Annotated in this window: 56 protein-coding genes, 6 tRNA genes, 1 other RNA gene, 1 pseudogene and 2 other annotated features (1 of these 66 cut by a window edge); of the genes and pseudogenes, 54 read left to right on the top strand and 10 right to left on the bottom strand. The window is 48.4% G+C overall.

Translation table 11 applies throughout. The annotated features are described in order from the left end of the window. The first annotated feature begins 212 nt into the window (after positions 1-212). The 14 genes from LX24_RS04340 to LX24_RS04275 all read left to right on the top strand — a co-directional run bounded on the left by LX24_RS04340 (position 213) and on the right by LX24_RS04275 (position 11,807). Entirely contained in the window at positions 213-911 is a 699-nt protein-coding gene (locus LX24_RS04340) for a Crp/Fnr family transcriptional regulator (protein ID WP_166510906.1), read from the top strand. Positions 912-1,354: 443 nt separating this feature from the next. Beyond that, complete coding sequence (locus tag LX24_RS04335) at positions 1,355-1,783, top strand: hypothetical protein (protein ID WP_166510905.1); 429 nt, start codon at positions 1,355-1,357, stop codon at positions 1,781-1,783. A gap of 30 nt (positions 1,784-1,813) precedes the next feature. Beyond that, positions 1,814-2,008, top strand: coding sequence for a hypothetical protein (locus LX24_RS04330; RefSeq protein ID WP_166510904.1), 195 nt, complete (start codon positions 1,814-1,816; stop codon positions 2,006-2,008). 103 nt (positions 2,009-2,111) lie between these two features. Further along, the gene (locus LX24_RS04325; protein WP_166510903.1) at positions 2,112-3,848 is read left to right on the top strand and encodes a sigma 54-interacting transcriptional regulator; all 1,737 of its coding nucleotides are present in this window, start codon (positions 2,112-2,114) and stop codon (positions 3,846-3,848) included. A gap of 16 nt (positions 3,849-3,864) precedes the next feature. Beyond that, positions 3,865-4,542, top strand: a complete 678-nt coding sequence (hypB, locus tag LX24_RS04320) for a hydrogenase nickel incorporation protein HypB (protein ID WP_166510902.1) — start codon at positions 3,865-3,867, stop codon at positions 4,540-4,542. Between the two features lie 142 nt (positions 4,543-4,684). Next, entirely contained in the window at positions 4,685-5,569 is an 885-nt protein-coding gene (pdxS, locus tag LX24_RS04315) for a pyridoxal 5'-phosphate synthase lyase subunit PdxS (RefSeq protein ID WP_166510927.1), read from the top strand. 13 nt (positions 5,570-5,582) lie between these two features. Then, the gene (pdxT, locus tag LX24_RS04310) at positions 5,583-6,164 is read left to right on the top strand and encodes a pyridoxal 5'-phosphate synthase glutaminase subunit PdxT (protein ID WP_166510901.1); all 582 of its coding nucleotides are present in this window, start codon (positions 5,583-5,585) and stop codon (positions 6,162-6,164) included. A 250-nt stretch (positions 6,165-6,414) separates the two neighbouring features. After that, positions 6,415-6,648, top strand: a binding site (T-box leader). Between the two features lie 110 nt (positions 6,649-6,758). After that, a complete protein-coding gene (locus LX24_RS04305) occupies positions 6,759-7,904 on the top strand; it encodes a pyridoxal-phosphate-dependent aminotransferase family protein (protein WP_166510900.1) in 1,146 nt (381 codons plus the stop codon). Between the two features lie 6 nt (positions 7,905-7,910). Further along, positions 7,911-9,500, top strand: a complete 1,590-nt coding sequence (gene serA, locus LX24_RS04300) for a phosphoglycerate dehydrogenase (RefSeq protein WP_166510899.1) — start codon at positions 7,911-7,913, stop codon at positions 9,498-9,500. 324 nt (positions 9,501-9,824) lie between these two features. Further along, positions 9,825-11,093 carry a serine--tRNA ligase gene (serS, locus tag LX24_RS04295; RefSeq protein ID WP_166510898.1) on the top strand — a complete coding sequence of 423 codons (1,269 nt, stop codon included), beginning with the start codon at positions 9,825-9,827 and terminating at the stop codon, positions 11,091-11,093. Positions 11,094-11,188: 95 nt separating this feature from the next. Continuing rightward, positions 11,189-11,278, top strand: a tRNA-Ser gene (locus LX24_RS04290). Positions 11,279-11,298: 20 nt separating this feature from the next. Then, positions 11,299-11,393 (top strand) — tRNA-Ser (locus LX24_RS04285). A 129-nt stretch (positions 11,394-11,522) separates the two neighbouring features. Next, positions 11,523-11,599, top strand: a tRNA-Arg gene (locus LX24_RS04280). A 132-nt stretch (positions 11,600-11,731) separates the two neighbouring features. Further along, positions 11,732-11,807 (top strand) — tRNA-Arg (locus LX24_RS04275). A gap of 120 nt (positions 11,808-11,927) precedes the next feature. Here LX24_RS04275 and LX24_RS04270 read toward each other — a convergent pair. Both LX24_RS04270 and LX24_RS04265 read right to left on the bottom strand, forming a co-directional pair. Next, positions 11,928-13,112, bottom strand: a complete 1,185-nt coding sequence (locus LX24_RS04270; RefSeq protein ID WP_166510897.1) for a tyrosine-type recombinase/integrase — start codon at positions 13,110-13,112, stop codon at positions 11,928-11,930. Next, on the bottom strand, positions 13,112-13,951 hold the full coding sequence (locus LX24_RS04265; protein ID WP_166510896.1) for a DUF6076 domain-containing protein: 840 nt from the start codon (positions 13,949-13,951) through the stop codon (positions 13,112-13,114). The genes LX24_RS04270 and LX24_RS04265 overlap by 1 nt, the downstream gene beginning before the upstream one ends. Before the next feature lie 100 nt (positions 13,952-14,051). Between LX24_RS04265 and LX24_RS04260 the strand changes: the two genes are divergently transcribed. The 9 genes from LX24_RS04260 to LX24_RS04220 all read left to right on the top strand — a co-directional run bounded on the left by LX24_RS04260 (position 14,052) and on the right by LX24_RS04220 (position 23,045). Then, positions 14,052-14,297, top strand: a complete 246-nt coding sequence (locus LX24_RS04260) for a helix-turn-helix domain-containing protein (protein ID WP_243131613.1) — start codon at positions 14,052-14,054, stop codon at positions 14,295-14,297. Positions 14,298-14,341: 44 nt separating this feature from the next. Continuing rightward, positions 14,342-14,953, top strand: a complete 612-nt coding sequence (locus LX24_RS04255) for a CHC2 zinc finger domain-containing protein (protein ID WP_166510895.1) — start codon at positions 14,342-14,344, stop codon at positions 14,951-14,953. Next, entirely contained in the window at positions 14,941-16,080 is a 1,140-nt protein-coding gene (locus LX24_RS04250) for an AAA family ATPase (RefSeq protein ID WP_166510894.1), read from the top strand. The genes LX24_RS04255 and LX24_RS04250 overlap by 13 nt, the downstream gene beginning before the upstream one ends. A gap of 366 nt (positions 16,081-16,446) precedes the next feature. Continuing rightward, entirely contained in the window at positions 16,447-16,725 is a 279-nt protein-coding gene (locus LX24_RS04245) for a hypothetical protein (protein ID WP_166510893.1), read from the top strand. 327 nt (positions 16,726-17,052) lie between these two features. Next, positions 17,053-18,288 carry a phage major capsid protein gene (locus LX24_RS04240; RefSeq protein ID WP_166510892.1) on the top strand — a complete coding sequence of 412 codons (1,236 nt, stop codon included), beginning with the start codon at positions 17,053-17,055 and terminating at the stop codon, positions 18,286-18,288. A 47-nt stretch (positions 18,289-18,335) separates the two neighbouring features. After that, on the top strand, positions 18,336-19,292 hold the full coding sequence (locus LX24_RS04235; protein ID WP_166510891.1) for a phage major capsid protein: 957 nt from the start codon (positions 18,336-18,338) through the stop codon (positions 19,290-19,292). A 136-nt stretch (positions 19,293-19,428) separates the two neighbouring features. After that, entirely contained in the window at positions 19,429-21,456 is a 2,028-nt protein-coding gene (locus LX24_RS04230) for a phage tail tape measure protein (protein ID WP_166510890.1), read from the top strand. 24 nt (positions 21,457-21,480) lie between these two features. Further along, a complete protein-coding gene (locus tag LX24_RS04225) occupies positions 21,481-21,924 on the top strand; it encodes a hypothetical protein (protein ID WP_166510889.1) in 444 nt (147 codons plus the stop codon). A 611-nt stretch (positions 21,925-22,535) separates the two neighbouring features. Then, a complete protein-coding gene (locus tag LX24_RS04220; protein WP_166510888.1) occupies positions 22,536-23,045 on the top strand; it encodes a DUF2335 domain-containing protein in 510 nt (169 codons plus the stop codon). A gap of 476 nt (positions 23,046-23,521) precedes the next feature. Here LX24_RS04220 and LX24_RS04215 read toward each other — a convergent pair whose 3' ends face one another. Further along, positions 23,522-23,689, bottom strand: coding sequence for a hypothetical protein (locus tag LX24_RS04215; protein ID WP_166510887.1), 168 nt, complete (start codon positions 23,687-23,689; stop codon positions 23,522-23,524). Between the two features lie 11 nt (positions 23,690-23,700). Beyond that, complete coding sequence (locus LX24_RS04210) at positions 23,701-23,865, bottom strand: helix-turn-helix domain-containing protein (protein ID WP_166510886.1); 165 nt, start codon at positions 23,863-23,865, stop codon at positions 23,701-23,703. A 214-nt stretch (positions 23,866-24,079) separates the two neighbouring features. Between LX24_RS04210 and LX24_RS04205 the strand changes: the two genes are divergently transcribed. The 4 genes from LX24_RS04205 to LX24_RS04190 all read left to right on the top strand — a co-directional run bounded on the left by LX24_RS04205 (position 24,080) and on the right by LX24_RS04190 (position 25,631). After that, on the top strand, positions 24,080-24,310 hold the full coding sequence (locus tag LX24_RS04205) for a hypothetical protein (RefSeq protein WP_166510885.1): 231 nt from the start codon (positions 24,080-24,082) through the stop codon (positions 24,308-24,310). A 123-nt stretch (positions 24,311-24,433) separates the two neighbouring features. After that, complete coding sequence (locus LX24_RS04200; protein WP_166510884.1) at positions 24,434-24,649, top strand: hypothetical protein; 216 nt, start codon at positions 24,434-24,436, stop codon at positions 24,647-24,649. A 417-nt stretch (positions 24,650-25,066) separates the two neighbouring features. Then, a complete protein-coding gene (gene tadA, locus LX24_RS04195; protein WP_166510883.1) occupies positions 25,067-25,525 on the top strand; it encodes a tRNA adenosine(34) deaminase TadA in 459 nt (152 codons plus the stop codon). A gap of 12 nt (positions 25,526-25,537) precedes the next feature. Continuing rightward, positions 25,538-25,631, top strand: a tRNA-Ser gene (locus LX24_RS04190). Positions 25,632-26,024: 393 nt separating this feature from the next. On the opposite strand, the gene LX24_RS04185 is transcribed toward LX24_RS04190, so the two are convergent. Continuing rightward, positions 26,025-26,918 (bottom strand): Rpn family recombination-promoting nuclease/putative transposase, encoded by an 894-nt coding sequence (locus LX24_RS04185; protein WP_166510925.1) that lies wholly within the window; start codon positions 26,916-26,918, stop codon positions 26,025-26,027. Positions 26,919-27,027: 109 nt separating this feature from the next. Beyond that, positions 27,028-27,180: pseudogene (locus LX24_RS04180) on the bottom strand (flagellin N-terminal helical domain-containing protein); the annotation flags it as partial. A 261-nt stretch (positions 27,181-27,441) separates the two neighbouring features. On the opposite strand from LX24_RS04180, the gene LX24_RS04175 reads away from it, so the two are divergent. The 3 genes from LX24_RS04175 to LX24_RS04165 all read left to right on the top strand — a co-directional run bounded on the left by LX24_RS04175 (position 27,442) and on the right by LX24_RS04165 (position 29,901). Then, positions 27,442-27,585, top strand: coding sequence for an ATP-binding protein (locus LX24_RS04175; RefSeq protein ID WP_207706528.1), 144 nt, complete (start codon positions 27,442-27,444; stop codon positions 27,583-27,585). A gap of 176 nt (positions 27,586-27,761) precedes the next feature. Next, on the top strand, positions 27,762-29,396 hold the full coding sequence (locus tag LX24_RS04170; RefSeq protein WP_166510881.1) for a class I adenylate-forming enzyme family protein: 1,635 nt from the start codon (positions 27,762-27,764) through the stop codon (positions 29,394-29,396). 1 nt (position 29,397) lies between these two features. Further along, positions 29,398-29,901, top strand: coding sequence for a hypothetical protein (locus tag LX24_RS04165; protein ID WP_166510880.1), 504 nt, complete (start codon positions 29,398-29,400; stop codon positions 29,899-29,901). 123 nt (positions 29,902-30,024) lie between these two features. Here LX24_RS04165 and LX24_RS04160 read toward each other — a convergent pair whose 3' ends face one another. After that, positions 30,025-30,900, bottom strand: coding sequence for a LysM peptidoglycan-binding domain-containing protein (locus tag LX24_RS04160; RefSeq protein WP_243131612.1), 876 nt, complete (start codon positions 30,898-30,900; stop codon positions 30,025-30,027). 554 nt (positions 30,901-31,454) lie between these two features. Here LX24_RS04160 and LX24_RS04155 point away from each other — a divergent pair. Genes LX24_RS04155 through LX24_RS04145 form a run of 3 tightly spaced genes read left to right on the top strand, consistent with a single transcriptional unit; the run spans position 31,455 to position 34,413 of the window. Beyond that, a complete protein-coding gene (locus LX24_RS04155) occupies positions 31,455-32,531 on the top strand; it encodes a TRAP transporter substrate-binding protein (protein ID WP_166510879.1) in 1,077 nt (358 codons plus the stop codon). 20 nt (positions 32,532-32,551) lie between these two features. After that, a complete protein-coding gene (locus LX24_RS04150; protein ID WP_166510878.1) occupies positions 32,552-33,109 on the top strand; it encodes a TRAP transporter small permease in 558 nt (185 codons plus the stop codon). Then, positions 33,106-34,413: a TRAP transporter large permease gene (locus LX24_RS04145; protein WP_166510877.1), complete on the top strand. Its 1,308-nt coding sequence runs from the start codon at positions 33,106-33,108 to the stop codon at positions 34,411-34,413. Before LX24_RS04150 ends, LX24_RS04145 begins: the two co-directional genes overlap by 4 nt. A 184-nt stretch (positions 34,414-34,597) precedes the next feature. On the opposite strand, the gene LX24_RS04140 is transcribed toward LX24_RS04145, so the two are convergent. Continuing rightward, positions 34,598-35,845: a BaiN/RdsA family NAD(P)/FAD-dependent oxidoreductase gene (locus LX24_RS04140; protein WP_166510876.1), complete on the bottom strand. Its 1,248-nt coding sequence runs from the start codon at positions 35,843-35,845 to the stop codon at positions 34,598-34,600. A 285-nt stretch (positions 35,846-36,130) separates the two neighbouring features. Between LX24_RS04140 and cshA the strand changes: the two genes are divergently transcribed. The 13 genes from cshA to LX24_RS04075 all read left to right on the top strand — a co-directional run bounded on the left by cshA (position 36,131) and on the right by LX24_RS04075 (position 46,400). Next, positions 36,131-37,579 carry a degradosome RNA helicase CshA gene (cshA, locus tag LX24_RS04135; RefSeq protein ID WP_166510875.1) on the top strand — a complete coding sequence of 483 codons (1,449 nt, stop codon included), beginning with the start codon at positions 36,131-36,133 and terminating at the stop codon, positions 37,577-37,579. An 856-nt stretch (positions 37,580-38,435) separates the two neighbouring features. Next, positions 38,436-38,529 (top strand) — tRNA-Ser (locus tag LX24_RS04130). An 81-nt stretch (positions 38,530-38,610) separates the two neighbouring features. After that, positions 38,611-38,875, top strand: an RNA gene (ffs, locus tag LX24_RS04125) — signal recognition particle sRNA large type. A gap of 163 nt (positions 38,876-39,038) precedes the next feature. After that, on the top strand, positions 39,039-40,937 hold the full coding sequence (gene dnaX / locus LX24_RS04120) for a DNA polymerase III subunit gamma/tau (RefSeq protein ID WP_166510874.1): 1,899 nt from the start codon (positions 39,039-39,041) through the stop codon (positions 40,935-40,937). Between the two features lie 13 nt (positions 40,938-40,950). Continuing rightward, complete coding sequence (locus LX24_RS04115; protein ID WP_166510873.1) at positions 40,951-41,265, top strand: YbaB/EbfC family nucleoid-associated protein; 315 nt, start codon at positions 40,951-40,953, stop codon at positions 41,263-41,265. A gap of 33 nt (positions 41,266-41,298) precedes the next feature. Beyond that, a complete protein-coding gene (gene recR / locus LX24_RS04110; protein WP_166510923.1) occupies positions 41,299-41,898 on the top strand; it encodes a recombination mediator RecR in 600 nt (199 codons plus the stop codon). Positions 41,899-41,956: 58 nt separating this feature from the next. After that, entirely contained in the window at positions 41,957-42,223 is a 267-nt protein-coding gene (locus LX24_RS04105) for a pro-sigmaK processing inhibitor BofA family protein (protein WP_166510872.1), read from the top strand. A gap of 157 nt (positions 42,224-42,380) precedes the next feature. Next, positions 42,381-43,055, top strand: coding sequence for an Mrp/NBP35 family ATP-binding protein (locus LX24_RS04100; protein WP_166510871.1), 675 nt, complete (start codon positions 42,381-42,383; stop codon positions 43,053-43,055). Positions 43,056-43,100: 45 nt separating this feature from the next. Then, the gene (locus LX24_RS04095; RefSeq protein WP_166510870.1) at positions 43,101-44,189 is read left to right on the top strand and encodes a transketolase C-terminal domain-containing protein; all 1,089 of its coding nucleotides are present in this window, start codon (positions 43,101-43,103) and stop codon (positions 44,187-44,189) included. A gap of 188 nt (positions 44,190-44,377) precedes the next feature. Beyond that, positions 44,378-45,136, top strand: coding sequence for a thiamine pyrophosphate-dependent enzyme (locus LX24_RS04090; RefSeq protein WP_166510869.1), 759 nt, complete (start codon positions 44,378-44,380; stop codon positions 45,134-45,136). A gap of 3 nt (positions 45,137-45,139) precedes the next feature. Beyond that, positions 45,140-45,706: a 2-oxoacid:acceptor oxidoreductase family protein gene (locus tag LX24_RS04085; protein WP_166510868.1), complete on the top strand. Its 567-nt coding sequence runs from the start codon at positions 45,140-45,142 to the stop codon at positions 45,704-45,706. Between the two features lie 14 nt (positions 45,707-45,720). Further along, a complete protein-coding gene (locus LX24_RS04080; RefSeq protein ID WP_166510867.1) occupies positions 45,721-45,981 on the top strand; it encodes a 4Fe-4S dicluster domain-containing protein in 261 nt (86 codons plus the stop codon). Between the two features lie 176 nt (positions 45,982-46,157). After that, positions 46,158-46,400: a sigma factor G inhibitor Gin gene (locus LX24_RS04075; protein ID WP_341473553.1), complete on the top strand. Its 243-nt coding sequence runs from the start codon at positions 46,158-46,160 to the stop codon at positions 46,398-46,400. On the opposite strand, the gene LX24_RS04070 is transcribed toward LX24_RS04075, so the two are convergent. Continuing rightward, the gene (locus LX24_RS04070) at positions 46,307-46,558 is read right to left on the bottom strand and encodes a hypothetical protein (RefSeq protein WP_166510865.1); all 252 of its coding nucleotides are present in this window, start codon (positions 46,556-46,558) and stop codon (positions 46,307-46,309) included. The genes LX24_RS04075 and LX24_RS04070 overlap by 94 nt on opposite strands. A gap of 332 nt (positions 46,559-46,890) precedes the next feature. On the opposite strand from LX24_RS04070, the gene LX24_RS04065 reads away from it, so the two are divergent. The 6 genes from LX24_RS04065 to rsmI are packed head-to-tail and all read left to right on the top strand — an operon-like array spanning position 46,891 to position 52,076. Beyond that, entirely contained in the window at positions 46,891-48,357 is a 1,467-nt protein-coding gene (locus LX24_RS04065; protein ID WP_166510864.1) for an aminotransferase class I/II-fold pyridoxal phosphate-dependent enzyme, read from the top strand. 54 nt (positions 48,358-48,411) lie between these two features. Continuing rightward, positions 48,412-49,029: a dTMP kinase gene (tmk, locus tag LX24_RS04060; RefSeq protein WP_243131611.1), complete on the top strand. Its 618-nt coding sequence runs from the start codon at positions 48,412-48,414 to the stop codon at positions 49,027-49,029. A gap of 49 nt (positions 49,030-49,078) precedes the next feature. Next, complete coding sequence (gene holB / locus LX24_RS04055; RefSeq protein WP_166510863.1) at positions 49,079-50,071, top strand: DNA polymerase III subunit delta'; 993 nt, start codon at positions 49,079-49,081, stop codon at positions 50,069-50,071. 6 nt (positions 50,072-50,077) lie between these two features. Beyond that, entirely contained in the window at positions 50,078-51,040 is a 963-nt protein-coding gene (locus LX24_RS04050) for a PSP1 domain-containing protein (protein ID WP_166510862.1), read from the top strand. Further along, positions 50,928-51,215, top strand: coding sequence for an initiation control protein YabA (locus LX24_RS15285; RefSeq protein WP_423244320.1), 288 nt, complete (start codon positions 50,928-50,930; stop codon positions 51,213-51,215). The genes LX24_RS04050 and LX24_RS15285 overlap by 113 nt, the downstream gene beginning before the upstream one ends. Positions 51,216-51,221: 6 nt before the next feature. Beyond that, complete coding sequence (rsmI, locus tag LX24_RS04040; protein ID WP_166510860.1) at positions 51,222-52,076, top strand: 16S rRNA (cytidine(1402)-2'-O)-methyltransferase; 855 nt, start codon at positions 51,222-51,224, stop codon at positions 52,074-52,076. A 26-nt stretch (positions 52,077-52,102) separates the two neighbouring features. Here rsmI and LX24_RS04035 read toward each other — a convergent pair whose 3' ends face one another. Beyond that, complete coding sequence (locus LX24_RS04035) at positions 52,103-52,369, bottom strand: AbrB/MazE/SpoVT family DNA-binding domain-containing protein (protein ID WP_166510859.1); 267 nt, start codon at positions 52,367-52,369, stop codon at positions 52,103-52,105. Positions 52,370-52,561: 192 nt separating this feature from the next. Beyond that, positions 52,562-52,826: a binding site (T-box leader), on the top strand. Between the two features lie 86 nt (positions 52,827-52,912). Between LX24_RS04035 and metG the strand changes: the two genes are divergently transcribed. Next, positions 52,913-54,472 carry a methionine--tRNA ligase gene (gene metG, locus LX24_RS04030; RefSeq protein ID WP_166510858.1) on the top strand — a complete coding sequence of 520 codons (1,560 nt, stop codon included), beginning with the start codon at positions 52,913-52,915 and terminating at the stop codon, positions 54,470-54,472. Then, positions 54,473-54,592, top strand: the 5' portion of a protein-coding gene (locus LX24_RS04025) for a TatD family hydrolase (RefSeq protein WP_166510857.1). It continues 705 nt past the right edge of the window; only the first 120 of its 825 coding nucleotides appear in the window; the start codon lies at positions 54,473-54,475; its stop codon lies off the right edge, out of view. It abuts the gene before it with no gap.

Raw genomic sequence — 54,592 nt, 5'->3', positions numbered from 1 at the left:
GCCATTGAACTGGAAACCGTTCCTTATCTCATTAGATAATTGATGTCCATAATTCAGTTAGCGTCCCTTATCAGGTGGCGCTAACTGAAAACCATCAAACAAAGTTTGTATTATTAATGCCATGCATTGGCGAGTAGGGCTAAGTCACCAGTGGTTTAATAATAGATTATGGCCCGGTAAGATAAAATAAACAGGTAGGGGTATCGATGGTTATGAATGATAATTTATACGATTATAGTACCGGTGGTTTAGACGATATAAGGGCCGATTTAGTATTAAATGATATGGAAAAACAGCTAATCAGGCAGGCTGGGATGGTTATACAATGTCCCAAGAATTATGTGTTATTTTCCGCTGGTGATGTTTCCGATCAAGTATACTTAATTGAGAGCGGTTGGGTAAAAATATATAGAATTTCTGCGGATGGCAAAAGGGTAACCGTTGGTAGCATTCGTGGCCCGGGGGAACTGGTGGGGATGGCGGAAACATTTCTTGATATAAAACGAACTTGTTTTGCGGGAACCATTAGCAAAGGTTCGGTGGTGTTATTATCTAAAACAAAATTCATGGAAATAATGACTCAAAATTCATTTTTGACCTTTAAAATTATAAATTTGTTAGCAGCTAGAATGCGTGAAGCTGAGGCTATTATCCATGAAATGGTATGCAGTCAGGCGCTGGGGAGATTGGCAACATTATTAATGAAAATGGGCGAACGTATGGGCGTGCATACCAAAAATGGAATTAAAATAAATATACATTTAACCCATGAAGAAATTGCCAGTATGGTGGGCATTTCACGGCAAACCGTTACATCGGCTCTTAATACTTTTAAACAAGAAAAAAGCATAGCATTCGAAGGCAGGATGATCCGCATTAATCCTGACAAGTTGGCTAAATGGCTGGCTTGATTAAATAAAAGCCGGGACTATACTATATAGCCGGCTTTTTTAATTTTTTACAAATATCCACTAATGTCAAATAAGGGCGGTTTATCGGTATAAATAATCGTGATATAATTACTTATCGACATGATACAAATCTATATCACTATATAAGTTGTCTTGATAGTTGTTATAAGCTGTATTGATAGTTATTCTTTATATGATGATATAAATCTGTATCATATGGCAATAATATTTTATCGAATTAGGTCTGTAAAAAGACCGAGTTTGAATCGATTAATCAAATAAACACGTGCCATTACGGCTATTGTGGAATGCAGGTACATTATTTGCAACATTTTTGTATATACCCGATATGATAATTAATCGGACAAGATCTATTCATTTGTCTACCCGGCTGTGAAGGATGTCTAAATGATTTAAATATAAATCAATGGGGGTGAAAAAGATTGCGGGAGTATTTTGCAAAAAAGATGGGTATGGGGAGGTACCCTGATAAAACTATTGCTGAAGTTTTTAGTAATGACCGGCGTTATTTTGATCAAATTCTTTATAAAAACGCCAAATTTAGAGCAGAATATGCCAAAGCTTTGGAGCAATGGATTAAAACCCAGGAGGAGAATGGCGTTAGTCATGGCCATATAGACCTGAATCGAATACTGCTGGCTATTGAAATTACTGGAGAAGATAAAGTTATTTCGTTATTTAAAAAATTAATCGAGGTTTTAAATGCAGAATGGCCCGATAAAAAACTTCCAGAGGATATTGATTATAAAGCAACCTTGGATGGTAAATATAATGGCTTAGAGGGTTACGGACCACAATTAAAAAGAATACAAACATTTTGGGAACGATTAGCAATACCTACGGTGTGGTAAACGCTAAAATTCATGGAAAGGATGATTTGGGTGAGTAACAATAATAATAACGTAACTACGGAAGACACAAGGCCAAGGGAGAGGGCTTACGTTGTCAAGTGGATGAGGGAAGTATTTGCTGAAAAACCAACCATGGCTGAGCGTAAAGCATTTTTTGCAAAAATGAGTTCAATATGCAATTACCATGGTATAACAATGGAAGAATTACTTAACGAACCTAAGTAATGTTGTTATTATTAACGGTTTAAGCCCCGCATCGCCGGTTTAAACCGTTAATAAGTTAATAATATTAATAATAATTAGTTGATTAATAAGGAGGGAGTAATAATTGAATAACCAAACTCTTGAAAATAAAATACCCATTAATGATATACTGTACTCTCTCCGCGAAGGGTTTGTAATGGTGGATTGCCAGGGCGTGATAATTCAAATCAACCCGACGGCTGAGGAAATGTTAAAAATCGACCGTGGGATAGCATTGGGTAAGCGTATTTCCGGCATGGTGCCCGGTTCTCCGTTAATTAAAGTGTTGGAGACAGGTAAAGAAGTTTCCCCCTGGCATGAAACCCGCGGTGATAAAAAATTGCTGTCATACCACTTTCCAATACGCACCGATGGAAAATTGGAAGGTGCCTATAGTATATATTTGGATATAATCGACTTGGAAGAAAAAAAGCTTCAATTTCAAAATGCCATACAAAAGGAAAAGGAACTTGAAGCTATATTGGAAAACTCTCATGACGGTATTTGGATTATGGACGGTGCCGGGGTAACATTGCGGGTCAGTAAATCCTGGGAGGACTTTTCAGGTATTAAACGGGAGGAAATGGTCAATCGTTCTGTTTATGAAATTGTCGCCCAGGGCTATTATACCGATTCCGCCGCTATCCATGTTATTGAACAGAGAAAACCGGTAACCATCATGTATGAAACCAAGACTAATCGTAAAGCGTTGGTGACTGCCACACCGGTCTTTGATGAAAATGGAAATATATGGCGTATTATTTCAAATGTTCGTGACATTACAGAAATAGATCGTTACAGACAAGAGTTGGAGGAGAGCAAGCGTTATAAAGAAGAGCTCAAATTACTACGCAAGCAACAATATGAATCTGACGGGGTTATCGTGCGTAGCCAGGCTATGAAGGACGTCTTTAAGCTTGCGGCCCAAACAGCCGGCTCCGATGCTACGGTATTAATCCTGGGTGAATCCGGTGTTGGTAAAGATGTTGTGGCGCGTTATATCCACAGGACAAGCAATCGCGAAAAGGGTCCTTATATTCGGGTAAACTGCGGGGCTATTCCCGAGGCATTGATGGAGTCGGAGTTATTTGGATATGAGGAGGGCTCTTTTACCGGGGCACGTAAAAAAGGAAAGCCGGGCATGTTTGAACTGGCTCATGGAGGCACATTGTTTCTGGATGAGGTGGGTGAAATTCCCATTCAAATGCAGGCTAAATTGTTGCATGCATTACAGGATCTCAAGGTTATGCGGGTTGGTGGTATGAAACCGGTGGATATTGATATAAGGGTTATAGCCGCTACCAACCAGGATTTAAAAGAAATGGTTGATAAAGGACAATTTCGCAGCGACCTTTATTATCGCTTAAATGTAATACCGGTGGTTATTCCCTCTTTACGGGAGAGGCCCGAGGATATCATTCCGTTGCTGCTTGAATTTCTTAGAAAATATAATGAAAAATATAACATGCGGAAAACATTTAGCTCTGCCGCCTTGGAGAGCATAATGAAATATCACTGGCCCGGTAATGTCCGTGAGTTACAAAACGTAACAGAAAGATTAGTTCTTACTTGTACATCAGATGTGATAGATGTTAAACACTTGCCGCCTATGCTCAAAGAAACTCCGTCTTTAGTGGATTTTCACATATCTGATATGGGTACTCTAAAAGAAGCCAGGGAGCAACTTGAAAAGTCGATGGTTTCCTGGGCGCTCAAGCGTTACGGGAGCACGCGCAAAGCGGCGGCGGCTTTGGGGGTAACCCAACCTACAGTTGTTCGCATGTCACATAAATACGGTTTAAATAAAAACCGAACCGATTAATGAAAGGGGAAGGGTTATGGTTAAAATTATAACACCGGAAAAAACATTACATGACAATGAAAGTATAGCTAAGAAAAATAGAAACATAATTAACGAAAACGGTATTATCATGATTAACTTAATTGGTGGACCTGGTGCCGGTAAAACCACCCTCTTGGAAAAAACCCTGCGCCTGTTAAACGATAAATTTAATGTTGCCGTGATCAATGGTGACCCGTACACCTCATATGACGCTGAAAAGTTAGCTGCCACAGGTGTTGTGGATGTAGTACAAATAAATACCCAAAATAATTGCTGTCTGAGTGCGGGTATGGTAGCCCGGGCAATTGAGCAATTGCCCCTTGAACAGCTTGATCTAATTATAATTGAAAATGTAGGTAATATTTTATGCACGGTTGATGTTGATTTGGGTGAAAACTTTAGGCTGCTTGCCGTTAGTGTAACAGAGGGTATGCACGGGCCTGAAAAGTATCCCCTGGCATTCAGGAACGCCTTTGCAGTTGCCATTACCAAGACAGATTTGTTACCCCATGTTAATTTTAACCTGGGAGCATATATAAGCCAGTTAATGCAACTAAACAGCAACCTGAAAATATTCCCGGTCTCGGCTGAAAAAGACGAAGGTACGGAAGATTGGAGCCAGTTAATTGGGAGAATGCTTTGGAAAGGAAGAAGGTTTATCAATGTGAATTAACACAGCCCAACCCCTGTACTCAGCCTGGTATAAAGCCCATTTAGCATTAAATGGTTTTAAAGCTGCTTGTTTTTGTTAAGGGATTAATGTAAAATATTTTAGTGATCGTTGTTGAATGGAGGAGAATTAAATGGCGGAAACTGTGGCTGAAAAGGGGACATGGACAGTTAAAAAAGGTCTGGCTGAAATGCTCAAGGGCGGAGTAATTATGGATGTCACCACCCCTGAACAAGCCAAAATAGCTGAAGAAGCGGGAGCCTGTGCAGTAATGGCGTTGGAGAGGGTTCCCGCTGATATACGTGCAGCCGGTGGAGTGGCCAGGATGGCCGATCCCACTGTTATAATACGAATTATGGATGCAGTTACTATACCGGTAATGGCCAAGGCAAGAATCGGTCATTTTGTGGAGGCGCAAATACTCGAGGCTTTGGGTGTTGACTATATAGACGAAAGCGAAGTACTTACACCGGCGGATGAACAGCACCATATAGATAAGCATGCCTTTAAAGTACCATTTGTATGCGGTGCCCGTAATTTGGGTGAAGCCCTCAGGCGTATTGCCGAAGGTGCGGCGATGATTCGTACCAAGGGTGAACCCGGCACGGGTAACGTGGTGGAAGCTGTTCGCCACATGCGTATGGTAATGGGGGAAATACGCCGGGTGCAGAACCTGCCCAGGGAAGAATTGATGAGTGTGGCCAAAGAGATGGGTGCACCCTATGAATTACTTTTGGATGTGGCCAACAACGGTAGATTGCCGGTAGTGAATTTTGCCGCCGGTGGTATTGCTACCCCGGCGGATGCAGCATTAATGATGCAACTGGGTTGTGACGGTATTTTTGTTGGTTCGGGGATATTTAAATCTAATGATCCCCAGGCCCGGGCCAAGGCTATTGTGGCCGCCACCACACATTATAATGATCCTAAAATACTGGCCGAAATTTCCCGGGATCTGGGTGAAGCCATGCCCGGTCTTGAAATATCCACTATTGCGCCCGGGCAGCGTATGCAGGACAGAGGTTGGTAATGGGAGCAAGACTATGCTAGTAGGTGTACTCGCCTTACAGGGTGCCTTTCGGGAGCACCAGCGCTCTTTGGAAAAATGCGGCGTTTCAACTTGCCAGGTGAGAAAGGCGTCGGAACTGCATAGCGTTGATGCTTTGGTTATTCCAGGTGGTGAAAGCACCACGATGGGTAAATTAATGAGCGAATTTGAATTAATGAAACCCATACTGGATTTGGCTCATCAAGGTATGCCCATTTTCGGTACCTGTGCCGGGTTGATTATGCTGGCCAAACAAATCAGGAACTCCCGGCAGCAAACACTGGGTTTAATGGATATAGAGGTGGAGAGAAACGCCTATGGGCGGCAGGTGGACAGTTTTGAAACAGATTTGAATATACCTGTTTTAGGGGCTGAGCCACTCAGGGCGGTTTTTATCAGGGCCCCTTATATAACTAAAGTGGCTGAAGGTGTGGATGTGCTGGCCTATTGCGATGATAAAATAGTATGTGCCCGTCAAGATCGCTTTCTGGTGGCGGCTTTTCACCCGGAGTTGACCAGTGACCTGCGCATGCACCAGTACTTTATCTCGTTAATCGCCGCTAAAACTCCCGCCTAACACAAGGGAAGGGGACACACCTGCCAAACTTGGATATTTCCCTTGGGACAGGAATGTTCCCAATTAATGGAGTTAAAGGGCGATAAACTCGAAATAAGAGAAACCAGGGTTTCAGGTGGCATTAAAACACCACCTGAATCAAATCTTTTATATTGAAAATGTTGCTAAATGAACAAATGGTATAAAACTATTGCAAAAAAAAGTTGAATGTAGTAATATTTTATAGAGATCATTGTTATTTTAATATAAATTAAACCCGATGCAGGGGTAAAGTAACCATAAGCAATTTTCAGAGAGCCGGTGTTTGGTGTGAACCGGTAGTTGTATGTGGTGAAAAGGCTCCCCGAAGGGGGCTCGCTGAAAAAAGCAGTAGGCGGGCACGGACAGTTCCGTTATTTAAACGAAGAGGGTTTGTTTAGTATTTCTTTTATCTAAACAAATCAATATGGGTGGTACCGCGGGAGAAATACCTCTCGTCCCTGTGATTTAATGTTTATAGGGATGGGGGGTTTTTTATTATAGCTTAACAAAAAATTAGTTATATACCAGGTATTATTTACTATTACTTAACTTAGCCAAGGAGGAAGATTACATATGCAGGATAAAAGTTATTTAATGATTCCGGGACCGACCCCGGTACCGCCGACGGTGGTTGCCGCCATGACAGCGCCCATAATCGGGCACCGCAGTGAAGGTTTTCAGGTACTGCACAAAGGTATTATTGCTAAATTGCAGAAACTGTTCCAAACCCAAAATGAAATATATATATTGACCAGTTCCGGCACCGGTGGTATGGAGTCCGCGGTGGCCAACACGGTCAGCGCCGGGGATAAGGTGCTCACCCTGGTGGGCGGTAAATTTGGCGAGCGCTGGTCTGAACTAGCCCATCAATACGGCGCTGAAGTAATCGAGCTGAACTATGAATGGGGCACCTGTGTGGACCCGAGGTTGGTGCAGGAAGCACTGGCGGCCAACCCCGACATTAAAGTTGTTTTTGCCACCCAGAATGAAACTTCCACCGGTGTGGTAAACGATATTGAAAGTATTGGTAAAATAGTGGCTCAAACCCCGGCACTTTTCGTGGTGGACGGAGTCAGCGGCGTAGGCGGCATTGAAATCAAAGTGGACCAGTGGCATGTGGATATATTAACCACCGGCTCTCAAAAATCGTTAATGCTACCCCCTGGTTTGGCCATTCAAAGTATCAGTGATAAAGCCTGGCAAGTAATTGAAGCCAACAAATCACCACGGTATTATTTCAGCTTGCTCAAGGCCAGGAAACAGTACCCCAAATGGAACACGGCCTATACCCCGGCAGTATCGCTGTTTGTAGGCCTCGACGCGGCACTGGATATGATGTTGAACGAAGGTTTGGATAATGTATATGCCCGGCATAAATTGCTCCGTGACGCCACCCGGGCTGCCATCAGGGCACTGGGATTGAAATTGATGACCGAAGACAGCTGCGCCTCCCCGGTGGTCACCTCGGTGTACGCGCCGGAAGGTATCGGGGCGGATGATATTCGCAAAGTGCTGACCAAAGAATATAATATCACCTTTGCCGGCGGGCAAGCTAAATTGAAAAATAAAATCTTCCGCATTGCCCACATGGGTTTTGCCGATCAGATGAATGTGATCATTGCCATAGCCGGTTTGGAAATGGCACTGCAAAAGGTTGGTTATCCGGTTGAACTTGGTGCTGGTGTAAAAGCAGCCCAGCAAGTATTTTTGGGGGAGTGAAAAATAATGGCAAAATATAAAGTCCTGGCAATGGATAATGTATCCCAAAAGGGTTTGGAACCTTTATACCAAGACCCGGATATTGAGGTGGTTATCGGCTCAAAAATGACCGAAGATGAACTGGTGGCTGTTATTGGTGAGTATGACGCCATGATAGTGCGCAGTGCCACCAAAGTGACACCCCGGATTTTGGAGAATGCTCCCAAACTGAAAGTGGTGGGCCGGGCCGGAGTAGGTGTGGATAATATTGATCTTAATGCCGCCACCCAGCACGGTGTGCTGGTGGTTAATGCCCCGGACGGTAACACCATTGCCGCCGCCGAACATACCGTGGCCATGATGCTGGCCCTGGCCAGGAATATTCCCCAGGCTGTGGCCAAAATGAAAAACGGCGTATGGGATAAAAAAGCCTTTCTGGGTGTGGAACTGCGGGGTAAAACACTGGGTGTTATCGGTCTGGGCAGAATCGGCTCGGCAGTGGCCCGGCGGGCCCAGGCCATGGAAATGGATATAGTGGCCTACGACCCCTACATTTCCGCGGAAAAGGCTGAATCCATGGGGGTTAAGCTGGTTACTTTGGAGGAGCTGTTACCGGTGGCGGATTTTATCACCGTGCACATGCCCAAAACCAAAGAAACTTATCACATGCTGGATGACAAGGCATTCGCGGCCATGAAGGACGGGGTGCGGGTGATCAACTGTGCCCGTGGCGGTATTGTGGATGAGGAAGCTTTATACAAGTATATGCAGTCCGGTAAAGTGGCCGGTGCGGCGCTGGACGTTTTTGAAAAGGAACCCAACACCGACAGTCCTTTACTGGAATTGAACAATTTTATCGCCACCCCGCATTTGGGCGCCTCCACCGCCGAAGCCCAGATTAATGTAGCCGTGGATGTGGCCGAGGAAATAGTGGATGCCCTGAAAGATAAGGTGGTGCGCAATACCGTAAATGTCCCGTCAGTTAAGCCTGAAGTTATGTCCAAGATCAAGCCCTACCTGAAATTGGCTGAAAAACTGGGTAAATTCCAGGCCCAGCTGGTGGAGGGACGGGTTAATAAATTGGAAATCACTTATAACGGCGACCTGGCCGGTGCAGATGTCAAGCCTATTACCACCGCGGTGGTAAAGGGATTTTTGGATCCCATACTGCAGGAATCGGTTAACTTTATTAATGCCCAGCTACTGGCCAAGAACCGGGGTATCAGTGTAGTGCAAACCGTCAATGGCCGGGCCGAAGGTTATGCCAGCCTGATCACTGTAAAAGTGGTCTCCGATAAAGGTGAAAAAACATTATCGGGCACACTGTTCCAGGAAAATGATCCCCGCATTGTGATGGTGGACGGTTACCGGGTGGATGCCGTTCCCGAAGGGTATATGCTTTACGTGCCGCACATGGACAAACCCAGAATTATCGGCCCTGTGGGTATGTTAATCGGCGAGCATCATATAAATATTGCCGGTATGCAGGTGGGTCGTAAAGAAATCGGCGGCAAAGCCGTGATGATGCTTTCAGTGGATGCACCGGTACCCGATGAAACAATAAAAGCAATAGCCGAAATAGATGGAGTGCTGGATGTAAAGTTTGTTAGCTTGTAGTTTTATTTGTCTGCATAAATATGGTATAATAACGCCGGCGCAAAGCCGGCGCTTTCTTTTATATAAACCATAAACAATTGATAATAAATATTTATTATTTAAAAACGCTCCAAGGGCAAACTTCATTGCCCAAAGCAATCTTAGATGACCAGGAAAAGATAATTCCGTATACTTTTTCAACAAACTGATAATGTGCAGTTTTTATCTTTAAATTAATGCGATTGTAAGTTAAAATGTATTACAATAATGTTTAAGAGCAAGAATAAGATAATATAAAATTTGTATTTATATATATTTTTTATTGATTCTTGGAGGTTTTTATAAATGCTGGATTTAAAGTTTGTCCGGAATAACCCGGAGATAATTAAAGAAGCACTGCAAAAAAGAGGAACCAGTATTTCACTGGACCCGTTTTTGGAACTGGATGAGCGCCGCCGGGAAAAGCTGGTTGAAGTGGAGAAGCTGAAAAATAAACGCAATGTTGTGTCCGAAGAGATCGGCCGGTTAAAAAAGGCAGGTCAATTGGCCGAGGATATGGTTTTGGAAATGCGACAGGTATCCAATGCCATTAAAGATATGGATGAAGAAATCCGGGTCCTGGACCAACAGATACAACAGACACTACTGACCATTCCCAATATCCCCGATGAGAGCGTGCCTGTAGGTTTGGACGAGCATGATAATGTGGAGGTGCGGCGCTGGGGTGAGCCCAGGCAGTTTGATTTTGAACCCAAACCCCACTGGGATATTGGTGAATCGCTGGATATACTGGATTTTGAAAGGGGCGGCAAGGTTACCGGTGCCAGGTTTACCTTTTATAAAGGGGCCGGTGCGGCCCTGGAACGCGCTGTGATTAATTTTATGCTGGACGTGCATACCCGGGAACACGGCTATGTGGAAGTATTGCCTCCCTTTATGGTGAACAGCGGCAGCATGACCGGTACGGGTCAACTGCCCAAGTTTGCCGAAGACATGTTTAAAGTGGAAAATACCGATTATTATTTAATACCCACCGCCGAAGTGCCGGTGACCAATCTTTACAGCAATGAAATATTGGATGGCGATGAACTGCCCATTTACCATTGTGCCTACAGCGCTTGCTTTAGGGCCGAGGCAGGGGCGGCGGGCCGGGATACCCGGGGCCTGATTAGGCAGCACCAGTTTAATAAAGTGGAGTTGGTTAAATTTGTGCGCCCGGAAGAATCCTTTGCGGAACTGGAGAGCTTAACAGATAATGCCGAAAAGATATTGCAGTTGCTGGAGTTACCTTACCGGGTGGTAACATTAAGTACCGGCGACCTGGGCTTTAGCTCCGCCAAAACATACGACCTGGAAGTATGGCTGCCCAGCTACAACAGTTACAAGGAAATATCCTCATGCAGTAATTTTTTGGATTTCCAGGCCCGGCGGGCCAATATCAGGTACCGGGAAGGTAAAGGCAAACCCCGCTTTGTGCACACTTTAAACGGTTCCGGACTGGCGGTGGGCCGGACGGTGGCCGCGATACTGGAAAACTACCAGACTGAAACCGGCAGCGTGAAAATACCGGGTGTGCTGCAGCCGTATATGGGGGGCATTAAAGAAATAAATTAACAGCAAAGAAGAGGGAGCGAAGGAATACAGTGTTATTGACACATTACATTTAGTATGTTATACTTCTTATTGTCTCTGGTTGATTGAAATTGACTGGAGGGGTGTCCGAGCGGTTTAAGGAGGCGGTCTTGAAAACCGTTGAACCTTTACGGGTTCCGTGGGTTCGAATCCCACCTCCTCCGCCATTTTAACTACCGGACAATACGGAGAGATGGCCGAGTAGGTCGAAGGCGGTCGCCTGCTAAGCGATTATACGGGCTAAAACTCGTATCGAGGGTTCGAATCCCTCTCTCTCCGCCAGTTGCGAAAACCACGGGCCTTAAGTCCGTGGTTTTCTAGTGATTCTACTTTCTGCCGGTTGACTTTCACCAGTCCTTTTGATACAATAATACTCGCAGTGTTGATGAAGCACTGTCAAGAAAAAAATATGTGCCTGTGGCTCAATTGGATAGAGCATCTGACTACGGATCAGAAGGTTGGGGGTTCGAGTCCCTCCAGGCACGCCACAAATCCTATGGCGACACAAAAGTATATACTAATTGTGTCGCTATGTTTTACTGGTTTAATGTGTAAATAACGAAAATGTTTTAAAACATTTTTTTAGCTTAATTTTAGTTTAATAGTGAATACGCCGTTAAGCGCCTGTAGCTCAGAGGATAGAGCAGCGGTTTCCTAAACCGCGTGTCGGGGGTTCGAGTCCCTCCTGGCGCACCACTGGAAGTCAAGGCCCGCAAGGATTTGCGGGTTTTTGCTTTTTTAGCGAAATTCGCTGAAAGGGTGTTTTGGGAGCATTTTGGGAGCAAAGATAATTAACGAGAGCAAAAAAAGACAGGTTTATACCTGTCTTTTTTTTGTATCCTTTTGCATAATATGCTGGTATGCATTTTCCAGCTTGTCCGATATGGCTTTATCTGCACTCTGCAGGTAGTGACTGTATATGGCCCCAGTGGTGGCAGGGTTAGCATGACCCAACCTGCCGGATATGTTTTTAAGCGGGATGTTCTGATTTATCAGCATGGTGGCCGCGGTATGGCGGAGGCCGTGAAAGGGTAAATGCGGCAGCTTGTGTTTTTTAATAAACTTGGAAAACCACTGGGAAGGCCATTCCGGGTGCCCGGGCTTGCCGTCCCATGTGGTAAATAGCCTGTCTGAACCCTGCCACAAGTCACCCAATTTTAACCGTTCCTGGGATTGCTGGGTTTTATATTGCTTAATTAAGGCCATGACGAAGCTGGGAATTGATATAACCCGCTTGGACGTTTCATTTTTTGGTTCCTTCGTAATGCTACCCTGCCCGGGTAGGTATTGGCTAGACCGTCTTACATGGAGTAAGGAATTGTCAAAGTCTACATCCTGCCATTCCAAGCCCATAATTTCACCACGGCGTAACCCTGTGAACAGTGCAATATAAACAAGGACACGGTGTTTTAGTTCCTCCGAATCCAATGCTTCCAATAATGCTGCAATATCATTTTCATCATAGCAGGCGGCTGGCTTCCTGGGAACCTTGGGTGCTTCCACCCGGGCGGCGGGATTGGTAAGGAGTATTTGCCATTTGACGGCGGCGTTAAATATGGTAACCAGCAGCCGGTGGTGGTGAAGTATAGTTGTGGGCGACAGTGTTCCTTCTTTGCCGTCCTCCCGAATACCTGATTCCTGCAGGTTTTCGTAAAACTGCATGATATGAAATGGCTTTATACTTTCAAGTTTCATATGTCCCATGGCTGGGAGGATGCGGGATTCTAGCATTCGCTTGTACCGGTGCCTGGTTTTGGGTGCCAAGTCTTTTTTGGATTCAAGCCATTGTTGGCTGAATTCCGCAAAAGTGAGCTTGGAGGGTTCAACATACTGGCCCTTTTGCACTTCGGCAGAAAATATATCAAGCTGTTTTTTGGCTTCCCGTTCGCTGGTGGCTTCAATGGTCCGGCGGTAGACTTTGCGTCTGCCATCCGGACCTGTACCACCCGGGACGTTGAGCCGCCATTTATTGGTGCCGCGTTTTTCAACCCAACCGGCCATTAGTTAATCACCTTCTTTTCCTTATTACGTTCTCTTTTTTTTCGTTGGTTCCAAGTATTTTCACAGGTGCTGCGCTTAGTAAGTTTATTACCTTTTAAATCTGTTACAGGTGGGCAAAACTTTTGTTTTCCGTGTTCTGGTACAAATAAATTGCCGCATTCCGGGCATTGCCTATATTCTATCCCTTTATCAAGATTTTGTAAAAATTGAAACCAGGCAACATCCCAAAGGCTATCAAACTCTACTGCTGGGGCAAGATAACCATTAATTAGCTGCACTTTGTAATGAACACCATTCATAGCCTCGTTTGCCTGTTGTAAAACAAATGTTTTTATTTTTTCTTTATCTTTTAGGTTATTCTTAGGAAACATTTCGTCAATTTTTTGAATTATAGCTTGTCCGAATTCACTGTTGGGAGATGTTCCCCAATAAAACTGTGCCCATGATAAGGGTTTACAGACAAGCCAAAATAATCCGCTATTTTTAGGAGGTGTGCCTTGTGTTGGAAGTGGCAGGCCATATTTTGACACAAAAGCCATGTCGTCACGACAGTTTTGTAATGCAACATCAATTCGGCAATTAAGCGGATTGTAGGTTTCTATCGGGCCTTCCTCCCAGGCTTCCTGCGTAGGGCCTATTTGCAATTTATTGAGCAATGTTCTTATTTTAATGCCTTTCAAATTATTAATGTTATTAATGGGTTTATCATCTAACCAGTAAGTGTATTCCCTATATACCGGGAACCTAGTAATGCAGTATGGTTTACTAATCGAATAGTTAATTTTTATTACCTTATTGCCAGTAACATTATCTTGCTTATTGATTGAATTTACTACCATTTTTTCACCTTCCTACTGTCTGTACCGCATAAAAGTAAGCATAAATGCTGTATCCAAATTATAACACTTATATTAAAATGAAATCAAGGAGGGAAAAAGAGTGAAAAATGATATAAAACAGGCACTTCGCGAAACAATCCACGCAAAAGAAGCGGCGGAAATGCTCGGGGTAAGTGAGTGGACGATATACGACTGGGCCCGGAGGAAAATCATTCCACACATTAAAGTGGGGAAACGTGTGCTTTTCAGACGGAGTAGTATACTTCAGTGGCTGGACGAGCAGGAAGCGGCCAGCCTAGTTCAGCCGGAACCGGTGGACAGTGGAAAAATCCGGCGGCTGAAATAGAAAACCCGGCGCGGGTGGCCGGGCAGTGGCAGAGGTGATGTGAATTGTATGCTGCAAGTAGTGTACCACAAAGTACCAACATTTTTCAATTAGTTAAGCAAGTTAATATTGTTGATGTTATTAATCACTATAACATCGCCCAACTGCACCAGCGAGGCCGCCGTTGGGTGGCCCGCTGTCCGCTGCACGGTGAAAAAGAACCATCATTTTACGTTTTCCCTGATGGCGGGTGGCGGTGCTTTGGGTGCGGTGAATATGGTGATTCGACGGACCTGGTAGCCAAAGTGTTCGGGTTGCGTCCTATTGAGGCGGCGCGGATGATCGCGCGTGATTTTGGTATTGAAGTGAACAATAAGCCGATTTCACTGGAGGCTAGGCGTAAAGCTAGGCAGCAGGCTATAGAGGCAGCTAAAAAGCGTGAGATTAAGCAAATCTTTAATCAAAAACGGGAACGGGCATTAGAGGTACTTTCTTTAATCGTAAGAACTACCAACCGCGCATTGGCCGCTGGGGGCTATAAGGCACATTATGATTTAGCTGAATTGTTACATAAAACCGATTACCAAGAGTATTTAATTGGGTGCTTACTGAGTAACAACCCCGACTTACAGCTTTTGGCTTTGACGGACCCGGAGGTACAACAATGGCTCGAATAACAGGCGATGAGCTTTTCAATAGAGCGAGGGATGACCCGAAAGTAGCCCGGTTATTTAATCAGGGGAGAGACCAAGAACCAGAGCCAGCGGAAGAAAAGGGAATAAATATTGCCAAACTGCTGTCTAAGCCCAATATTAACGAGGAAATAAAAATCGACTGGGTTATGCCGCATATGTTCCCTGCAGGTTATGTGACACTTCTGGTGGGTGACCCAAAGGCTGGTAAAACGTGGCTGTCTTTGCGGATGGCTGCCGAACTTTCCAAGGGGGGTACTATTCTTGATGGCTTTACCGATACCCCGCCCTGCCGGGTGCTTTATCTTATGGGTGACACAGGTCCCCAGCTGGTTAATTACCGGTTAAGGAAAACCGGATGGGGTTTTAACGATACCATGTTGCGCTTTGTGTATGCCGAGGAAGTCAGACGGGAAGGCGCAGACCTTGACCTGAGCACTGACGAGGGCTGCAATCTGCTGAACGCGCTGTTAACTGTTTGGGACCCTAAAATCATGTTTGTTGACACATTAACTAGCTTCCACGGTGTTGATGAAAGCGACAACAGCGCCATTAAGCCCCTAATTAGCTGGTTAAGGGATTGTGCAATGAAGCGCAATATTGCAATAGTTCTAATGCACCATACCCGCAAGAAAAAGCGCAGTGAAATGAGCATGACTATGACGCAACATGATTCCGTTGGTGCCGGTGTTCTTTCCCGCCTAGTTGGTAATATAGTAGGCGTTGAAAAGAAAGTGGCCGAAGATGGGACAAGTTATACCGTGCGGAGCCTAGCGTCCTGGTTTAAGGAGTTTCCGCCCTTCTCCTTTACTCTGGTGGATGAAGTGGATGCGGATGGCCGGGAATGGCTCAGGATGCCGGTTGAGCTGTCCGTTACTTTAACCAAAACAACGCGGCAAATAATCTTTGACGCTATAAATAATAATTATTGGGACGGAACAGGTTTTACCCGGCAGGACATTATGAAATTAACCAAGTTGTCCCATTCTGTAGTTAGCAAAATATTAAACAATGCTGTTGAGGCTGGTGTTTTGGTAACACATGGTAGCACAAGGAATAAACTGTTTGGGTTGCCAGTAAAAGAAGTTGACGAATTGAAGCTGTTTGATTAGCGATTCGTCAAGTGGGGGGGTAGCGTTGACGAATAACCCTTCAGGCCAGTAATGGCGCGGAATAATTCGTCAATGGGGTGTTGACGAATAGAAGACGAATGGGTAATTCGTCAACGATTCGTCAAGGGGGTGTTGACGAATTAAACCTAGTAATACCAAGGGTTAACACCTTATTCGTCAACCAAAACCCTCCCTTTAGGGGGTAGTTAATAAATTGGCATATAGCTTTACGAATTAATGTTTGGGTGGTGATGTTTGTGAAGTACATACAAATAAACTTAACAAAGTGTAGGCTATACCTAACCGAATCAGAGATGTACCAACTGCTCAGAACGGACCCACTCCTGTGGCGAGAGGCCATAGCCCGTGGCAAAGCGTTTTCCCGGGCACGGCAGCAGCGGGATCGGGAAGCAAAAAAAATTGCGGGACGGTGAGGTAATGAAAATTACCCAAAAGGGAGATAAGTACACACTTACACTAACCCACGATGAACTGCTGGCCTTAGTTAATGGCTTGGCGGGGCGGCAGTTGCTCGTTCGCGATATTACCAGCCTTATTAGTTATGGCGATAAGAAAAAAGAGAAAGAGCTTACCAAGTTACATAAGGCAATGGCTGGAGCGTTGCCGCCTGACGTATGGGAGTAACACCAAGGGGGTATATAAATCTCTACAGATTTTTCAAAACCTCGACCGCGCCCCAGTCAAACGCAAAACTTCGCAAAACTCCCTTAGGGGGGTAAAAATTCCCTTAGTTACCCGCAAAAATCGCTAGGTCTTTTTAAAGGGGGTAAAATAGTAATTTATCCCCAAAAAAAGAGGATTCAGCGCACCTACTAAATGCGCTTTGACATAAATTGCGGCCTGAACCGTGCGCCAACTCGGGCGAGGGAAGCGCACTGTTGAACAATCAGACCAAAGGGGGGCCCCGGCGGTTGGTTGTCTGATTAAATAACTATAAGGAGAGATGCCAACATGACAATAGAACAAATGCGTGCCCGGATGGGCGAGATCGCAAGAGAAATGCGTGACCTCCATGAGGCAGCGGAATACCGGACTTTCAACTCGTTCGAACAAAGAGAGTGGGACGACTTGTTGGCCGAATTTAACAGGCTTAAAGGAAAAGTTGACGCCGCAATGCGTGTCAAACCTTCAGCCCCGTTTCGAACTTTGGGCGAGGTTGAAGATTGGTGCAACCAGCGGCAAAATTCGCCGATCTATCAAGACACACTAAGTGGCAGCGGCGAGTTCCGCAATTTGGGCGAGTTTTTAGAAACCGTTCGTTTTAGCCCCGGGGATCTTCGTACCATGAGCGCAGGTGTTGGCAGTGCCGGTGGCTTCCTGGTACCACAACAATTCCGGGACGATATTCTAAAAATCAGCCCTGAAGCCGCCATAGTGCGCCCACGGGCCACAATTATAGAGCCCGGCTCTGCCCCGGATGCAAGTATTACCATTCCCGCCCTAGTACAGGGCAACGAAGGTGTTTTCGGTGGCGTGACGGTGCAGTGGATTGCAGAGGGTGATCCTATACCGGAGACTGAACCCGAACTTGGGACGGTGACATTGACTCCAAAAGAAGTTGCCGCGCACGTTGTTGTAACTGATAAATTGCTGCGTAACAGTGAAGCGGCTTCCCAGCTCATAACCGAACTGCTACGGAACGCCGTTGCTGCTGCAGAAGATTATGCTTTCCTACGAGGTAATGGTGTGGGAAAACCTGCCGGGGTGCTCAACTGCCCAGGCCGGATCATAGTGAACCGGCAACAAGCCGGAAACATTCAGTATACTGACATAGTTAATATGCTGTCCCGGATACTGCCGGATTCGTGGAGCAGTGCGGTGTGGATTGCCTCAATCACGACTTTACCGCAATTGGTTACCCTGCAAGACCCTGCTGGACGGTATATCTTTATCCAAGGTGACGCCAGCAAAGGCATCCCCAGCACACTGGCCGGGATTCCCATCCGATTTAACGGCCGCGTTCCGACTATTGCGAATGAAGGTTGCCTTATGTTATCTGATTTACGCTACTACCTGATTAAGGACGGCTCCGGCCCGTTTGTGATGGCTTCGGAACACGTCAGGTTTATTGAAAATAAGACGGTAATTAGGATTTTTTGGAATGTAGACGGTGCCGGCTGGGTGACGGAACCGCTATTGCTGGAGGATGGAGAAACCACAGTCAGCCCATTTGTATGTTTACGATAAAAAACAAGGGGCAGGACCTCCCTGCCCCACTTACGGAGGTAATGATAATGGAATTTAGAAATATTGTTGAGTTTGTGGCTGCAACCCGTTGGGAAGCTGAAAATTTACGCGGCATGAATATGACACAAGGTGCCAGTGGCGGCTTTCTTGTACCTGAAGCTTTTCGCGACGCCCTTTTGAAGGTTAATTACAACGCAATCGTACGCCCCCGTGCTACTGCGTTGCAGCCAGGTGAAACACCGGACGCGCCTTTGTCGATCCCGGCCCTCCGCCAAAGGAGTACCAGGGCATTAAGCGGTATGCGACTGCAATGGACTGCCGAGGGTGACGTGAAACAAGAAACCCAAGCGGCATTTGACGAGATAATTCTGAAACCCAAAGAGGTATCCGGGTATTGCACTGTAACCGATAAGCTACTTCGTAATTCAAGTGCAGAAAACTATATTAATACTTTAATCGGAAATTCAATATCCCAAGCCGAAGATGAGGCATTTTTGACGGGTGACGGTATTGGCCGTCCCCTGGGTGTCCTTAATAGCCCGGCCCGGGTTGAAGTTGATAGGCTCAACGCTGGTCAAATAGAGTATGCCGATATAATCAACATGTTGGCCCGGTTAATTGCTCAATCGTGGCAAAACGCGGTATGGGTAGCCAGCGTGACAGTAGTACCACAGCTATTCACGATGGTTAGCCCCAGCGGCCATGTATTGTTCAGGCCCGGCGACGGTAGAAACCAGTCATTTGCAGGGTTCCCCCTGGCCGTTACCCCTGTAACCCCGGACCTGGGCCAGCGCGGTGACCTTGTGCTTTGCGATTTTTCAAAATACCTGATTAAAGACGGCAGTGGTCCGTTCATTGATTCCAGTGCCTATTTTGGCCGACTATTTGAAGAAAACAAGTCAATTATACGTGCCACTTGGAACGTTGATGGGCAACCCTGGATCAGGCAACCGCTGCAGCTTACAGACGGCACAGAACAGAGTGCATTTGTGATACTTAGATAGTTAATAGGCGAGGCATGGCGCCCGACGTGCCTTGCTTGACATAGCGACCTTTTTAAAAGGATTGGCTAACTCCAAAAAGGCCGGGGGATACCTCCACTCCCGGCCCCGGTAGGAGTTAAAAAAGGAGTGATAAAGAATGGCATTACGTGAACTGGTAAACGAAATAGGATTCAGAGTAGACGTTGGTGGCCTTCGAAGGGCGCAACGCGAAGGTGACCGAATAATCGACCGTATTGCAGATAATTTCCGGGATATGGGGACGGATATTGACCGGGTGATTAATAACGTTGGCACTTCTATCCGCGGTCTGCCGGACCCGCGCATTGACACGTCCCAAAGTATCCGCAATTTTAACAACTTGCAAAATGAAGTTGAAGAATTGCGCAGGGAACTTGACCGGGTACAGCAAGAGGCCCGGCAGACCGACAGAGCACTGAGTGACATTGACCTGGGCAGCCTGGCCGGTGGTATCGGTGGCGGTGCAGTTGGCGCAACGGTTGGCCTTGATATTACCTCATTTGCTCAAATGGAGCGTGAGCTTCAGGCGGGCTTGGGCGTTGATGCAGGTGTTGCATCTGGCCTTAAAGGTGCCATAAAAGCCGTTTGGTCAGATATACCTGACATAAGTAAAGAGGTAGCCTTTGAAAGTGTGGTAACAGCTAATCGGTACTTTGACGAGATCGGCGAAGGAGCCCAAAGATTAGGCGCTAATATGGCCATGATATTCCAGCAAACAGGTGTTGAAATAGACAGAATCGGTCAGGATGCAAAGCTATTAACTAACCGATTTGAAGATATAAAAACCCCTGAAGATGCATTTAATATATTTACTACAGCCTCACAGAAATTAAGCCCCCGACTATTTGATGAATTATTAGACCAAACGGAGGAATACGGTGCCCGGTGGGCAGCGGCTGGGGTGTCAGCAAACGATTTCTTTGCCGCCATGATTGCCGGCGGTGAGGATACCATTTATGTAATGGATAAGATAGGCGACAGTATTGCCACAGAGTTTTTAGCCGGGATTAGAACCGGGGACGAAGGAAAAATTGAAACACTGGGTTTCCTTGGAACCGCTGAACAGGTGGAACAATGGCGGAAAGATATTGTCCAGGGTGGTGAGGAAGGCTGGGAGGCCGCACAGGGAATACTTGGACGGTTTGTTGAATTAAAAGACAAGGGCCTGCAAGAGGCAATAGGCCTGGAGCTGTTTGGTGGACTTTGGGACGACCAGGGGCCTGCTATGCTACCTGTGTTTGAGCAGATTAGTAAAGGATATGATGACCTGGGTGGCAACGTGGAGGATTTAGGTGTTCGCAACGAAGGAGTTTTAAACACTATGAAATCCGGCTGGCGCAGTTTCAGTGCGGAACTGGATAGCATTGCCGGTGGTGCTTTTGGTGGTTTGAGTGAGGCAATCGGAGCTGCCCTTCCCGCTGTTGGAGCATTTTTGGGCGCTGGCGGCCTGGGTAGAGTCCGTGAGTTACCCGGTGGCCTTGGCCCAAGACTTGCTCCTGTGGGAACATTTTTCCGCACAACTGGCCCCCTGGTACTTGGTTTCGGACGAGCATTAGGAGTTGTAGTCGGCATTGCTGGCGGTGCTATCGGAATTATAGCTGGCCTTGGCTATGCTGGGTACCAGCTATACCAGAACTGGGACGAGGTTAAAGGCTGGATATTAGGTGTATTTGATTCAATCGGTGCCGGTGCCAAGGGTATGGCGAATAGTGTGATAGGTGGGATTAATGGAGTTATTGGGGCCCTGAACGGACTAAGTGTTGATATACCGGACTGGGTGCCTATTTATGGTGGCCAATCGTTTGGCCTTAATATACCTAAAATACCCATGTTAGCCGCCGGTGGCATCATTACTTCCCCTGGTTTGGCATTGGTTGGTGAACGTGGCCCGGAGCTTGTTAACCTCCCCCGAGGGGCGCAGGTTAACCCATTGGATACAGGTTTACCCCGTTCGTTGCATTATGCTTCTGCAAGTGGAGGTTCCCCTGTGTTTAATTCTCACATCACTATTGAATACCATGGCACCGGTAGTGAGGCGGATATGAAGAAGCTGGTGGCAATAATCAAGAAAGAACAGAGAAAGAACCACTGGGCCTTGATGGAGGATTATTGGAAGATGGTATCTTTAAAGGTGGGCCTGACCTAAGATTAGCCCGGGGAGGAACTGCTGGTGAACTATAAAACTGCAAAGGCACTGCTTATGTACTATCCCGTTCTTTACAGGCGAATCGCGGACCGGCGGGAGTTATTACTGGGGAGCCACGTTTCCAGCCTGGCCAACACCGGGCGGCATGGCACCGGTGGCCATGCTGACCCCACTGCAAGTAAAGGTGTAATGCTGGCTGACTTGGGTGAAACCAGTAAGGCCCTTGATAAAGTGGTGGCGTTTATGAATACCCTAACCCCTTTGGAGCGGGAAATGATTCTAACCGTGTGGAGGTGTGGGACTTGCACAGACTGGAAATGGGTAGCACGTCATACGGGGATGTGTATCGGCGAATGCCGCAAAAAGTGGAATCAGATGACGAGGTGTTTTCTAGCCTTTGCTGGAGCTGTCAGCGGGCCGGATGGGACTGCCTGTGTCGGTGGCCGGCAGAGCCAGTCCCTGGGATGAGGACCAGGCCGGGGGTGAGCGCTGAGGGTAACCTTGTGGTGGTATCCTGCCCACACTACTGGCCGGAGGTAGAGAAGCCCAGGAGAACCACCAAGGGCAAAGGCCCTGCCTGGGACAGCTGGGCAGCAGTGCGCCATTATTTTGGGTATGGTTTATAAGTATAGTGGGGTAACACCCGCTTTTTTGTTGCTGGTGGGATAGGTGTGTAGTTCATACAGGCCTGATTAGGACAATATGTTAAAACTTATGCAAAAAAGGTATCACTTTCTGCCTTTCGGTGAATATTGTTTAATAAAACACCGAAAGGTTGAGATAACCCATTTGTATTAAAAAGATTACCTCTAATATCAAACTTGCTAAAAATAAACTAAACATAATACAATACTGTAAAGTAGACAAAGGCACGTTTTTTCAGAAAGGGGTGGGTATCATTACTGCTTTAATTTCATCAGTTAAAAAAACATTGAAAAGTGGTTCCTATCCTTTTTCTATACTCCCCAATACTGATTACCGCCGACATGTGCCGCAAAATGCTAAACAGCTTATGTCCAATAATTGGAGCAATACCGGTAGATCATTGAGATCAGCCGTGGATAAAGTTGGGAAGGAAATTGAAAGAAGCTAATAACAATAATAATGTTGAAGTTATACCTCCAGATAAACCAGATAAGCCGGATAAACAAGGGGCTGTTATTACTGCTCAAAAATTCGAAGGGCCAATTCCACATCCGGAAATACTTCGTATGTATGGGGAGGTCGTCCCTGATGCTCCGGAACGCATATTAAAGGTTTTTGAATTAGATTCGCAGCATACAAGGGAAATGCAAATGACTGCATTAAAGGCGGAAACAGCAAGAGATATTCGAGCACAATGGATGGCATTTATTATAATGATTGCAGCAATTGGGCTAACGGCCTTCGCTATTAAATATGGCAATTCAGCTTCCGCCATTATAGCAAGTCTGGCTACTTTATTCCTAGCGCTAAGGGTATTATTTTTTAAAAAGGAAAAGAACCAACAAAAAACGAAACTAATGACCAACCCGGCATTAACCGGGTTTTTTGCTTTTTTGAATGAAACATCACGATCATATTCTTGTACTACGAACCCGTCCACCTGAAGGCAGCGGCTGGCTTGAAGTTGACCATCTACCTGGCTTTACAGGAGGCCGTACAAGGGCATTCAATCAACTGGCAGGTATAAATACCTTGGAGAAAATTTGCCCTATGCTTAAACGGGAAAAATGAAGGCCGGTTGTGTGGGTAGCCTAGCAAAACGGGCTAAGCTTCTCAAGGAGTACTGGGGAATTAGGGATGGCAATAATCGGTATTCGATGGTTCGCCAAAATGGCGAACCTAAAACCACCTACGATATAGCCGAAGTAATAGGTGAAAGCAGACGAACTACAGAACGCCTTATCAAACTCAACGACCTAATTCCCGAACTGCAGTGATGGCCGCCAAAGCCATTGACCGTCCCAGTGACGCACCCATTGATACGGGTAAACGAGTCAGCACGTCCATTGCCTTTGGCGGCGGGATTTTCCGCAGCGAATACTAATAAAACAACCCGGCACTGACCGGGTTTTATTTTGTCTTATTTGAATAGCTTACCTAGCAGCCTGCCAGTGGCCTTTCCCGCTGCCCTCCTGGCAATACGCTTACCTATAGTCCCCTTTCTGACGGCGTTAACGTCACCCAACAGTTTAGCCGCACCGTACAATATCCCCCGTGTCTGGCTGATTGGATCCTTCTTCCGTGCCATTGTATCCCCCCTTATTTTTCTTCCCCTAACAGGCGGTTTAATTCGGATTCGGATATGCGCCATAATTCCCCTACTTTAACGGCGTTTAGTTTACCCTCACGAATCCACCTATATATTGTTCGCAGGTTTATTTTAAGACTGTCCGCAACTTCTTGCGGCGTGTAATATTGCTCCATGTGCATCCCTCCTGTGCAATATAATACCACGTTATACGTTATTATTCAATAATGACGCTTGACATATAATGAACCATCCTGTACACTGTTGTACAATAGGATACAACAAAGCCGGGTTAAGAGTATGGGACCTGAACGGTTTAACCGGCATATAAACCTAAACCGTTGAAGCCAACAGGGGGTATACCTACAAAACAATAAAGGAGGCGTAAACATGACCGAACAGGAAAAAGCTGAACTGATGATTGAGCTAGAAAAAGCAAGCACTATTCACCTGCCCATGAAATGGCATAATGAACTGCACGTAATAGCCAATTCCCTAATGAATGATGACTTATATAAGAAAGAGGACGCAGCTGCGGCCATTGTTGCGGTGATGCGGGATATGCAACGGGAAATCGGGGAGACTTACATGGCGAATTGGACAGCGCTGGCGAATTTGTAAATTACGCATCGATGTGGAATTTTCCGCAGCCAATTTAGTGAGCGATCAATATTTTCAAATTTCCAATCGCTTGGAAATTCCACAGCGCTGTGGAATTTGCCACCAACAAAGGAGGGTTAGAATATGGATACCTGTCAGGCGGTGTTTGAAAAGATATACCAGGAAATCTGCGGGAGCATCTGCCATAAGCATGAGGTTGCGCTTGCTATGAATATGTGGAACGATCCCTATCCCGACGGCTTAATTAACGGGCTGTTCGAGGCCCTACGTACCGTGGCTATATATACGGGCGTTGACGCGGAAACTCGGGAAGAATTGTGGGCGATGGAAGGTTATTAAACGGGGTAAAACTGAATAGCGAGCACATCCGACGAACGCGACGAGGCCCACAGGGTGGAGCGGGATAACCGGTGCCGAGGGGACAGCCACCAGAGCAGCGGGAAGGATGCGGGAGGGTTAGCAAAGCCATCCTTACCAGCGGTAGGGTGTGGGCGTGTGTTGACTGGGTTGTGCATATGTCGTATAATATCAGGTGAGCGCATTGGGAGCAGACGGGGAGCAAATTGGGAGCAAACATTAAAAAATGCTCCCAAAAAAGACACTCGGAAACAATGGGATAAAATAACAAACCCAGTAATATCAAGGGTTTGCAAAGTTACGCCAATATAAAAAAGGGTATTTTTCCCATTCCTAAACCGCGTGTCGGGGGTTCGAGTCCCTCCTGGCGCACCATTATTTTTTAAAGGGGAACCTTACTTGAACCAGGCCGGGTATATGCGCGAAGCCCTGGCAGAAGCTGAAAAGGCATACGCTTTAGGTGAAGTGCCCGTAGGTGCGGTGGTGGTGCTGGACGATAAGATTATTGGCCGGGGCCACAATTTGCGGGAAACACTGGTGGACAGCAGTGCCCATGCGGAAATAATAGCATTGAGGCAAGCGGCCCGCCATATTGGTGATTGGCGACTGAACCGGTGTGTACTTTATGTTACGCTGGAACCGTGTCCCATGTGTGCCGGGGCCATGATTCAATTCAGGGTGCAAACGCTGGTATACGGTGCCCAGGATCCCAAGGCGGGTGCTGTGGATTCAATTATGGACATAGTCAGGGAGCCACGCTTAAACCACCAGGTAGCAGTGGTGTCCGGTGTACTTGAGGATGAGTGCCGGGCAATTTTAAAGCGTTTCTTCAGGGAATTGAGGGAGAATAAAAAATAAATGTTTTATTGCGGAGAGATGGCTGAGCTGGTCGAAGGCGCTCGACTCGAAATCGAGTAGACCGTTAGTAGCGGTCTCGTGGGTTCGAATCCCACTCTCTCCGCCAAATAAGGTTTTCAGGTTTTTGTAAGTATTGGAATTGAGTATAAAGCAACCTTAATAATGCTATTTTAATGCAATTGGCACCTGTTCAAAAAGCCGAGGGAGAGGCCAGTTAGGGCTTCTCCCAGAGTAATGGTTATATACCTTCCACAACCATACCTAAAACGCGCAAAAACGCCCTTATTTGCGGTTTGATTAACTGGCTAAGGTAAAAAATCATACCTAAAAACGATTGTGGTGGGCCTTTAAAAGTGTTGTACACTGTTTTCTGTGGTTGTCAAAACAGGTGGTGCTATTATTGCTAGCAATAAAGGCAAGCTATACGAAGGTGTCAATGTTATTACCCAAGTTAGGCAGTTTGTATTCGTGTTACCCCGTTTATAATTATACTACATTCCTAACGGGTTATAGCATTATCAACGATGGACCCGGCATCCTCCAGCGATGTGGCTGTATAAATCTGGTTGATAATTCTGTCTAAGGCTTCTAATTTGCTGATGGACCTTACCTTTCTTTGCAACCCTTGTGAAGCTTTACCAAATCTTACATCAAGAAACATACAGATGGCATCAACTCTGCCTTCGGCCCTTGCGCCGGCCAGCATGGAGATTTCATCCCTGACAGCCTTTTCCCTGAGCTCGTACAGCCTGCGCTCTTTCTTATCCTTCAAGAAGATCTGCTCTATGGTCAAAGCTTTGCGAATTCCCGGGTTGCCCATGGCGATTTCCTCCATTTCTTCCCCCTGGATATTGTTGAAGTAAAGCAGCCATTCCTCCAGGTCATTTTGCGGTTTACGTTTTAGACCGGCTATCTTCCTCAATTCAAGGAAATGGATTTCCAGGTCGTCGTTTAATAACTCGCCTGTTTGGTCTTCCCTGATGTGAAATGTATAGTGGTATTTACCGGCATCTGCAAACCAGTTGAAGCCGAGCAGGTTGATGGTGATGGTTTTTCTGAGGTGGATAAAGTCTTCGCCGCTGCCCAGTTGTCCGTAGTAAAGCCCCGCCCAGTAAAACAGGGTCCTTTTGTCAATGTTATATTTGTTTACTACCTGTACTTCTATATTCACCAGTGTCCCGGTGGCTGTTTTGGCCAGAATGTCAAGCCTGGCGGCTTTGTCCAGCAGGTATTTGGGGTCCAGCTCCCGGTCCAGTAGTTCCACCGATGTTAACTCTTGCCCCGGCGGTGGTTTAAGCACTGCGTTTAGAAAACCTATAAGTGCATCCTTCCCTTCTTCCGAGCCGAATATCCTTTTGAACAGGTAATCGTTGGTGCGGTTGATGCGTTTCATCTTCACCAAAACAGCGCCCCCTTCGGCAGCAGGTTTCCTTGCCCTTATTATACCAGATCCAAAAGGATGGCTGAATATAGAATAACTATAAAAGCGCAAGAATACCCTTCCTTTCGCTGATGGCCAGCCCGGCGGGATCGTCTGCAGCACGGTTTATTCTGAGGCCCGAAGAAAGCCTTTCTATGTCCCTGGCGACCATGTTACCGGCTATGGTCATGTTTCTGTAAGCGGCCAGCGCGGCAATGTTGTGGTTGATTATCATGGCTGAAGTCCCTCTCGGAAGTAGGTTTACACAGCTTTCACTACACATTGATAAACATACACAATAAAATTGGTTATTAGTAATTACTTCCATGCTCTTGTCACAATAACCGCCCACCTGGTTATCAAAAGTCATTCCCATGCCCCTTGCCACGGGAATCGTGCCTGTGGTTGCTGTCCATCCGGATACCTACATATAGTAGCGCCTCATAACAAGCTTATGGATTTCCCCGGTAAGTTTATAGGCCCATCCTAAGTCAGCCTGGGTCTGGGTCTGTACATCTGCAGGCAAATTATCGAAAACCACGGCGGCAAAATTTGGGTGGAAAGCCGGCCGGGAAAGGGCAGCACCTTTTATTTTACATTACCTGCGCACCTAGGAGTTGACTGCGGAGCTTACAATTAGCATATGCCAATTAATAGTATTGTCCCTATGAGCTAATATAACAGTTCTAAAAGTTGTTGATAAACTACGCCCATCGTTTTATAATCTATTGTAATGTTATGTTGTTTTTACGAAGTATGGCCTTCTTAATACAATACACAAAAACCTTGTTTTGTTGGTAGAACGGGAGGAAGAAAATGCCCATTACGGAAATACTGTCGCGCAATGCCCATTTATATGGTCATGAAAAATGCTTGACTGAGATCAATATGGATCTCCAGGAAAAACATAACGTTACCTGGCTTGAGTATGAACTCATCGAGAACAACCCGGCCGGTGAATACCGGCGGGATATGACCTGGCGTGTTTTTGATGAAAAAGCCAACCGGCTGGCCAATCTACTGCTTAAAAGAGGTATAAAAAAGGGAGATAAGGTGGCTATTCTGTTAATGAATTGCCTGGAGTGGCTGCCTATTTATTTTGGTATATTAAAAACCGGCGCCATCGCGGTACCGTTAAACTTTCGCTATACCGCCGAGGAAATTAAATATTGTCTGGATTTGTCCGAAACCTCGGCTTTGATTTTCGGGCCCGAATTTGTCGACCGGATGGAAGCTATTTATGACCGGATACCAAATGTGAAGTTACTTCTTTTTGCAGGAGAAAATCGTCCTATATTTGCCGAGAGCTATGATCGCCTCACGGCCAACTGTTCATCGGAACCCCCGCAAATTGAACTCAGCGACGAAGATGACGCGGCCATTTATTTTTCGTCGGGAACTACGGGATTCCCGAAGGCCATTTTGCACACGCACCGGAGCCTGGTGTCGGCCTGTGTCACGGAAATCAAGCACCACGGCCAAAGGCGTGATGATAACTTTTTATGTATTCCACCGCTTTACCATACCGGCGCCAAGATGCACTGGTTTGGTAGCTTGCTGTCGGGGAGCAAGGCAGTATTACTGCGGGGCGTTAAGCCTGAATGGATATTAAAAACAGTATCTGAGGAAAAAATAACCATTGTCTGGCTTTTGGTGCCCTGGGCCCAGGATATCCTGGATGCTCTTGACAGAGGGGATGTGAGGTTGGAGGATTATGATCTCTCCCAGTGGAGGTTGATGCACATTGGTGCGCAACCTGTTCCGCCCAGCTTAATCCGCCGCTGGAAAAAGTATTTTCCCAACCATCTATATGACACCAACTATGGTTTAAGTGAATCCATCGGCCCCGGGTGTGTTCATTTAGGCGTAGAGAATATTCATAAAGTCGGTGCTATTGGTATACCGGGTCATAACTGGGAGGTTAAAATTACCGACGAAAACGGTTTACCTGTATCCCGGGGAGAAGTGGGGGAACTGGTGGTCAAAGGACCAGGCGTGATGAAATGCTATTATAATGACCCGGAGGCCACTGCGGCGGTACTCAAAGACGGCTGGTTATTTACCGGAGATATGGCCAGAATGGATGAAGACGGTTTTATTTATTTGGTTGACCGGAAAAAGGATGTAATTATAAGTGGTGGAGAAAATATCTATCCGGTACAAATAGAAGATTTCCTGCGGGCCCATGATGCCATTAAGGATGTGGCGGTTATTGGATTGCCCGATAAACGTCTTGGTGAAATAGCGGCCGCCATTATAGAGTTAAAACCGGGCTGTACTTGTACCGAAGAAGAAATCAAGGAATTTTGCGCTCCCATGCCCCGTTATAAACGACCAAGAAAAATTATCTTTGATCAAGTTCCCCGTAATCCCACCGGTAAAATAGAGAAACCGCGTTTGAGGGAAAAATACGGTGCAATATATTTAGTGGCGGCTCAAACGGAGAGATGATATGGAAATAGTGATACTGGCAATTGCACTGGTTAGTGTGGCGGTTTTAATTTTTTACAGCAATAAAGATAAACAAAATAACAAAGCCGTTATGATTGCACTCGTTTCAAAATCGTTATTGGAACTAACTCAGAATCAGGAGATATTGCGGTTAATATTAATTAAATTTAAGCCCAATAATTTGATGGAGGATTTAAAGGACGACATATATAAACAAGATGAAAAGAAGTCATTACCGATTTGTTTAGAGCCGCCCATTTTTGTATATGAGGAAACCGAGCGGTTAAAGAATAATAATGACTTTTTGGTGTACTCGGATTTAAGTTTGAGCATTGAGTTGAACAATTTGTTGTTAAGGATCAAATATCTGAATCAACTGTTTCCGGATTTGAACAGTTTAAATAAAATTTCTGATGAAGAATATAAAACTATTTATAACACTCATAAAATGACCGTTAGCCTGGTAAAAAGTATTGAAGCAGAACTTAATAAACTTAAACGTTAACCCGGTGCTGGTAACGATGACAGGTAAAAGAGGGGTTTTCAAAAAGACCTCTCTTTTTGTATGGCAATTTTTCCACAAAAAAAACTGTACAAAAAAAGGTTCCGCAGGATCACCTGCAGAACACTATTTGGCTGCCATTTGGACGGCATCATGATGCTGTTGTACGTAGGATTTGGATATGCCGGAACCGTGAGGCTCGCTGTTAAATAAATACATATCAAAGTGCCCGGTTACCCCGTTACCGGTTATATTTTCAATGTTGGTGTGGGGCATCCCGGAAAGGGAAGCCGCAATGGCTTGTCCTCCCACCTGGATACATACAGGCCTGGGTGTCCAGGTCCACTCTTTAAAAAGGCTTAGCATGGTATTGGTGTCCTCTTGGGTCAATGGTTCCACATCGCAGTGATTACCACTGCTCAGAACAGCCAGTTGTATGGTTTTGCCGGTTTGGATATCTGTGGCGTTGAATTTCATGCCTGGCTTTAACAGGTTTTTTCCTTCACTGAACCAGTCAACCAAACGACCATATCTTGATGAATCGCCTGATTCCGGCATTTCGGTAATTCCCGGGCGTTCAACTGAACCCCTTGAGACGCTGCCGCCGCTGTTCAGTAGCAGTTTCTGCCCGGCATAAATCATATCACCCTGAATATTATTCAGCCTGCGTATACTCTCCACCGTTAACCCAAACCTTTGGGCGATGCCGCTCAGTGTATCCCCGGCTTGTATCAGGTAAACGTTCCCGGGTGTATAGTTATTTGACTGGTTGGTCGGGGATGGCACTTTGTTATCCAGTTTAAGCACCTGTCCAATGGTTAGAAAGTCACTTTTTAGATTATTAATCTCCATTAACTTGGCGACACTGGTATTATTTTTTTGGGCAATGGTCCACAGCGAGTCACCCCGGGTCACCGTATATTCCGCGGCCCAGGCCGGGTTTATACTAAAACTGAACAATAGCAGAAGCAGCAAGCCTGGCAATAACATTTTGTTTTTCATTATCAAGTTGTCTCCTTTGTGCAACATATTTATCAAAGAATATATGTAAATCATTCTATGTTCGTTATTTTTATCCTTTATTTTTGCTAATAAAAAAATAAAATGAAACTTTTGTCCCATTTTATAAATAATTGTAAATAAAAAATTTTTTTGCGGGCAGGAAATTTATTGTCGAAGTAGAATATATTTTTATTAACCAGTCTAATAACTCAATTAACATAGTTGTATGGTAATATAGTAATCATAACGGGTAGTATTTAACGGTGGTTCAATTGGTTATTACGGTTGAATATTAGCTTGTGAAACGGGTTCCTAAGCGGGCGGTAATGTTTAGGGATATGGTCTTGCGGTCTTATTGTTAAATTGGATTTCATAAAAAGGGTAGAGCAGTAGTACGGTAGGAAAAGTAGAAGCGGTTTTTCGGGTTAACCCGGGGCAAACCAGTTGTGTTAAACGTAGTTTTTAATTGCTCCGGGGGGGCCAGTTGATCCGCTCTTCTTTAAACTCCTACGGGGGTTTTTTTTATTGCCATAAAAATAAGGAGGTCGCGGAAAATGAACAAGCATGGTAGTAAGGTGGTATGGAGTTTGAACAAAAAACTACTGGGGTTGCTGCTGCTGGTTATGCTGGTATTTTTAGCTGGTTGCGGGTCGCCGGCACCGGAAGACGGTGCGAAGGTTATGGAACTGAAACTGGCCCATTTCTTTCCCAGCACTCACCCGGTGGAAACAGAGTTGATCCAGCCCTGGGCCAGGGCGGTGGAAGAGGCCACCAACGGCCAGGTGAAAATAACCAGTTACCCCGGTGAAACACTGCTCAAGGCGGACCAGGTGTATGACGGGGTGGTCAGTGGTGTTGCCGATATAGGCATGTCTTGTTTCTCTTATACCCGGGGGCGTTTTCCGGTCATGGAAGCATTTGAACTGCCCGGCGTTGTCTATAATAACTCCAAGGTGGCCAGCAATGTGGCCTGGGAGGGCATTAAGCAAATTAACCCGGTAGAAATCCAGGACACCAAAATGATGATGGCGTTGACCACCGGCCCCGGGGATTTGTTTACCACTGTTCCGGTCCGCAGTTTGGAGGACATTCAGGGGTTAGCCATAAGAGCCACGGGTTTAAGTGCCGAAACCCTTAAGAAGTTGGGCGCAAATCCGGTGGCGATGCCCCAGTCGGATGCCTATGAGTCCTTATCCAAGGGAGTGGTCAAAGGAAACCTGTCGCCGGTGGAGGTATTGCAGGGATGGAAACATGCCGAGGTGACAAAATACTTAACCAGGACTCCCTTTCTTTACAATACTTTGTTCTTTGTTACCATGAATCTGGATAAATGGAATTCCCTGTCCCCGGAAAACCAGGAAGCCATCGAGGCCGTTAACGAAAAATATTTCAAGGAAGTGGCCATGGGTTTGTGGGATAGGCAAAATGAGGCGGCTTTACAGTGGGCTGTTGAGGAACAGGGCGTTCATGAAATAAAGCTTACCGGTGAAGAAACCGAGCGGTGGATGAAATTGGTTCAACCAATTCAGGATGAGTATGTTGCCAATTTGGAGGCCAAGGGGTTGGATGGCAGGCAGGTTATGGACACAGTGCTGAATCTGGCTGATAAGTACAATCAAGAATACCAGTAATAAAAAAGGGTGACAGGAAAATGTTAAAATTTACCGGATTGGTGACGGGGCTGAGCCGTATACTGGACAAAATAGCCGGTTTGTGCATGGTATTGTCTATGCTGCTGGTGGTGGTTAATATTTTGCTGCGTGCTTTATTTAACCGGCCTATTCTGGGCGTTTACGAATATGTTATATTTTTAACCCTGGCTACCATTGGCCTGTCCCTGGCCCACTGTGCCATACAGAACGGCCACATCGCCGTAAGCTTTGTTTTTGACCGGCTGCCTTTGAAGATACAGGGGTTGGTGGATTTGGTGATCAATGCTGCCGGTTTGTTGTTCTGGGGTCTTTGTGCCTGGCAGGTGGGCATTTATGCCCATGGCACGGCGGCTAGCGGTGTGGTGGCATCCACTACCCAGATACCCCTGTACCCGTTTATTTATTTGGTGGCCTTTGGTTTGCTGGCCCTTGGCCTAGTGCTGCTGGCCAAAACAATGGAAGCCGGGCAAAGGGTATGGCAGCCAAAGGCGGCAAACCTCTCACCCGGGGTTAAAACGGTGCAATCCATGCAAAAGGCGGCGGCGTTAAATAAATGAGTGCGGAATTGGTTGGTTTTATCAGCATAGCGGCATTTTTTATCCTTTTAATTTTGCGGATGCCCATTGCCTTTGCCATGGCTCTGGTGGGCCTGGCGGGTTTTGCCTGCTTGACTTCGCCCGCTGCGGCCTTTAGCATGGTGGCCAAGGAAATATATTCAACCTTTTCCAACCAATCACTTGGTGTAATCGCCATGTTTGTCTGGATGGGTTTTCTGGCCTTTTATTCAGGCATCGGCACTAGAATGTATGTGTTTGCGTATAAATTAATCGGCCATTATCCCGGGGGCCTGGCCATAGCCACCCAGGCGGCCTGCGGCGTATTTGGGGCCATTTGTGGTTCCAACACGGCCACGGCGGCCACCATCGGGGCCATTGCCCTGCCGGAAATGAAAAAGTATAAATATGACGATGCCTTGGCTACGGCCAGCGTTGCCGCGGGCGGCGTGCTGGGTGTATTGATTCCGCCCAGCGTGATATTCATTGTTTACGCCATGGCGACGGAACAATCCATAGGCCGGTTGTTTATGGCGGGTATCGTGCCGGGCATACTGCTCATGCTGTTATATATGGCCACCATAGCGCTGATTACCTGGCGCAATCCCGGCCTGGGGCCGGCCGGTCCCAAGGCGACCTGGAAGGAAAGGTTCAAGGCGCTGCGCGGGGGGCTGGGGGAAGTTATAATTATATTTTCCCTGTCCATGGGCGGGCTGTTTGCCGGCTGGTTTACGCCCACCGAGGCGGGCGCGGTGGGGGCGGCCGGTGTTCTGGGGGTAGCCCTGCTGAAAAGAAGCCTCAGCTGGGAGGGCTTCGGTAAATCCCTTTTTGATGCCACCCGAACCACCGCCATGATTATGCTGCTCATTGCCGGAGCCATGATCTTCGGGCGTTTGATGGCCATAAGCAGGTTGCCCTTTGAAATGGCCCAAATGGCCGGTGCCCTGCCCCTGCCGCCCTTTGCGGTGATGGCGGTTATTCTGCTTATTTACCTGGTATTGGGTTGTTTTATTGACGCGCTGGCCCTGGTTCTGCTGACCGTGCCCATATTTTATCCCGTGGCGGTGCAAACCCTGGGGTACGATCCCATCTGGTTCGGGGTGATTATTGTCCTGACGGTGGCCATGGGTGTAATTACGCCCCCGGTGGGTATGAATGTGTTCATTATCAAGGGCGTGGCGCCGGAAATCCCCCTGGAAGTAATCTATAGGGGTATTTGGCCCTTTTTGGGGGCGATTATCCTTTGTTTGGTAATATTGATTGTCTTTCCGCAATTAGCCACGTTTTTGCCAAACCTGCTGTCTTAGCCAAGGGGGATAAACCGGCACACGGGGTCAACGGAGCTTGGCGACTGGTAATACAGGTTGTCCGGTTCAATTGCTTGGGCCGCTGATTGCTGTTAATTTGCTGTTAAAAAGATATATTTATTAACAGGGGGTTGCTGTCTTATCCTTATAGACAACAACCCCCTGTTTTTACCGGTCCGGCTGATCATGTCTTGGCGGCGCTCAGGCCGCTGAGATACCCTGTGGAAAAGGCGATTTGTAAATTGTAGCCTCCCGTCAGGGCATCCACATCAATTATTTCTCCGGCAAAATACAGCCCTTTGACAATTTTAGACTCCAGGGTGGAGGGGTTGATTTCTTTAACATTGATACCGCCGCTGGTAACGATGGCTTCATTCAATGGCCGGGTACCCGTGACTGTTAAAACAATACCCTTCAAAGTATGTACCAGCATACCTCGCTCTTTTTTATTAATTTGGTTTACCGGTTTGTGTATTTCCGCACCCGCTAGCTGCAATACAACGTCAATCATTTTCTTGGGTAATAAATCGTCAAGGGCGTTTTTCAGGTGTTTGCCGCTGTATTTATTAAAATCTCTCAACAGGCGGGCATCCAGTTGTTCGGCCGTCAATGCCGGTTTCAGGTCAATGGCCAATTGCACCGGTATACTGGTGGTGGGATGAAGATAATCTTTAATCAGGCTGCTGGTGCTTAAAATAATGGGGCCGGATACGCCAAAGTGGGTAAAAATCATTTCACCGAACTGTTCCGCTTTGACCTTGCCGCCGGCAACAGCCTTTACGGACACATTTTTCAGGGTCAGGCCCTGCAGGTCTTTGACCCAATCTTCCCGGGTCACCAGGGGTACCAGAGCGGGTTTGGGCTCAATAATGGTGTGGCCCAGCAGCCGGGCTATTTTATAACCGTCCCCCGTGGAACCTGTTTGCCGGTAGGACATGCCCCCGGTGGCAATGATCACCCTGGGGGCGGTTACCGGTGTGCCGTCCTTTAACAGTACACCAGCCACCCGGTTACTGTTTACCAGTATTTGTTTGACCTCGGTGTGCAGTTTGATATTTACATGGTTATTATGCAGGTGTTTTTGCAGTGCCTTTATGACGTCGCTGGATTTATCCGAGGCGGGAAAAACCCGGTTGCCGCGTTCCACCTTGGTGGGCACCCCCAGGGAAGCCAGCAATGTCATGAGCTGTCGGTTGTCAAAGGCTTTAAAGGCGCTATACAAGAATTTGGGATTGGTGATGATATTGCGGAAAAAATCATCAATGTCGCCGTAATTGGTGACATTGCATCGCCCTTTACCGGTGATGAACAGTTTTCGGCCCGGTTTATCGTTCTTTTCCAGTAAAGCCACCTTCAAACCCCCGGCCGCCGCTGTGGCTGCGCCAAGCATGCCGGCGGGCCCGCCGCCCACCACTATTAGATCGTAGTCCATCCAAGTTCCCCCGTGTTTATTGTAATATTCAAATTAAAAAGCTTGCCATACACATATTATATCAAGATACTATATCATATTAACTCTTACAGTAAAAATTTCCATGGTTTTGTTTATTTGTGTTATAATAAGAAAGCCCAGGATTTGGGTAAGGCCTTTATATATTGAACGGCCGGCATAGCTTTCGGGTAAAGTCCAGGCTAAACCCGTTCTTGTGTTTTGGTGCTACCTGCCATGGGTATGCTATAAAAAATAGATTAAGAGGTAAAGGGGAAGTAAATAATCATGGCATTATTCAGTGACTTTGGTTTATCCGAGTCAGTAATCAGGGCTCTTAGTAATATGGGTTTTGAAGAGGCGACGCCCATACAAGAGCAGGCTATTCCTGTTGGTTTACAGGGACGGGATTTGATCGGGCAGGCCCATACCGGAACAGGTAAAACAGCGGCCTTTGGCATCCCTTTAATGGAAAGGCTGCAGGTGGGGCAGGAAAATATACAGGCGGTTATTTTAACCCCAACCCGTGAGTTAGCCGTTCAGGTGGCCGAAGAATTATACAGAATCGGGCAATACAAGGGCATTCGTTCATTGCCTGTATACGGCGGCCAGGATATTAACCGCCAGATCAGGGCGCTGAAAAAGAGGCCCCATATTATCGTTGCCACCCCCGGCCGCTTGATGGACCATATGAGGCGCAAAACCATTCGTTTAAACCAGGTGAGTATTGTGGTTTTGGATGAAGCGGATGAGATGTTGAATATGGGATTTATTGAGGACATTGAAAATATCCTCAAGGAGGTTCCTGAAGAGAGGCAAACAATGCTTTTTTCAGCCACCATGCCAGCCCCCATCCAGGCCCTGGCCGGTCGGTTTATGAACGACCCCGAAGTGATCAGGGTGGCGGCCCGGCAGGTAACCGTGCCCAATATTGAGCAGGGGTATATTGAAGTGCATGAAAAAGAAAAATTTGATGTGCTTTGCCGGTTGCTGGATACCCAGTCCCCCGAAAGGGCCATTGTTTTTGGTCGAACCAAACGCCGGGTGGATGAACTGTATGAAGCCCTGAACAAGCGTGGTTATTCCGCTGAAGGCATCCATGGGGATTTGTCCCAGGCCAGGCGGGATCAGGTAATGAGACAGTTTAAGGACGGTGCCATCGAGGTTTTGGTGGCCACCGATGTGGCTGCCCGGGGATTGGATATCACCGGAGTGACCCATATCTATAATTTTGACATTCCCCAGGACCCGGAGGGTTACGTGCACCGTGTCGGCCGTACCGGGCGGGCCGGTAAAGCGGGAGCGGCCATAACTTTGGTTACGCCAAGGGAAATCGGTCATTTAAGGGTTATTGAAAAAATGACCAGGGGTAAAATAGCCCGCCGGCCCGTGCCAACATTAAAGGACGCCATTCGGGGGCAGCAGCGTATTGCGGTGGAAAGACTGCTTATGGCCGTGGAAAAGGAGGACATCGAAAATTACCGGGGACTGGCCGAAGGGCTACTGGAAGAAACCGATTCGGTTACCCTTTTATCTGCAGCATTAAAGGTGCTTACCAAAGAACCGGATCAAACCCCTGTTGCCCTGACCGAAGAAAAACCCCTCAGATTTAAAAGGGATAAAAACAAGCGCACCGGGCAAAGGAACTATTACGGCGGACCCGGCGGTAAAAAAGGTATACTTGGAGGGGGCAGCAGTTACAGGGGGAAAAAACGAGCCGGCAGCCGGTCCTATTAGGACTGAAAAAAGGTTTTGTCTTGCAAAACCTTTATTGTAAAAGCCTGGGTGCCGCGACAGCCGGCCAATGTATAAATTACAGGTGTGTCCCGCGCGAGTTTATCGAAAAACTTTTTTGATTGTTTAACAATGGAAAGAGGAGGTGCACAAAGTCGTTTTTATGGGCCGGGCGAGGGTTTTGGTTTAACGGGTTTACTGCCGAAGCTATGGACGCCGGCATGGCCAGTATGGGTATTAATGAAGCTGGCACCGGAGGGTAAGTGGAAAATTAATAATACCCCGGATTATTTTGCTTAAACCAGCATAAAATACCTTTGGGTGGCTATTGCGGGCGATATTGTTTTTTGTTATAATACAAGTAGCACCATCCATACAGTGACTTTAGGTTGTTCGGTAAGCAAGAAGCGTCGGATATGTTGTTCGGGTTTGTTGCGAGAAGTAACCAGTCCATGGGTAGTGTTTTTTATTTACTCAATTTGTTCAAGTAAGCCAATCTCGATTGATAAGCCTTTGGTGATTTTGACCGGTGTAGTTTAAGTCAAGGCAAACCGTTTGTTCGGCTAAAGCAGGTTTTTTTGCCCGCGATTGATCATAAAAATAAGCAACTGGAGAATTGTATTTGAGTGCTTTAAGCAAACTGTAGGGATGGTTGCTTATGAGAGAAGGTCCGACGCCTTCTCTCATATTATTTACGGCTAAAAATCAGGTACTTATGATACCTTGTCTACCAATATTTTATCGACGGTTTGGCTGTAATTATAATTAAAAGGTGTTGCGGTTAAACTGAAAGATATGTATAATAGTAATTGCGCAAGTTACCAGCGCAACAATTAAATAAAATAATGATGTAGACCACGGAGAGATGGCTGAGTTGGTCGAAGGCGCGCGACTGGAAATCGCGTAGGCGGTGTGAAGCCGTCTCGAGGGTTCGAATCCCTCTCTCTCCGCCACATAAATTAGACATCAAGGACGGACTTGATTCTTTTGCAGCGGGTCCGTCCTTGTGCCTAAACAGCAAGTTTTACTTTTGGCCGTGCTAGACGGGGAGGTAGCGGTGCCCTGTACCCGTAATCCGCTGTAGCGGGGTTGAATTCCGGCCCGAGGGTTTGGCTTGTGAGGTCCGGCTCTTGTAAGGGGTGTTGACGATTGGGTCTTGCGCGACGGAGGCTTTTGAACCGTGTCAGGTCCTGACGGAAGCAGCACTAAGAAAGTTTATCCGGGTGCCGCAAGGGTGCCTGGTCCGAGCCACCTGCAAGAGTAACGCTTGGAAGTCAATATTCGACGGCAGGTGCACGGCCATTAATTTTAATCATAGATAACCAGAAAACCGGCTAAGGCCGGTTTTCTTCATATGGAAACAGCTTCGTAAACACTGCCCAAAGCCGGCACTGCAACGGAAGGAAAAGGCGCCGCGGCAGCGAAGTTAGTTTGTGGTTAATATACGCGGGGGGTATGGATTGTGAGTTATCTGGCCTTGTACCGGCAGTGGCGGCCGCAGCGGTTGGGTGACCTGGTGGGACAAAGGCACGTAACCGAAACACTGCGCAACGCATTAATGGCCGGCAAAGTAAGTCACGCCTATTTATTTTGCGGGCCCCGGGGTACCGGTAAAACCAGCACGGCCAAGATACTGTCCCGGGCGGTTAACTGCCTGAAGCAGCAGGGAGGGGAACCTTGCAACAAGTGCCGGAACTGCCGGGAAATATTGTCCGGCGCCACCATGGATGTGATTGAAATTGACGCTGCCTCCAACCGGGGCATTGATGAAATACGTGATTTAAAGGAAAATATAAAATACTTTCCCACACTGGGTGGCAAAAAGATGTACATAGTGGATGAAGTGCATATGCTCACCAATGAGGCCTTTAACGCACTGCTTAAAACACTGGAGGAACCACCCGAACATGTGGTTTTTGTTCTGGCCACAACGGAACCGCACAAGGTGCCTTTGACCATATTGTCCCGCTGCCAGCGCTTTGATTTTCGCCCCCTTTCGGCTGAGGCGATTGCCGGGCGTCTGGAAGAGGTGGCCGCCAGGAGCAATTTTAAAGTGGAGAAAGATGCAGTGCGGGCTATCACCCGGGCCGCCGGAGGCAGTATGCGAGACGCCCTGAGTGTGTTGGACCAGGCGCTTTTGCTTAGCGGGGAAAACGCTGTAACGGCTGACACGGTGCACACCATTTTGGGCACAGTGACTGAAGATGTATTGTTTGATTTGGCCACCGGACTGGCGGAAAGAAAACCCGCCCTGGTGTTAAAACAGGTGGCGGGTATTGCGGCCGAAGGTAAAGATTTACAGCAACTAATCAGGGAACTGACCGCATACCTGCGCCGGCTGCTGGTGGCCTTTCTGGCTCCCGATGCGGCGGGGGAGGCCGGGTTTGATACGCCCCCGGCCGGGCTGATGCAGCTTTTTACGCGTCGCCGGTTAATCAGCACCATCGATTACCTGGTGGAGGCTGAGCAAGCAATGCGCCGCAGTGCACATCCCCGGGTGGTGCTGGAGCTGGCGCTGGTGCGGGCTATGGATGAGGATGACGGGCCGCCGGTGGATGAATTGCTGCACAGGATTGAGCGGCTTGAACAGGCGCTGGCCAACCGGGGACAGGCCGGTGGTAATGCCCTGGAGTATGTTCCGGTGGCCCAGGGTACCAGTAAACAAGATGTTGATAAACCTGCGCCCAAATCCCCCGCGGCGGCAGTCAAGGCCGGTTTGCAAATTGATGGTAAGCGGCCTGAAATGGGTAATACTAGAGCTAACCATAATAACGACCATCCCCCGTGGGTTGCCCAACAGGTTTTGCCCCAAAACATGGCGGGTGGAGAAGAAATCACGGGTGAGCCCGAGACCGGACATGCGGTTTTACCACCAAATGCAGGGGATACCGGTAGCGCGGCTAAAGAAAACACCCGGTCAAGTGGATTAAAAACCGGGGGTGTAGAAGCAGCTCCGGCCCGGAAAAACCCCGTGAATACCCGGGGTGAACCCCGGTATAACATTGAACAATTAAGAAAGTGGTGGCCGGAAATATTGGCGGTGGTTAAAAAGGCCAACCCCATTGCCTATAGCTGTTTATGTCAAGCCTGGCCGGCAGAGATAAAAGAACATTGTCTGGTGCTGGGGGTGCCCCGGGGAGATGTTTTTATCAAGGATATGGCTGAAAAGCCCGATACCAAACAATTGCTTGCCCAGACGCTGGCCTCGTTTACCCGCTTGACCTGGCAGATCCGCTGTGCTTATTATGATGCGCCGCCGCCGGGCTGGTCAAGGAGCACGGTACAGCTGGATACCGAAGAGGCGATAAGCCTGTTTCAGGGGGAACTGGTGCCCCTGGAAAAGGATTTAAATAAAAAATGAGGAGGTATATCATATGGGTGGAAATATGGCTAAAATGATGAAACAAGTACAAAAGATGCAGGCCGAGATGGCCAGAATGCAGGAGGAACTGGGCAACCGCACCGTGGAAAGTTCCGCCGGCGGCGGTGTGGTACGGGTGGTGGCCAACGGCCGCCAGGAGATCGTGGCCGTGGAAATCAAGCCCGAGGTAGTGGACCCGGAAGATGTGGAAATGCTGCAAGATTTGGTTCTGACCGCAGTTAACGAAGCTTTGAAGCAGGCCCAGGATATGATGACCAAAGAAATGAGCAAGCTGACCGGCGGGCTTAATATACCGGGATTATTTTAAAGATAAAAAAGGAGCCTTGGGGCAGTGAAACAAATGCAATATGCCGGCGCGGTGTCACGCTTGATCGGCGAATTGGCCAGGTTACCCGGGATTGGAACTAAAACGGCGCAACGACTGGCCTTTTTTTTGTTGAATGCTCCCCCGGAAGTGGCCATAAGCCTTGCCGAGGCCATCAGGGAAGCCCGGGAAAAGGTGGGGCGTTGCTCGGTGTGCGGCAATCTTACTGATGTGGATCCCTGCCCGGTTTGTCAAAACGAGACCCGGGACAAGGGCATAATTTGCGTTGTGCAGGACCCCCGGGATGTGGTGGCCATTGAAAAGTACCGTGGTTTTAAAGGTGTTTATCACGTGCTTCACGGTGCCCTTTCACCCCTTGAAGGGGTGGGGCCCCAGGAATTGAATATAAAAAGTTTACTGGACCGCCTGGCGGGTGACTCGGTGCGGGAAGTGATTTTAGCCACCAACCCGGATGTGGAGGGGGATGCTACGGCCCTTTACCTGGCCCGGCTGATAAAACCCCTTGGTGTTAAAGTAACCAGGCTGGCCCGGGGCCTGCCGGTGGGTGCCCATTTGGAGTATGCCGATGAAGTAACCCTGGGCAGGGCCATAGAAGGACGACTGGAAATTGAATAAAAAGTAATTTTTTCCATCGTCGCCCCATATATCATTTTATAAGTGATTGGGGGTGTGAATGATGGAATGGCAGCTGGTGATTATAGTCCTGGCGGTGCTGGCTGGCTTGTATATTGCAAATACTTTCATGTACAGGCCGCTGCGCCGGTTATTGAGCTTGGCTGTATGCCTGGTTACGGGTACGGTGTTGATAACGCTGCTAAACTGGTGTTTGAGTTTTTTCAACATGCATGTTGCCTTCAACCTTTTTACCGTGCTGGTGGCGGGCATTTTACACTTGCCGGGCCTGGTGATGCTGGTGGTACTGAGCCGGTGGTTTGTTTAAAATACGGTATGCAGTATAAAATTCTTGTAAAACAGCTGATTTCTTGACGGGTCAATATTGTTGCAATATACTAAAAACAGTTGTCTAAAATTCATAAAAAGTTTCTAGATTATTTAAACTATAACATGATAGTTTAGAATCATTAATTTGCGCGGGGGTGAAGATTATCGGCCCGCGGGTAGTGGAAGCTTACGTTGGGGAATATGCCAGCGGTAAAAGCGAGGTGGCCGTTAACAGAGCGGTTGATTTGGCCGCGTCCGGCCGGAATGTTACCCTGGTGGACCTGGATATTGTGGAGCCGTGTTACACGCTGCGCCCCATAAAAAGGGAACTGCAGCAAAAGGGGATTACCGTGCTGGCCTGGGAAACCAGGGATACTTTGGGATTGGGGGAAGCAGGCAATGTGCTCCGGGCGGAAAACCGCTGGGCGTTGCGCCGGTCCGGGGATATTATACTGGATATCGGTTATGGCGTGGAGGGTGCCAAAACCCTGAACCTGTTGGAAGGAGCGGGGGCGGATCCCGATTTGAAGGTTTACGCCGTGGTGAATATTGCCAGGCCAATGACGGCCAGCGTGGCGGATATAGTAGCTTATATTCGCGAGCTGGGCATTGTACACGGCATTATTAACAACAGTCACCTGGGAGACGAAACTGATGTGGACATTGTGCAACAAGGGGCCCGGATAGTGGATGAAGCAGCCCGGCAATTACAATTGCCGGTGGTGGCCACCACGGCGGTCCCGGCCATTGCGGCTTTAATCGGGCCGGTGGATATAGCCGGTCATCCGGTGAGGAAACTGGACAGGTATATGCCGCGTACATTCTGGTAACAAAATTTCCCTAGGGAGTCAAGATTTTAGGAGGTGTACAAGTCAATGCCAGAAAAACCGATACAGGGTGAAAAAAGGGTATTCATGACCGGTAACGAAGTGGTGGCTTGGGCTGCTCTGGCGGCCGAGGCCGACATTATGTACGGTTATCCCATTACACCCCAGAATGAAATTATGCATTATTGGACCAGGATGCTGCCCAAATACGGCCGCAGGTTTTTACAGACCGAGGACGAGCTTTCGGCGGGATTCACCACAGCCGGCGGCGTACTGGCCGGAAGGAGAGCCTTTACCGCTACCGCCGGGCCGGGCAACACTTTAATGCAGGAACCAATGAGCATGGCGGAGGCCATGCGGTTGCCCGTGGTGGTTATTGTACAACAGCGTGGCGGCCCATCCACGGCCACAGTAATTTATTCCCAGCAGGAAGTCACCATGACCACACTGGGTGGCAACGGTGAGGGTTTAAGGGTGGTTTACTCCACTGCTAATCACCAGGAACTTTTTGATTATACCATCAAGGCTTTTAATACCGCGTGGAAATACCGCTTCCCCACCTTTGTGCTGGGCGACGGTTACCAGGCTAAAATGCGGGAATCCCTAACCATGTATGATCCCGCCTCCCGGGGTATTACCATGGTGCCCACCGAGCCCTATGTGGGTAAAGAGGGAACACCGGGAGTGGACAGGGAGCCGACTCATTTGAGAAATACTTACAATGTGGAGGAAGAATTGTTCGAGGTGCTGGAACAGTACCTGGCTGATTACGCCAAGGCGGCCCCCGAAATAGCCGAATATGACGCCTTTGATACCGATGACGCCGACCTGGTGGTAATCTCCCACGGCGTTGTTTCCCGGGCCTGCAAGGCAGCGGTTAAAGAATTGCGGGAAGAAGGTTACAAGGTGGGTTATTTCCGTCCCATCACCCTGCGCCCGCTGCCGGTGGACCAGTTGCGGGAAGTGGCCGGTAAAGCCAAGCAATTGCTGGTGGTGGAATCCGCCAACGGCCAGTTGGACAGGCTGGTTAAAGAAGCTATTTACGGCAACACCACAGAAATGCTATCCTTGTTCAAACCCGGCGTTGGTGTAACCACCGAGGAAGTGGTGGCCCGGGTCAAGGAAATAAAAGGCTAAAACGCGCCGGCACTTGTACCGGACGTGCAGCAACGGTTAATGTGCCAGGGATATTTTGGTATATATAGCAAGAGAATTATGCAATAGGCTGGTTTGATGGAGCGGCGTAAAGTTCTTTATAAAGCCGTCTAAGGTTTAGTTAAATTTATAGATTATTTTGCTGAGAGGATTGAAAGGGGGCTTTTGTAATGTCAGTACAGCCTGCCATGCCCAAATGCTGGCGTGTGGAATCCAAACCCCATAAATTCTGCCCGGGCTGTGGTCACGGCCTGGTGCTTAAAGCGTTGGGACAGGCCATTGATGAGCTGGGCATTCAAGATAAGGTTGTTTTTGGCTGTGACATTGGCTGTTCGCTGTTGTCCTGGGACTTTTTCAACGTAGATACCGTGCAAACCCACCATGGTCGTACAACACCGGTAATTACAGGGATCAAGCGGGCCAATACCGATGTAATCGGGATTGCCTACATGGGTGACGGCGGTGGTTACGCCATCGGTGCTCAGCACCTGGTCAGCGCGGCAACCCGTAACGAGCGGATTACGGTAATTCTGGTCAATAATACCCAGTATGGTATGACCGGCGGTCAAATGGCGCCAACCACTTTGCCGGGGCAAAAGACTGAAACTTCGCCCTATGGCCGCGATGTGGACGCTTCCGGTTATCCCACCCAGGGTCCCGAAATGGTGGCTGCCATTACCCAGGAGGGTGCATATGTCGCCCGGGGTACTGTGGCCAATGTAAAACAATTGAAGGGCTTTATTAAAAAGGCACTGGAAAATCAAATGGCCGGGAACGGGTTCAGTTTTGTGGAAGCATTATCCACCTGCCCCACCAACTGGCGTACCAACGCCGAAGATACCTGGAAGTTTGTTGAAAAGGAAATGACTAAATATTTCAAGGTAGGGGAAATCAAAGTACCCGGTCCCCGGGAGAAGGAGGGACAATAATAAATGGCTAAGCCGGTAAAAATTATCCTGGCCGGCGAGGGTGGCCAGGGCGTGCAATCGGTGGCCGAAATCATTGCCGAGGCGGCCAACGAAGAGGGGCGCGAGGCGCTGTATATACCCAACTTTGGTGTGGAACAGCGGGGCGGTGTTTCGGTGGCGTACCTGCAGATAGCTGATGAGCCCATCGGGGCGCCAAAGTTTCAAATTGGTGATATCGTAGTGGCATTAAGTGACCGGGCCGTTCACCGCACCAAGCAGTACGCGGGTCCCGAAACCATATTTGTTTACGATTCCGGCATTGAAAATATCGAAGATGCTCTACCCAAAAACGCTAAAAAGGTGCTGGGCATTCCTGCCATCGAAGTATCCAAGAAGGAACTGCATCCCCGGGTGTTTAACATTATCATCATGGGCGCAGTGATCAAGGCCACCGAGGTGGTGGCCGTGGAGGACGCCAAGGCGGCCGTGGAGAAGAAGCTTGGTTATAAATTCGAGAAGAATCCCAAGCTCCGGGAAATGAATTTCCGGGCCATAGAACGCGGCATGGAATTGGTGGCCGGCATACTGTAAGGGGGGTATATTAAATGGCTCAAACCTTCAAGGGGCGCACCCTGGAAGTGGAAAAAGGTTTTTGGACATTGTTCCCCGGGCTTTGCAAGGGATGCGGCCTGTGTATTGAGAAGTGTCCCAAAAAGTGCATGAGCTGGTCCGATGTGCTGGGGGTATATGGTACGCCTTCGGTGGAGATAAACGATGAGTGTATTGCCTGCGGCATCTGCCAGAATTTCTGCCCGGATTGTGCCATAGCAGTGGAGAAAAAGAAAGAACCGAAGAAACAAAACTGAGTTACGGGGTTTTTAGCTGCGGGAAAATTGTATCCCGCAGCTTTTTAGTCTGGCAGTCATTGTTAAAGCAGGTGTTCCTTATGAGTGGAGGCAACCTTTGGGGAAGTAGTAATATAATACACGGAGAAAAGGGCTATCAGTAACGAACGGGCGGGCAGCCAACCACATATACTGGTATGGGTGATGTTATGAACAGCCATGTTTGTCTTTTTTGCGGCGAAAGCCGGGACCCGGAATCCGGCGTTTATATCAGGGGATATTACATTTGCCCTGGCTGTGAGATAAAAATATGCTGCCTCACCGTGGACAGTGCCAATTATGAATATTACAGAAACGGGCTTAAAAGAATATGGTGTTTGGCGGATACCTGTTCCCCCTGGGATGAGGCTTGTTTTTGGGCCAGCCTGGCCCGCCGGTGAGCTATTTCCAAATCGCATTTGATCTGGCTGAGGGTGGCCAGGTTGATACCGGTGCGGCAAGATATTTCCAGGTCGGAAAGGCCTTTCTTCCAGGCCCGGATCAGGCCGGGTACATTGGTGCGGTATTTTTGGGAAAGTTTTGCGGTATTGATTTCCATTACCTGCACGCTCCTTTCATTTCTTTAAGAGCCTGTTCGAAAATATCCTTTGGTGCCGGGTGCTCCCGGGGTTGAAAGATTTTTGCTCTTTCAACCCCGGGAGCACCCGGCACCTACGCGGGCACCGCAAAGGCCGGCCAATATAGAGATTGCGAAAGTGAATCCCGCGCGGTCTTTTCGAACAGCTTCTTTAATTTTATTTTGACCGCAGCAAGTATCTTTATGATGAGAATGAAATGTAATTGAGGATTAAAATCCGTCAGCTTCTGGTTTGTTAATTGACAGTATGATAAAATTAAACGTTAGTAAAAAAATTTTTGCAGGTGAAGTTTTTGCCCAATAATTATGAACATGTACCCTTGCTGGCTGCCTTACAAAAATATAGTGCCCAAAAACCCGTGCGTTTACATGTGCCGGGTCACGGCGGCGGCCCGGGGTTACCCGCGGCAATGCGCCGGGCTAACCTGCCTGCCTGGGATGTCACAGAGCTGGCGGAATTGGATGATTTGCACAACCCTGCAGGGGTGATTGCCGCGGCTCAGCGAAGTGCAGCGGAACTGTACGGTGCCCGGTGTACCTTTTTTTTAGTGAACGGCACCACAGTGGGAATACAGGCTCTGATTGCCGCCACCTGCAGCGAGGAAAGGGTGCTGGTGCTGCCGCGCAACGTGCACCGGTCGGTGCTGGGCGGGCTGGTGGTCAGCGGGGCCCGCCCGGTGTTTATAGAACCCTGTATTGTACCCGGATTTGGCTTTGCGGCCGGCTTTACGCCGGACAAGCTGGAGGTCGCCCTGGGGCAAAATCCCGGCGCAGGGGCCGTGCTGGCTGTGCACCCGTGCTATTACGGAGTGGTGGGTAACCTGGCCGGTTTGGACAAGGTGTGCCGGCGATACGGGGTGCCCCTGCTGGTGGATGAAGCCCATGGCACACACCTGCGCATGCATCCCGGGTTGCCGGCCGATGCATTGTCCCTGGGGGCCGATGCCGTGGTACAGAGTGTTCATAAAACAGGAGGTGCGCTGACCCAGGCCTCCTGGCTGCACCTGGGCACGGAGTTGATCGAACGGGGCCGGGTGGCCAGGGCACTGCGCTTGCTGCAAACCAGCAGCCCCTCTTATATTTTAATGGCCTCACTGGATGCGGCACGACGGCAGTTGGCCTTAAAGGGGCGGGCTTTATTGGATGAATTACTGGCCCTGGCCGCCGAGACTGCGGGTAAAATAAATCAGATACCGGGCCTGGCCGTGCTGGGCCAGGAGCATCTAAACGGGCCCGGTGCTGTGGGTTATGACCCCACCCGCCTGGTGGTTTCGGTGCGGGGGCTGGGGGTCAGCGGGTATGTGGTGGCCCGGAGGCTGGCTGATAAACATGGTATATATGTGGAAATGGCGGATAGCTTAAATGTGGTGGCGGTATTGTCCCTGGGCACGGACCGGGCGGGCGTGCAGGCGCTGTGCGGTGCTTTGGCGGAAACCAGCCGGTGGGCGGCAGCCGAGTCCGGCAGCGCTAACCGGCACAGCCAGGGGCCGCCGCCGGTGGGGCCTCCAATGCCGCCGCAAGTGATGACGCCACGCCGGGCCTGGCTGGCGGGGCAAAAAAAGGTGGCCCTGGAGGATGCCAGGGGTTTGGTGGCCGCGGAAATAATTGCAGTTTATCCCCCCGGCATAGCGGTAATTTATCCCGGGGAGGAAATCACCTCCGAGGTTATAGAATACTTGATACAGGTGCGGGCCGCGGGTATACACATTCAGGGCGCTGCCGATCCCGGGCTGTCCACGGTCCGGGTGGTGAATTTATAGACCCACGGGTATACGAAAAGGGTGGCCGTATCTTTGTAAGGGGAGTTAAGCCAATTGCTGGCAGGTAAATTTTTAGTATTCGAGGGTATTGACGGGGCCGGTAAAACCACCCAGATGAAACTGCTGGCCGAATTCTTGGAGAACCGGGGCCTGCCGGTACTGTGTACCCGGGAACCCGGCGGTACCCGGGTCGGGGCCAGGCTAAGGGGGCTACTTTTAGACCCGGCATGTCATGATATAACCCCCCGTACCGAGGCCTTTTTATATGCGGCGGACCGGGCCCAGCATGTTATTGAAAAAATAGTACCTGCTTTGGAACGGGGAGTAACGGTGCTTTGCGACCGGTTTGTATATTCCACCCTGGCTTACCAGGGGTGGGGTCGGGGTATGGATATGGCGCTGCTGCGGCAATTAAATGATTTGGCCACTGGCGGCCTTGTGCCGGACGCAGTGGTGCTTTTGGACCTGGCAGTGGCTGAAGGCAGGCGCCGGGTGCTGGGACAGCGTTCGCCGGACCGGCTGGAGGGTGAGAAGTTAGCCTTTTTCCAGCGGGTGCGGGAGGGCTACCTGGAACAGGCCGCTATATGGCCCAACGTTTTTCGGATCATACAGGCTGACCAGCCGGTGCATGATGTGCACCGGCAGATTTTAGAGGCACTTAATGATTTATAAGCTTTTCAATATACGTACCCATGGATAGTTTTGTTTGGGAGGTAACCTGATGCCGGTGCTGCGGGACGTGGTGGGCCACGAACAGATCAAAAAGCGCTTGAGGAGTGCCCTGGTTAAGGGACTGGTGAATCATGCCTATCTTTTTGGCGGGCCGGCGGGAATTGGTAAGAAAACCGCCGGGCTAGCCTTTGCCCGGGCGTTATTGTGTCGCCGTGGCGGGGGGGATGCCTGCGGGCAATGTGACGATTGTATCCGCTCGGAGCAAGGTGTGCATCCCGATTTACACGTTATCCGTCCGGAAGGGGCTACGATAAAAATAAACCAGCTGCGGGCCTTGCAGGGTGGCGCTTCCTTTACCGCCTATGGCGCGGCCAGGCAGGTTTTTTTGATGGAACAGGCCGAGAAGATGACTTTGGCGGCAGCCAACTGTTTTTTAAAAATACTGGAAGAACCCCCGCCGGGGATAGTGTTTATACTGGTGACCGATGACTCTGCAAGGATGCTGCCCACAGTGCTCTCCCGCTGCCAGCAGTACCGTTTCAGCCCCTTGCCCCGGGAGCAGGTTCTGCAGGTGCTGGCTAATGCCGGTGCGGGTCGTGACAGTGACAGTGCCTCTGTAGCGGCGGCGCTGTCCGGGGGATGTCCGGGCCGGGCGCTGGCGCTGCTGGACGGGCTGGACAAGCGCAATGCCATGCTGGACCTGCTGATGCATATAGTCCGGGAAAGGCCGGGCAGTGTATTTTTGCCGGTGGATGAACTGGCGGAGCGGGAGGGCCTGGCGGATTTTATAGATTACGTGATTCTTTTTTTTCGAGATGTATTAATCTGGCAAATAACCGGCTCCACCGAGCTTATCATTAACGTGGACCGGATTTCATATATTATCGAATTGGCCGGTGCTTATGCCAGGCCGCGGGTTATGGACATACTGATAACGGCGGAAAAATCGTCGGCCCGCCTGGCGGGCAATGTTAACCAGCGCCTGGTGCTGGACTCATTGTTATTCAAAATTACCGGCCTGGGAGATGATGATCGGGGGTAGTGGATTTTGTCGTATACTGTAGTGGGAATACGTTTTAAACCGGCAGGTAAAATATATTACTTTGATCCCGGAGAATTAAAGTTGTCCTTAAACGATGGGGTTATTGTGGAAACGTCCAGGGGTATTGAATACGGAATCGTGGTGATTGAACCCCGCCAGGTGCCCGAGGAAGAAGTGGTGGGAGCACTTAAAATGGTGCTGCGCCTGGCCGGCGAGGATGACCTGGAACAGCTGCGGGCCAACCGGGAGAAGGAAATTAAGGCCATGGAAATATGCCTGGCTAAAATTGCCGACCATGGCCTGCCCATGAAACTGGTGGATGTGGAACAAACCTTTGACGGTAATAAAATTATCTTTTACTTTACCGCCGATGGACGGATAGATTTTCGGGAACTGGTCAAGGACCTGGCTGCGGTGTTCCGAACCCGTATAGAACTGCGCCAGATTGGTGTCCGGGATGAAGCTAAAATGATGGGGGGACTTGGCTGTTGCGGCAGAGAGTTATGCTGTGCCACCTGGCTGGCTGATTTTGCCACGGTATCCATTCGCATGGCCAAGGAACAAAATCTTTCCTTGAATCCTACTAAAATTTCAGGTATTTGTGGCCGTTTAATGTGCTGCCTGAAGTTTGAGAACGAAGTTTACGAGCAGGCCAAAGAAGGTTATCCGGAGATCGGCAGGCGGGTAACCACTCCGGATGGCGAAGGTAAGGTGAGTAGTATAAATATTTTCAAGCAGACTGTAAATGTTGAGCTGCGGGAAAGTAAACTGATTAAGGAATATCCCTGCAGCATAATTGAACTGGAATCCGTGGAAGGTGATCATGGTGAATCCCCTAACGTTAAAAATGAAGGCGCTGGAGGGCAGGGTTCAAGAGCTGTTATCCGAAATCAAAAACATGAAAAATGTTGTCGAGGTGCTCGAAACAGAAAATGCAAAGCTCCGGCAGCAACTAATTCTGATGTATGAAATGCACGAGGATAATGACACGGGTTCCGGCTGCTCGCCAAAACGGGTTACGGGGCGGCAAAATTTGGTTAATTTGTACAACCAGGGGTTTCATATATGTAACATTTATTTTGGCCAGTTACGGGAAGGCGAGTGTCTATTTTGCGCCGCTTTTTTACGCCGCAAGCAGGGGTGATGTTTAATGCGATCAGGTGAAACATGTGGTACTCTGTATCTGTGCGCCACACCCATAGGTAACCTGGAGGATATCACATTGCGGGTCATCAGGGTACTGGGGGAAGTTGATCTGGTGGCGGCTGAAGATACCCGCCATACCCGTAAATTATTCAGTCATTATGACATTCACACCGCCCTGACCAGTTATCACGAGCATAACCGGCAGGCCAAGGGCAGGTATATTATAGAACAGCTCCTGCTGGGGAAAAACGTGGCTCTGGTCAGCGACGCCGGTACGCCGGGTATTTCCGACCCGGGTGCGGAATTGGTGCAAGGGGCCCTGGAAAGGGGTATTCCGGTGACGTCACTGCCCGGTCCCAGTGCTTTGCTTACTGCACTGACCGTGTCCGGCCTGCCCCTGGACAGGTTCGTCTTTGAAGGTTTTTTACCCGCCAAGAACAAAGAGCGCCGCCGGCGGTTGGCGGAACTGGCCCGGGAAACAAGGACGGTTGTTTTATATGAGTCTCCCCACCGGTTGCCAAAGACACTGGGTGAATTGGTGGATGCCATGGGTGACCGGCGGGCTTGCGCGGCCCGGGAGTTGACCAAGCTGCATGAAGATGTGCGGCGCGGTACACTGGCGCAGTTGCGGGAGCAATTCACCGGCGAGCCGCCCCGGGGAGAATTTGTGCTGGTGATTGAGGGCCGCCCGGCTGAAGGTGATGGGACAAACACCGTGGATGGCAATTTGACGCCGGAAGAGTACGTCCGTTTACTGCAGGAAGAAGGGGTACCGCCCACCAAGGCTATAAAAATAGTTGCCCGCCTGAGGAGTATTCCCCGGCGGGAATTGTACAATCAAGTAAGCGGTTCCAAATAGGAATTGCCCAGTAACTATGTATACTACTACATGGCTTTAACATCTTCTTTAACATTTTCAAACATGGCCAGGGCGCAATTCCGGCAGACGAGTTTGCCTTTGTAGTGCTGCACATCGGCGGCATTGCCGCAGAATACGCAGGCGGGCTCATATTTCTTTAATATAATTTTTTCGGCATCAACGTAAATTTCCAGGGCATCCTTTTCATCAATGCCGAGAGTGCGGCGTAATTCGATGGGAATTACCACGCGGCCCAGCTCGTCCACCTTTCTTACAATACCAGTAGATTTCAATGTCTTTCCCTCCCCTCGATAATGAAAGCATCGATTCGACATAAATTGATTATATAGCACAAGTAAATGGTACCAGTGATGGCAGTAAAAGTCAACATTTTTTTATAAAAACATGGATTTTTTTGTATAAAAAATATTGATTTAGGGAAAACTTGACAAGATAGACCTGGTTACCTTAAAATCATTATGTCGATAAAGGTCATGATGGAGAGGAGTAAATGCGGAAGAACCGGCCAGCGAGTGGGGAGGGTGGGAGCCCACCGGGGAAAACGTATTGAACATGGCTCCGGAACCGTCGGCTGAAAGCTTTCAGTAGGCCGTACCGGGTTAAGCACCGTTACCAGGCTTGGGGTATCGGGAATTAGTTGTTGAGTTCCCTGTACCTTAACGAGGCCTTTTTTAAGCAATAGAAGGCAAAATAAGGGTGGTAACGCGGAAAGTATTTTTCGCCCCTGGGTAAACCGGGGGCGTTATTTAATTTATGGCGCCATGAGCCTGGAAAATTATTGCTGCTTAATATTAGCATTAAGGGAGGTCATAATTATGGAAAAAAAGAAAACCTTTTATATAACCACGCCAATTTATTATCCCAGCGATAACCTGCATATCGGGCACGCCTATACTACTGTAGCCGCCGACGCCATGGCCAGGTTTAAGAAACTGACCGGCCATGAGGTTTGGTTTTTGACCGGCTCTGACGAGCACGGCCAGAAAATTGAGCGCTCGGCCCGGGAGCGGGGTGAAACGCCGCTGGAGTATGTGGATAAGATTGTGGCCGGTTTCAAGCACCTTTGGAGCAGTTTGAACATCAGCAATGATGATTTTATTCGTACCACCGAAGAGAGGCACAAAAGGGTGGTGCAGAAATTCTTCCAGAAACTGTACGATCAGGGTGATATTTATAAGGCCAACTATAAGGGTTGGTACTGTACACCCTGTGAAACCCTGTGGACCGAGGCGCGCCTGGAGGAGGGCAACTGCCCCGACTGTGGTCGCCCGGTGGAGCCGTTGGAGGAGGAAAGTTATTTCTTTAAAATGTCCAAGTATGCCGATCGCTTGCTCAAGTATATCGAGGACAATCCCGATTTTATCCAGCCCACCTCCCGGCGCAATGAAATGGTCAGTTTTATCAAAAGCGGTCTGGAGGACCTTTGCGTTTCCCGTACCACCTTTGACTGGGGTATTCCCGTGCCCTTTGACGAAAAGCACGTTATATACGTCTGGGTGGATGCGCTGACCAACTATATTTCGGCTTTGGGTTACGATGAGGAAAACGATGCCTTGTACCAACAGTTCTGGCCCGCCGATATACACCTGGTGGGTAAAGATATCGTTCGTTTTCATACCATTATCTGGCCCATTCTCCTTATGGCCCTGGATTTACCCCTGCCCAAGCAGGTGGTGGGACACGGCTGGGTGCTATTGGACAGCGGCAAAATGAGCAAATCCAAGGGCAACGTGGTGGACCCGCTGGTATTAATCGATAAATACGGTGTGGATGCCATACGCTATTACTTGCTCCGGGAAATGCCCCTGGGGGCTGATATCATTTATTCCGAGGAGGCCCTGGTGCACCGTATCAATGTTGACCTGGCCAATGATTTCGGCAACCTGTTCAACCGTACCTGTGCCATGGTCAACAAGTATTTCAAAGGGCAGTTAAAGCCCCCCTCCGACCCCGAAGGACCGGACGGGGAACTGTTGGATTTGGCTCGCACAACGCCGGCGGAGGTGGAGGAGTTAATGGAACGCCGGGAGATTTCCAATGCCCTGGCGGCCATAATGCGCCTGGTGGGTCGGGCCAACAAATACCTGGAGGAAACTGCTCCCTGGGCGCTGGCCAAAGACCCGGAGAAACAGGAGCGGCTGAATACCGTGCTTTATAACGTAGCCGAGGTATTGCGCTTTGCCACGGTGATGGTGTCACCCTTTATGCCCGGACTGCCCGGGCGGGCCTGGCCCCTGTTGGGAATTGAAGACAAACCCCAACTGCATACCTGGGAATCCCTTGTGTGGGGTAAGCTACCGGGCGGTACCGTGTTAAAACGGGGTGAGCCGCTGTTCCCGCGCATTGACCCGGCCACCCTGGGGGAGGAGGAATAAATGGATACCGGAACGGGTCAAATAAACCGGGTAACCGCCGGGACACCGGTGACCGGTGAGCTGTTTGATACCCATACCCACCTGTACGATGAACAATTTGACGCCGACCTGGACCAGGTG

Origin of the sequence: Desulfallas thermosapovorans DSM 6562 (genome assembly GCF_008124625.1) — a bacterium.
GTDB classification, from domain to species: Bacteria; Bacillota; Desulfotomaculia; order Desulfotomaculales; family Desulfallaceae; genus Sporotomaculum; species Sporotomaculum thermosapovorans.
This window is presented reverse-complemented; position numbering and strand designations above follow the sequence as displayed.

Excerpts from the sequence above, each read along its gene's own strand:
- LX24_RS04250 (WP_166510894.1), top strand. The coding sequence starts at position 14,941 with ATGGCTCGAATAACAGGCGATGAGCTTTTCAATAGAGCGAGGGATGAC.
- LX24_RS04230 (WP_166510890.1), top strand. The coding sequence starts at position 19,429 with ATGGCATTACGTGAACTGGTAAACGAAATAGGATTCAGAGTAGACGTT.
- LX24_RS04215 (WP_166510887.1), bottom strand. The coding sequence starts at position 23,689 with ATGGCACGGAAGAAGGATCCAATCAGCCAGACACGGGGGATATTGTAC.
- serS (WP_166510898.1), top strand. The coding sequence starts at position 9,825 with ATGCTGGATTTAAAGTTTGTCCGGAATAACCCGGAGATAATTAAAGAA.
- LX24_RS04210 (WP_166510886.1), bottom strand. The coding sequence starts at position 23,865 with ATGGAGCAATATTACACGCCGCAAGAAGTTGCGGACAGTCTTAAAATA.
- LX24_RS04235 (WP_166510891.1), top strand. The coding sequence starts at position 18,336 with ATGGAATTTAGAAATATTGTTGAGTTTGTGGCTGCAACCCGTTGGGAA.
- pdxT (WP_166510901.1), top strand. The coding sequence starts at position 5,583 with ATGCTAGTAGGTGTACTCGCCTTACAGGGTGCCTTTCGGGAGCACCAG.
- LX24_RS04140 (WP_166510876.1), bottom strand. The coding sequence starts at position 35,845 with ATGGACTACGATCTAATAGTGGTGGGCGGCGGGCCCGCCGGCATGCTT.
- holB (WP_166510863.1), top strand. The coding sequence starts at position 49,079 with ATGCCGGTGCTGCGGGACGTGGTGGGCCACGAACAGATCAAAAAGCGC.
- LX24_RS04160 (WP_243131612.1), bottom strand. The coding sequence starts at position 30,900 with ATGAAAAACAAAATGTTATTGCCAGGCTTGCTGCTTCTGCTATTGTTC.
- LX24_RS04150 (WP_166510878.1), top strand. The coding sequence starts at position 32,552 with ATGTTAAAATTTACCGGATTGGTGACGGGGCTGAGCCGTATACTGGAC.
- LX24_RS04170 (WP_166510881.1), top strand. The coding sequence starts at position 27,762 with ATGCCCATTACGGAAATACTGTCGCGCAATGCCCATTTATATGGTCAT.
- LX24_RS04145 (WP_166510877.1), top strand. The coding sequence starts at position 33,106 with ATGAGTGCGGAATTGGTTGGTTTTATCAGCATAGCGGCATTTTTTATC.
- LX24_RS04165 (WP_166510880.1), top strand. The coding sequence starts at position 29,398 with ATGGAAATAGTGATACTGGCAATTGCACTGGTTAGTGTGGCGGTTTTA.
- LX24_RS04200 (WP_166510884.1), top strand. The coding sequence starts at position 24,434 with ATGGATACCTGTCAGGCGGTGTTTGAAAAGATATACCAGGAAATCTGC.
- LX24_RS04185 (WP_166510925.1), bottom strand. The coding sequence starts at position 26,918 with ATGAAACGCATCAACCGCACCAACGATTACCTGTTCAAAAGGATATTC.
- LX24_RS04085 (WP_166510868.1), top strand. The coding sequence starts at position 45,140 with ATGGCTAAGCCGGTAAAAATTATCCTGGCCGGCGAGGGTGGCCAGGGC.
- rsmI (WP_166510860.1), top strand. The coding sequence starts at position 51,222 with ATGCGATCAGGTGAAACATGTGGTACTCTGTATCTGTGCGCCACACCC.
- LX24_RS04340 (WP_166510906.1), top strand. The coding sequence starts at position 213 with ATGAATGATAATTTATACGATTATAGTACCGGTGGTTTAGACGATATA.
- LX24_RS04270 (WP_166510897.1), bottom strand. The coding sequence starts at position 13,112 with ATGGCCGGTTGGGTTGAAAAACGCGGCACCAATAAATGGCGGCTCAAC.
- LX24_RS04080 (WP_166510867.1), top strand. The coding sequence starts at position 45,721 with ATGGCTCAAACCTTCAAGGGGCGCACCCTGGAAGTGGAAAAAGGTTTT.
- recR (WP_166510923.1), top strand. The coding sequence starts at position 41,299 with ATGCAATATGCCGGCGCGGTGTCACGCTTGATCGGCGAATTGGCCAGG.
- LX24_RS04205 (WP_166510885.1), top strand. The coding sequence starts at position 24,080 with ATGACCGAACAGGAAAAAGCTGAACTGATGATTGAGCTAGAAAAAGCA.
- LX24_RS04090 (WP_166510869.1), top strand. The coding sequence starts at position 44,378 with ATGTCAGTACAGCCTGCCATGCCCAAATGCTGGCGTGTGGAATCCAAA.
- serA (WP_166510899.1), top strand. The coding sequence starts at position 7,911 with ATGGCAAAATATAAAGTCCTGGCAATGGATAATGTATCCCAAAAGGGT.
- metG (WP_166510858.1), top strand. The coding sequence starts at position 52,913 with ATGGAAAAAAAGAAAACCTTTTATATAACCACGCCAATTTATTATCCC.
- hypB (WP_166510902.1), top strand. The coding sequence starts at position 3,865 with ATGGTTAAAATTATAACACCGGAAAAAACATTACATGACAATGAAAGT.
- LX24_RS04070 (WP_166510865.1), bottom strand. The coding sequence starts at position 46,558 with ATGGAAATCAATACCGCAAAACTTTCCCAAAAATACCGCACCAATGTA.
- LX24_RS04095 (WP_166510870.1), top strand. The coding sequence starts at position 43,101 with ATGCCAGAAAAACCGATACAGGGTGAAAAAAGGGTATTCATGACCGGT.
- LX24_RS04265 (WP_166510896.1), bottom strand. The coding sequence starts at position 13,951 with ATGGTAGTAAATTCAATCAATAAGCAAGATAATGTTACTGGCAATAAG.
- LX24_RS04105 (WP_166510872.1), top strand. The coding sequence starts at position 41,957 with ATGATGGAATGGCAGCTGGTGATTATAGTCCTGGCGGTGCTGGCTGGC.
- LX24_RS04240 (WP_166510892.1), top strand. The coding sequence starts at position 17,053 with ATGACAATAGAACAAATGCGTGCCCGGATGGGCGAGATCGCAAGAGAA.
- cshA (WP_166510875.1), top strand. The coding sequence starts at position 36,131 with ATGGCATTATTCAGTGACTTTGGTTTATCCGAGTCAGTAATCAGGGCT.
- LX24_RS04305 (WP_166510900.1), top strand. The coding sequence starts at position 6,759 with ATGCAGGATAAAAGTTATTTAATGATTCCGGGACCGACCCCGGTACCG.
- LX24_RS04115 (WP_166510873.1), top strand. The coding sequence starts at position 40,951 with ATGGGTGGAAATATGGCTAAAATGATGAAACAAGTACAAAAGATGCAG.
- LX24_RS04075 (WP_341473553.1), top strand. The coding sequence starts at position 46,158 with ATGGGTGATGTTATGAACAGCCATGTTTGTCTTTTTTGCGGCGAAAGC.
- LX24_RS04155 (WP_166510879.1), top strand. The coding sequence starts at position 31,455 with ATGAACAAGCATGGTAGTAAGGTGGTATGGAGTTTGAACAAAAAACTA.